This is a genomic window from Acetomicrobium sp., from assembly GCF_059026225.1.
This window is the reverse complement of record NZ_JBWQOQ010000001.1, coordinates 114,972-171,731: the sequence shown is the minus strand read 5'-3', so window position 1 is coordinate 171,731 and position 56,760 is coordinate 114,972. Positions and strand designations below refer to the sequence as shown.

62 protein-coding genes, 1 tRNA gene, 1 other RNA gene and 1 pseudogene (1 of these 65 cut by a window edge) are annotated in these 56,760 nt (G+C 43.7%); 54 read left to right on the top strand and 11 right to left on the bottom strand.

Features of this window, described 5'->3' with window-relative positions; all coding sequences use genetic code 11:
• The 6 genes from lysS to fusA all read left to right on the top strand — a co-directional run.
• The coding region (lysS, locus tag AC5SXE_RS00930; protein WP_493916308.1) for a lysine--tRNA ligase at positions 1–1,217 on the top strand (1,217 nt) is incomplete at its 5' end.
• Positions 1,218–1,223: 6 nt separating this feature from the next.
• Positions 1,224–3,242 carry an NAD-dependent DNA ligase LigA gene (gene ligA, locus AC5SXE_RS00925; protein ID WP_493916307.1) on the top strand — a complete coding sequence of 673 codons (2,019 nt, stop codon included), beginning with the start codon at positions 1,224–1,226 and terminating at the stop codon, positions 3,240–3,242.
• Positions 3,243–3,277: 35 nt separating this feature from the next.
• Positions 3,278–3,595, top strand: coding sequence for an Asp-tRNA(Asn)/Glu-tRNA(Gln) amidotransferase subunit GatC (gatC, locus tag AC5SXE_RS00920; RefSeq protein WP_303883172.1), 318 nt, complete (start codon positions 3,278–3,280; stop codon positions 3,593–3,595).
• Entirely contained in the window at positions 3,585–5,066 is a 1,482-nt protein-coding gene (gatA, locus tag AC5SXE_RS00915) for an Asp-tRNA(Asn)/Glu-tRNA(Gln) amidotransferase subunit GatA (RefSeq protein ID WP_493916306.1), read from the top strand. The genes gatC and gatA overlap by 11 nt, the downstream gene beginning before the upstream one ends.
• Complete coding sequence (gatB, locus tag AC5SXE_RS00910; protein ID WP_303883170.1) at positions 5,063–6,523, top strand: Asp-tRNA(Asn)/Glu-tRNA(Gln) amidotransferase subunit GatB; 1,461 nt, start codon at positions 5,063–5,065, stop codon at positions 6,521–6,523. The genes gatA and gatB overlap by 4 nt, the downstream gene beginning before the upstream one ends.
• A 17-nt stretch (positions 6,524–6,540) precedes the next feature.
• Positions 6,541–8,640, top strand: a complete 2,100-nt coding sequence (gene fusA, locus AC5SXE_RS00905; protein ID WP_303883169.1) for an elongation factor G — start codon at positions 6,541–6,543, stop codon at positions 8,638–8,640.
• Positions 8,641–8,763: 123 nt separating this feature from the next.
• Here the strand turns inward: fusA and AC5SXE_RS00900 are convergent, their stop codons facing one another.
• From AC5SXE_RS00900 to nuoE, 3 genes are all read right to left on the bottom strand, one after another.
• The gene (locus AC5SXE_RS00900; protein ID WP_493916305.1) at positions 8,764–10,872 is read right to left on the bottom strand and encodes a 4Fe-4S dicluster domain-containing protein; all 2,109 of its coding nucleotides are present in this window, start codon (positions 10,870–10,872) and stop codon (positions 8,764–8,766) included.
• Positions 10,873–10,888: 16 nt separating this feature from the next.
• Positions 10,889–11,992 carry an FAD-dependent oxidoreductase gene (locus AC5SXE_RS00895; RefSeq protein ID WP_493916304.1) on the bottom strand — a complete coding sequence of 368 codons (1,104 nt, stop codon included), beginning with the start codon at positions 11,990–11,992 and terminating at the stop codon, positions 10,889–10,891.
• A 176-nt stretch (positions 11,993–12,168) separates the two neighbouring features.
• Positions 12,169–12,651, bottom strand: a complete 483-nt coding sequence (nuoE, locus tag AC5SXE_RS00890; RefSeq protein ID WP_433913106.1) for an NADH-quinone oxidoreductase subunit NuoE — start codon at positions 12,649–12,651, stop codon at positions 12,169–12,171.
• 357 nt (positions 12,652–13,008) lie between these two features.
• Here nuoE and AC5SXE_RS00885 point away from each other — a divergent pair, with 357 nt between their 5' ends.
• From AC5SXE_RS00885 to AC5SXE_RS00860, 6 genes are all read left to right on the top strand, one after another.
• Positions 13,009–14,067 (top strand): NAD(P)-dependent alcohol dehydrogenase, encoded by a 1,059-nt coding sequence (locus AC5SXE_RS00885; protein WP_310846898.1) that lies wholly within the window; start codon positions 13,009–13,011, stop codon positions 14,065–14,067.
• A gap of 124 nt (positions 14,068–14,191) precedes the next feature.
• The gene (locus AC5SXE_RS00880; RefSeq protein ID WP_303882618.1) at positions 14,192–14,437 is read left to right on the top strand and encodes a glutaredoxin family protein; all 246 of its coding nucleotides are present in this window, start codon (positions 14,192–14,194) and stop codon (positions 14,435–14,437) included.
• Between the two features lie 27 nt (positions 14,438–14,464).
• Positions 14,465–15,841: a phosphoglucose isomerase-related protein gene (locus AC5SXE_RS00875; RefSeq protein ID WP_493916303.1), complete on the top strand. Its 1,377-nt coding sequence runs from the start codon at positions 14,465–14,467 to the stop codon at positions 15,839–15,841.
• 91 nt (positions 15,842–15,932) lie between these two features.
• Positions 15,933–16,685, top strand: coding sequence for an ABC transporter ATP-binding protein (locus AC5SXE_RS00870; protein WP_303882893.1), 753 nt, complete (start codon positions 15,933–15,935; stop codon positions 16,683–16,685).
• Positions 16,672–17,607 carry a SufB/SufD family protein gene (locus tag AC5SXE_RS00865; RefSeq protein WP_303882894.1) on the top strand — a complete coding sequence of 312 codons (936 nt, stop codon included), beginning with the start codon at positions 16,672–16,674 and terminating at the stop codon, positions 17,605–17,607. Before AC5SXE_RS00870 ends, AC5SXE_RS00865 begins: the two co-directional genes overlap by 14 nt.
• 22 nt (positions 17,608–17,629) lie before the next feature.
• On the top strand, positions 17,630–18,031 hold the full coding sequence (locus AC5SXE_RS00860) for a cytidine deaminase (protein WP_433913109.1): 402 nt from the start codon (positions 17,630–17,632) through the stop codon (positions 18,029–18,031).
• Here the strand turns inward: AC5SXE_RS00860 and AC5SXE_RS00855 are convergent.
• Positions 18,006–18,716 carry a tRNA 2-thiocytidine biosynthesis TtcA family protein gene (locus tag AC5SXE_RS00855; RefSeq protein WP_493916314.1) on the bottom strand — a complete coding sequence of 237 codons (711 nt, stop codon included), beginning with the start codon at positions 18,714–18,716 and terminating at the stop codon, positions 18,006–18,008. The two genes, AC5SXE_RS00860 and AC5SXE_RS00855, sit on opposite strands and share 26 nt — an antisense overlap.
• A gap of 149 nt (positions 18,717–18,865) precedes the next feature.
• Between AC5SXE_RS00855 and AC5SXE_RS00850 the strand changes: the two genes are divergently transcribed.
• From AC5SXE_RS00850 to AC5SXE_RS00840, 3 genes are all read left to right on the top strand, one after another.
• On the top strand, positions 18,866–19,183 hold the full coding sequence (locus tag AC5SXE_RS00850) for a LysO family transporter (RefSeq protein ID WP_493916302.1): 318 nt from the start codon (positions 18,866–18,868) through the stop codon (positions 19,181–19,183).
• Between the two features lie 2 nt (positions 19,184–19,185).
• A complete protein-coding gene (locus tag AC5SXE_RS00845; protein WP_303882900.1) occupies positions 19,186–19,773 on the top strand; it encodes a LysO family transporter in 588 nt (195 codons plus the stop codon).
• A gap of 123 nt (positions 19,774–19,896) precedes the next feature.
• On the top strand, positions 19,897–21,261 hold the full coding sequence (locus AC5SXE_RS00840) for a sodium:solute symporter family protein (RefSeq protein ID WP_493916301.1): 1,365 nt from the start codon (positions 19,897–19,899) through the stop codon (positions 21,259–21,261).
• 50 nt (positions 21,262–21,311) lie between these two features.
• Here AC5SXE_RS00840 and fliD read toward each other — a convergent pair whose 3' ends face one another.
• Positions 21,312–22,760 carry a flagellar filament capping protein FliD gene (gene fliD / locus AC5SXE_RS00835; RefSeq protein WP_310846881.1) on the bottom strand — a complete coding sequence of 483 codons (1,449 nt, stop codon included), beginning with the start codon at positions 22,758–22,760 and terminating at the stop codon, positions 21,312–21,314.
• Positions 22,761–22,992: 232 nt separating this feature from the next.
• Here fliD and AC5SXE_RS00830 point away from each other — a divergent pair, with 232 nt between their 5' ends.
• From AC5SXE_RS00830 to AC5SXE_RS00790, 9 genes are read left to right on the top strand one after another with little or no spacing between them, the layout of a single operon-like run.
• A complete protein-coding gene (locus AC5SXE_RS00830; protein WP_493916300.1) occupies positions 22,993–23,985 on the top strand; it encodes a glycosyltransferase family 9 protein in 993 nt (330 codons plus the stop codon).
• Positions 23,986–24,002: 17 nt separating this feature from the next.
• A complete protein-coding gene (gmhA, locus tag AC5SXE_RS00825) occupies positions 24,003–24,581 on the top strand; it encodes a D-sedoheptulose 7-phosphate isomerase (RefSeq protein WP_303884528.1) in 579 nt (192 codons plus the stop codon).
• Positions 24,571–25,299, top strand: coding sequence for a nucleotidyltransferase family protein (locus AC5SXE_RS00820; RefSeq protein ID WP_493916299.1), 729 nt, complete (start codon positions 24,571–24,573; stop codon positions 25,297–25,299). The genes gmhA and AC5SXE_RS00820 overlap by 11 nt, the downstream gene beginning before the upstream one ends.
• 12 nt (positions 25,300–25,311) lie before the next feature.
• Entirely contained in the window at positions 25,312–26,292 is a 981-nt protein-coding gene (locus tag AC5SXE_RS00815; RefSeq protein ID WP_303884524.1) for a GDP-mannose 4,6-dehydratase, read from the top strand.
• Positions 26,283–26,711: a DUF8042 domain-containing protein gene (locus tag AC5SXE_RS00810; protein ID WP_303884522.1), complete on the top strand. Its 429-nt coding sequence runs from the start codon at positions 26,283–26,285 to the stop codon at positions 26,709–26,711. Before AC5SXE_RS00815 ends, AC5SXE_RS00810 begins: the two co-directional genes overlap by 10 nt.
• A 4-nt stretch (positions 26,712–26,715) precedes the next feature.
• On the top strand, positions 26,716–27,291 hold the full coding sequence (locus AC5SXE_RS00805) for a D-glycero-alpha-D-manno-heptose-1,7-bisphosphate 7-phosphatase (RefSeq protein WP_493916298.1): 576 nt from the start codon (positions 26,716–26,718) through the stop codon (positions 27,289–27,291).
• A gap of 60 nt (positions 27,292–27,351) precedes the next feature.
• A complete protein-coding gene (locus AC5SXE_RS00800) occupies positions 27,352–28,383 on the top strand; it encodes a lysylphosphatidylglycerol synthase transmembrane domain-containing protein (RefSeq protein ID WP_493916297.1) in 1,032 nt (343 codons plus the stop codon).
• Complete coding sequence (locus AC5SXE_RS00795) at positions 28,380–28,946, top strand: methyltransferase family protein (protein WP_310846864.1); 567 nt, start codon at positions 28,380–28,382, stop codon at positions 28,944–28,946. The genes AC5SXE_RS00800 and AC5SXE_RS00795 overlap by 4 nt, the downstream gene beginning before the upstream one ends.
• A gap of 6 nt (positions 28,947–28,952) precedes the next feature.
• On the top strand, positions 28,953–29,459 hold the full coding sequence (locus tag AC5SXE_RS00790; RefSeq protein WP_310846861.1) for a methylated-DNA--[protein]-cysteine S-methyltransferase: 507 nt from the start codon (positions 28,953–28,955) through the stop codon (positions 29,457–29,459).
• Here the strand turns inward: AC5SXE_RS00790 and AC5SXE_RS00785 are convergent.
• The 3 genes from AC5SXE_RS00785 to AC5SXE_RS00775 are packed head-to-tail and all read right to left on the bottom strand — an operon-like array spanning position 29,436 to position 31,828.
• A complete protein-coding gene (locus AC5SXE_RS00785) occupies positions 29,436–30,680 on the bottom strand; it encodes an NAD(P)-dependent malic enzyme (protein ID WP_310846858.1) in 1,245 nt (414 codons plus the stop codon). The genes AC5SXE_RS00790 and AC5SXE_RS00785 overlap by 24 nt on opposite strands.
• Before the next feature lie 14 nt (positions 30,681–30,694).
• Complete coding sequence (locus AC5SXE_RS00780; protein ID WP_303884510.1) at positions 30,695–31,504, bottom strand: MBL fold metallo-hydrolase; 810 nt, start codon at positions 31,502–31,504, stop codon at positions 30,695–30,697.
• A 6-nt stretch (positions 31,505–31,510) separates the two neighbouring features.
• A complete protein-coding gene (locus AC5SXE_RS00775; RefSeq protein WP_493916296.1) occupies positions 31,511–31,828 on the bottom strand; it encodes an isochorismatase family protein in 318 nt (105 codons plus the stop codon).
• A gap of 379 nt (positions 31,829–32,207) precedes the next feature.
• Between AC5SXE_RS00775 and AC5SXE_RS00770 the strand changes: the two genes are divergently transcribed.
• On the top strand, positions 32,208–32,843 hold the full coding sequence (locus AC5SXE_RS00770; RefSeq protein WP_303884506.1) for a hypothetical protein: 636 nt from the start codon (positions 32,208–32,210) through the stop codon (positions 32,841–32,843).
• 91 nt (positions 32,844–32,934) lie between these two features.
• Here the strand turns inward: AC5SXE_RS00770 and thiS are convergent, their stop codons facing one another.
• Genes thiS through AC5SXE_RS00755 form a run of 3 tightly spaced genes read right to left on the bottom strand, consistent with a single transcriptional unit; the run spans position 32,935 to position 35,716 of the window.
• Entirely contained in the window at positions 32,935–33,132 is a 198-nt protein-coding gene (thiS, locus tag AC5SXE_RS00765; RefSeq protein WP_303884503.1) for a sulfur carrier protein ThiS, read from the bottom strand.
• Positions 33,133–33,136: 4 nt separating this feature from the next.
• Positions 33,137–35,305, bottom strand: a complete 2,169-nt coding sequence (locus AC5SXE_RS00760; RefSeq protein WP_303884502.1) for an aldehyde ferredoxin oxidoreductase family protein — start codon at positions 35,303–35,305, stop codon at positions 33,137–33,139.
• Positions 35,306–35,332: 27 nt separating this feature from the next.
• Positions 35,333–35,716 carry a 4Fe-4S binding protein gene (locus tag AC5SXE_RS00755; protein WP_493916295.1) on the bottom strand — a complete coding sequence of 128 codons (384 nt, stop codon included), beginning with the start codon at positions 35,714–35,716 and terminating at the stop codon, positions 35,333–35,335.
• A 204-nt stretch (positions 35,717–35,920) separates the two neighbouring features.
• Between AC5SXE_RS00755 and AC5SXE_RS00750 the strand changes: the two genes are divergently transcribed.
• The 29 genes and pseudogenes from AC5SXE_RS00750 to AC5SXE_RS00610 all read left to right on the top strand — a co-directional run.
• Positions 35,921–37,246, top strand: coding sequence for a pyrimidine-nucleoside phosphorylase (locus tag AC5SXE_RS00750; RefSeq protein WP_310846847.1), 1,326 nt, complete (start codon positions 35,921–35,923; stop codon positions 37,244–37,246).
• Positions 37,247–37,391: 145 nt separating this feature from the next.
• Positions 37,392–37,469 (top strand) — tRNA-Pro (locus AC5SXE_RS00745).
• 62 nt (positions 37,470–37,531) lie between these two features.
• Positions 37,532–37,990: an SsrA-binding protein SmpB gene (smpB, locus tag AC5SXE_RS00740; protein WP_303884497.1), complete on the top strand. Its 459-nt coding sequence runs from the start codon at positions 37,532–37,534 to the stop codon at positions 37,988–37,990.
• Positions 37,991–38,344: a transfer-messenger RNA gene (gene ssrA / locus AC5SXE_RS00735) on the top strand.
• Between the two features lie 110 nt (positions 38,345–38,454).
• Complete coding sequence (locus AC5SXE_RS00730) at positions 38,455–38,835, top strand: DUF6538 domain-containing protein (protein WP_310846842.1); 381 nt, start codon at positions 38,455–38,457, stop codon at positions 38,833–38,835.
• A 685-nt stretch (positions 38,836–39,520) separates the two neighbouring features.
• A complete protein-coding gene (locus tag AC5SXE_RS00725) occupies positions 39,521–40,192 on the top strand; it encodes a hypothetical protein (RefSeq protein WP_310846841.1) in 672 nt (223 codons plus the stop codon).
• A 267-nt stretch (positions 40,193–40,459) separates the two neighbouring features.
• Positions 40,460–40,768: a transposase gene (locus AC5SXE_RS00720; protein ID WP_493916313.1), complete on the top strand. Its 309-nt coding sequence runs from the start codon at positions 40,460–40,462 to the stop codon at positions 40,766–40,768.
• Positions 40,769–41,042: 274 nt separating this feature from the next.
• Positions 41,043–41,189 (top strand): annotated as a pseudogene (locus AC5SXE_RS00715) (transposase); the annotation flags it as partial.
• 528 nt (positions 41,190–41,717) lie between these two features.
• Positions 41,718–42,395: a GntR family transcriptional regulator gene (locus AC5SXE_RS00710; RefSeq protein ID WP_310846832.1), complete on the top strand. Its 678-nt coding sequence runs from the start codon at positions 41,718–41,720 to the stop codon at positions 42,393–42,395.
• 129 nt (positions 42,396–42,524) lie between these two features.
• Positions 42,525–43,520 (top strand): DctP family TRAP transporter solute-binding subunit, encoded by a 996-nt coding sequence (locus tag AC5SXE_RS00705; protein ID WP_310846829.1) that lies wholly within the window; start codon positions 42,525–42,527, stop codon positions 43,518–43,520.
• Positions 43,521–43,915: 395 nt separating this feature from the next.
• Positions 43,916–44,359: a TRAP transporter small permease subunit gene (locus tag AC5SXE_RS00700; RefSeq protein WP_493916312.1), complete on the top strand. Its 444-nt coding sequence runs from the start codon at positions 43,916–43,918 to the stop codon at positions 44,357–44,359.
• On the top strand, positions 44,353–45,633 hold the full coding sequence (locus AC5SXE_RS00695) for a TRAP transporter large permease (RefSeq protein WP_310846823.1): 1,281 nt from the start codon (positions 44,353–44,355) through the stop codon (positions 45,631–45,633). Before AC5SXE_RS00700 ends, AC5SXE_RS00695 begins: the two co-directional genes overlap by 7 nt.
• A 172-nt stretch (positions 45,634–45,805) precedes the next feature.
• A complete protein-coding gene (locus AC5SXE_RS00690; RefSeq protein WP_493916294.1) occupies positions 45,806–46,468 on the top strand; it encodes an isocitrate lyase/PEP mutase family protein in 663 nt (220 codons plus the stop codon).
• Positions 46,469–46,482: 14 nt separating this feature from the next.
• Positions 46,483–46,725: a hypothetical protein gene (locus AC5SXE_RS00685; RefSeq protein WP_493916293.1), complete on the top strand. Its 243-nt coding sequence runs from the start codon at positions 46,483–46,485 to the stop codon at positions 46,723–46,725.
• A gap of 394 nt (positions 46,726–47,119) precedes the next feature.
• Positions 47,120–48,358: a COG1470 family protein gene (locus tag AC5SXE_RS00680; RefSeq protein WP_310846818.1), complete on the top strand. Its 1,239-nt coding sequence runs from the start codon at positions 47,120–47,122 to the stop codon at positions 48,356–48,358.
• 2 nt (positions 48,359–48,360) lie between these two features.
• Positions 48,361–49,293 (top strand): ABC transporter ATP-binding protein, encoded by a 933-nt coding sequence (locus AC5SXE_RS00675; RefSeq protein ID WP_303884493.1) that lies wholly within the window; start codon positions 48,361–48,363, stop codon positions 49,291–49,293.
• 6 nt (positions 49,294–49,299) lie between these two features.
• Entirely contained in the window at positions 49,300–50,238 is a 939-nt protein-coding gene (locus AC5SXE_RS00670) for an ABC transporter permease (protein WP_310846815.1), read from the top strand.
• A gap of 95 nt (positions 50,239–50,333) precedes the next feature.
• A complete protein-coding gene (locus AC5SXE_RS00665; protein ID WP_303884489.1) occupies positions 50,334–50,822 on the top strand; it encodes a Na+/H+ antiporter subunit E in 489 nt (162 codons plus the stop codon).
• A complete protein-coding gene (locus AC5SXE_RS00660) occupies positions 50,819–51,073 on the top strand; it encodes a monovalent cation/H+ antiporter complex subunit F (RefSeq protein WP_310846811.1) in 255 nt (84 codons plus the stop codon). The genes AC5SXE_RS00665 and AC5SXE_RS00660 overlap by 4 nt, the downstream gene beginning before the upstream one ends.
• Before the next feature lies 1 nt (position 51,074).
• Positions 51,075–51,446 carry a monovalent cation/H(+) antiporter subunit G gene (gene mnhG / locus AC5SXE_RS00655; protein ID WP_310846808.1) on the top strand — a complete coding sequence of 124 codons (372 nt, stop codon included), beginning with the start codon at positions 51,075–51,077 and terminating at the stop codon, positions 51,444–51,446.
• Between the two features lie 2 nt (positions 51,447–51,448).
• Positions 51,449–51,724 (top strand): Na(+)/H(+) antiporter subunit B, encoded by a 276-nt coding sequence (locus tag AC5SXE_RS00650; protein WP_303884259.1) that lies wholly within the window; start codon positions 51,449–51,451, stop codon positions 51,722–51,724.
• Complete coding sequence (gene mbhE / locus AC5SXE_RS00645) at positions 51,711–51,980, top strand: hydrogen gas-evolving membrane-bound hydrogenase subunit E (protein ID WP_303884258.1); 270 nt, start codon at positions 51,711–51,713, stop codon at positions 51,978–51,980. The genes AC5SXE_RS00650 and mbhE overlap by 14 nt, the downstream gene beginning before the upstream one ends.
• Before the next feature lie 5 nt (positions 51,981–51,985).
• Positions 51,986–52,480: an MnhB domain-containing protein gene (locus AC5SXE_RS00640; RefSeq protein WP_493916292.1), complete on the top strand. Its 495-nt coding sequence runs from the start codon at positions 51,986–51,988 to the stop codon at positions 52,478–52,480.
• On the top strand, positions 52,470–52,817 hold the full coding sequence (locus AC5SXE_RS00635) for a sodium:proton antiporter (protein WP_303884256.1): 348 nt from the start codon (positions 52,470–52,472) through the stop codon (positions 52,815–52,817). Before AC5SXE_RS00640 ends, AC5SXE_RS00635 begins: the two co-directional genes overlap by 11 nt.
• Positions 52,814–54,373, top strand: coding sequence for a proton-conducting transporter transmembrane domain-containing protein (locus AC5SXE_RS00630; RefSeq protein WP_303884254.1), 1,560 nt, complete (start codon positions 52,814–52,816; stop codon positions 54,371–54,373). Before AC5SXE_RS00635 ends, AC5SXE_RS00630 begins: the two co-directional genes overlap by 4 nt.
• Complete coding sequence (mbhI, locus tag AC5SXE_RS00625; protein WP_303884252.1) at positions 54,373–54,714, top strand: membrane-bound hydrogenase complex subunit MbhI; 342 nt, start codon at positions 54,373–54,375, stop codon at positions 54,712–54,714. The genes AC5SXE_RS00630 and mbhI overlap by 1 nt, the downstream gene beginning before the upstream one ends.
• Before the next feature lie 12 nt (positions 54,715–54,726).
• The gene (locus AC5SXE_RS00620; RefSeq protein WP_433913118.1) at positions 54,727–55,203 is read left to right on the top strand and encodes an NADH-quinone oxidoreductase subunit B family protein; all 477 of its coding nucleotides are present in this window, start codon (positions 54,727–54,729) and stop codon (positions 55,201–55,203) included.
• Positions 55,196–55,741 (top strand): NADH-quinone oxidoreductase subunit C, encoded by a 546-nt coding sequence (locus tag AC5SXE_RS00615; RefSeq protein WP_303884250.1) that lies wholly within the window; start codon positions 55,196–55,198, stop codon positions 55,739–55,741. Before AC5SXE_RS00620 ends, AC5SXE_RS00615 begins: the two co-directional genes overlap by 8 nt.
• Before the next feature lie 14 nt (positions 55,742–55,755).
• Positions 55,756–56,760: the 5' portion of a hydrogenase large subunit gene (locus AC5SXE_RS00610; RefSeq protein ID WP_493916291.1), read on the top strand. It continues 228 nt past the right edge of the window; 1,005 of the gene's 1,233 nt are visible here — the first part of the coding sequence; the start codon lies at positions 55,756–55,758; its stop codon lies beyond the right edge, outside the window.

Genomic DNA, 56,760 nt, shown 5'->3' with positions numbered 1-56,760 from the left:
ACTTTCAGTTAAATTCTTTAGGGGAAGAAGAATACGAATGGTTCAAAAGATGGGTAGACACGGGAGATTTTCTAGGAATTGTAGGGCATCCTTTTAGAACCAAAAGGGGTGAGTTGTCCCTTCTGGTAACAGACTTTAAACTTTTGAGCAAAGCCTTAAGGCCTTTGCCTGAAAAATGGCACGGCCTAAAGGATACGGAAGTGCGCTACAGACAGCGCTATTTAGACCTTATAGCTAATCCCGAGGTCAGAGAGGCTTTTAGAAAAAGAGCCAAGATAATAAAGACCTTTCGAGAGGTCTTGGAGTCTCATGGAACACTTGAGGTTGAAACTCCGATGTTATCTCCGATTGCAGGAGGAGCTATTGCCAGGCCCTTTATCACGTATCATAATGCTTTAGGGATAAATTTGTATCTCAGGATAGCGACTGAGCTTTACTTAAAACGACTGGTAGTTGGGATGTATGAACGCGTTTATGAGATAGGCAAGAACTTCAGAAATGAAGGCATCGATTCCATGCATAACCCGGAGTTCACCGCCATGGAGGTTTACTGGGCTTACGCTAACTACGAGGATATGATGAATTTAACGGAAGAGATAATCGTAGCTTGTGCTGATGCAATGGGAAGCAGGCAGTTACCCTATGGCGATTACATGATAAACTACGAGCCTCCCTTCAGGCGTGCAGCGATGGTGGATTTGGTGAAGGAGCATTGTGGCATTGATTTTTTAACCGTTACTGATGAAGAAGCAAGGAAGCTTGCGAAAGAAGGGGGACTTGAGGTGAAAGGAGACGAAAGCCGACTTTTAATCATGACCGAATTCTTTGACAACTTCGTGGAGGATAAATTGATACAACCCACATTTGTCTTGGGTTATCCGGTGGAGGTTTCTCCTCTTGCTAAAAGAGACCCTGATAATCCCGATTTCACCCGCAGATTTGAGCTCTTTATATGTGGAGCAGAAGTAGCAAACGCTTTTAGCGAGCTCAATGATCCCTTAGACCAAAAAGAGCGTTTTCTGGATCAATTAAGAAAAAAAGAAGCCGGTGACGAAGAGGCGCATGCCTTCGATGAGGATTACATAGTTGCCCTTGAACATGGCCTTCCCCCGACTGGCGGTTTGGGTATTGGCATCGACAGGCTTACCATGTTTTTAACGAACTCAAGCTCGATCCGTGACGTGATCCTCTTTCCCACCATGCGCCCAAAGGAGTGAAGCCTCTTGGATTTAGGCGAGGCCAGGAAAAGGGCTGAAGAGCTTAGGCAAGAAATAGAAAAACACAATTACTATTACTATGTCTTGGACTCACCTTTGATAACTGACGAAGAATACGACGCCTTGTACCGAGAGTTAGTGGAGATCGAAAGGCGCTTTCCTCAGATAGTAACCCCTGATTCGCCGACGCAGCGCGTTGGAGGCCGGCCGAGAGAAGAATTTCGGACAGTGGTTCACGAAGTTCCAATGCTTTCTATGGACAATGTTTTTACCCAAGAAGAGTTGTTAAACTTCATCTCTCGGGTGCATAGGATACTTGAAAGAAAAGTAGATTTTACGGCCGAACTAAAAATAGATGGCGTTGCCGTCTCGCTCATATATGAAGAGGGCAGGTTCACCTTGGGTGCGACGAGGGGCGATGGAAAAGTAGGCGAGGATGTAACGGATAATTTACGTACCATTAAAAGCCTACCCTTGAGATTACTCGAATATGTGCCGGGCAGGCTCGAGGTCAGAGGCGAAGTCTACATGACGAAAGAAGATTTTGCTTTGCTTAATCAAGCTCGAGAAGAAGAGGGAGAGCAGCCTTTCGCTAATCCTAGGAATGCGGCTGCGGGAAGTTTGAGGCAACTTGATCCTAGTGTGACGGCCAAGCGCCGGCTTCGTTTATTTGTATATCATGTAGTTAATCCGGAAAAGCACGGTCTTTCATCGCAATATCAAGCCCTTTCTTGGCTTCGAGAAAGAGGATTTCCAACTCAGGGGAACGAAAGACTTTGCAAGAGTTTTGACGAATTATGGGATTATATTGAGGAATGGCGAGAAAAGAGGCACTCACTTTCCCATGTTACTGATGGTGTGGTAATAAAAGTTGATGATTTGAGTACATATGAGCTTCTTGGTACGACAGCAAAATCCCCGAGGTGGCAAGTTGCCTTTAAGTATCCCGCCGAAGAACAGAGGACCCGTTTACTAAGGATAGAGATTTCAGTTGGAAGAACGGGCGTACTCACACCTGTTGCTATTTTAGAGCCGGTAAGGCTTTCAGGTACTGTTGTGCAACGCGCCAGCTTGCACAACGATGATGAGATAAAACGCCTTGATGTACGTGAGGGGGACTTCGTATATGTCCGTAAGGCGGGTGAGATAATACCAGAAGTGGTTCGTGTTGACTACAGTGCCAGAACGGGCCAGGAAAAGCCCTTTGTTATGCCAAAAAACTGTCCCGTTTGCAGGGCAGAGGTAATTAGGTTGGTAGGCGAGGTGGCTCACCGTTGCCCAAATCGGTCTTGCCCTGCTCAGTTGAAGGAAAGTATTCGGCATTTTGCTTCTCGTGACGCCATGGATATAAAGGGTTTGGGTGAAAAGATTATAGAGCAATTAGTAGACAGGAAATTAGTCAGTGACTTTTCTGACTTATACAAGTTGACGAAGGAAGATTTGATGTCCTTGGATAGAATGGGGCCAAAGTCCTCTGAAAATTTGATCGCTGCAATAAATAATTCTAAGAATAGGCCACTTTCCAGGCTCATTTATGCCCTCGGCATCAGATACGTTGGCTTGAGGACTGCTGAGATTTTAGCTGAGAGGTTTAAAAGCATTGACGAATTGGCCAAGGCAACTACTGCCGAATTATCCAGCATTCCTGGGATAGGTCCCCAGATAGCCTCGTCAATTGTTGCATTTTTTAAGGACGAAAAGAACCTTGCCACTCTGAGAGAACTGGCTAAATGTGGCGTTAAAATGTCTGAGGAGGAAATAAAACGTGAGGTTGGTCCATGGGAGGGGTGGCGGATTGTTTTTACCGGAGAGCTTGAGAGGGCTTCAAGAAGCGAGGTTGAGGCGATAATAAAAAGTTTGGGAGCCATTCCTGCCAGCTCGGTTAGCAAAAATGTGACCATGGTAGTGGTAGGCAGTAATCCCGGGAGCAAACTGGCCGCAGCTCAAAGGCTAGGTGTTAAAATTGTTGATGAGCAAGCTTTCTGGAATTTGGTCGATGAAGCTAGGTCAAAAAAAGGGAAATAGGAAGTAAAAAATAGTCAGATTAGGAGGTTGAGTCTATGGACATTACGCCAGAAGAACTAGTTGAAGAAGTAAGGCGCATGGCACGATTAGCTATGATCGAATTAAATAAAGAAGAGACGAAACAAATAGCAGAACAATTCAAAAGTATATTAGACCAACTTCAAACTTTACGGGAACTGGATACAAGTGATATAAACCCCTTTCCATTGGAGGACAGAGATCCAACACCATGGCGTAGTGATGAAGTAGTATTATGGAATCGCTATAACGAGGTTCTTTCGCAAGCTCCCGCGTCTGAAGATGGTTACTTTAAAGTGCCACAAATAGTGAGGGACGATCGAAATGAAGAATAGCAAGTTTTTGAAATTCTCAGCCTTTGATTTGATGTCAGGATACAGCAAAGGGGAGTTTATCGTTTCCGATGTGATAGAGACGGTGTTGGAATACATAGAGATAAACGAAAGAAATTTAAATGCATTGATAACCCCAATGTACGAAGAAGCCCGCTCGAGGGCATGGATGCTTGACGCTGCTTTGGCAAGGGGCGAAGATCTGGGACCGTTGTTCGGAGTTCCTGTAGTGATAAAGGATAATATTACGACTGATGGAGTACGAACGACTTGTGGCAGCAGAATGCTCGAGAATTGGATTCCCCCCTTCAGTGCCCATGTTGTAAGATGCTTAGAACGAGCTGGAGCCGTGGTGATCGGCAAGGCCAACATGGATGAGTTTGCCATGGGAAGTTCTACCGAGTATTCCGCCTTTGGACCAACACTTAATCCTTGGGATTTATCAAAGGTTCCGGGAGGAAGCTCTGGTGGAAGCGCGGCATCGGTTGCCGCAGGTTATGCTCCCATAGCTTTGGGAAGCGATACAGGGGGATCTATAAGACAACCTGCTGCCTTTTGTGGAGTATATGGATTAAAACCTACCTATGGTTTGGTCAGCAGATACGGCTTGGTGGCCTTCGCCTCTTCCTTGGACCAAATTGGTCCCTTTGCGCGAGACCTGAAGGATTTAGCCTTAGTTCTACAAATAATTTCGGAGCCGGATGATTGCGATGCGACCTGCGTCAGAAAAGAAAGACCAAACTATTTGGAATTTTTGAATGAAAGCTCCCTTGAAGGGTTCAAAGTTGGTTATTTGTCTGACTACAAATCACTGGAAATAGATGAGGAAGTTAAAAAGGCTGTTACTGAGGCCTTGAAAATATGCCAGGATGCAGGGGCAGAAATAATCGAGGTTGAACTACCAATCTCAGCGCGATATGGACTTCCTTGCTATTACACTATAGCGCCAGCTGAGGCGAGCTCGAGTTTAGCCCGTTTTGACGGGGTTCGATACGGTTTTTCCGTAGAAGCCGAGGATTTACAAGAGCTCTACCAAAAAAGTCGCGGGGGCGGGTTTGGCCCTGAGGTAAAACGAAGGATACTCATAGGCACTTTTGTCTTAAGTTCAAGCGGTTATGAAACTTATTATTTACAAGCCCAAAAAGCGAGACAGCTTGTCGTTAAGGAGTTTGATGAAGTTTTCCTCAAGGCTGACGTCCTGTTACTTCCTGCCACACCGACGTTGCCCTTTAAGCGCGGAGAAAAGATACTGGACCCGGTAAAGGTTTATATGGCTGACCTTTTTACCATTCCGGTAAACCTTGCCGGTTTGCCAGGTTTGTCCATGAAGGTGTCTTCCAGCTCTTCAGGCTTACCAGTAGGGATTCAGCTTGTGAGCAAGAAATTTTGCGAAGGCGATATACTAAAAACGGCCTCTATTATAGAACGAGCTGTGGGCCCGGCTACAACTATCATGGGAGGCGATCGAAAATGAACGAATTTATTCCCGTCATAGGACTTGAAATACACGTACAATTGGCCACGAAATCTAAGATGTTTTGTTCATGTTCGACAGACTATATAGGGGTTAAGCCTAACAGCCATGTATGTCCTATTTGCTTGGGCTTGCCTGGTTCACTTCCCATGATCAACGAGAAAGCCATCATGTACGCCATTCGGACCGCCTTGGCAATGCGATGCAAGGTTAATACTCGTACGATTTTTCATCGAAAGCATTACTTTTACCCGGACCTTCCAAAGGCTTATCAAATTAGTCAATACGATTTACCACTTGCTGTTGACGGTTACCTGGAAGTAAGCGACGATGATGGCAAAACGCAAAGGATCAGAATACAAAGGCTACATCTGGAGGAGGATGCGGGAAAATTAGTGCACTCTACCGCAAGCGGGAGGTTAATGGGTGCAGAATACTCCTTAGTTGACTGTAACAGGGCAGGCGTTCCTTTGATGGAAATAGTTACACATCCCGACATAGCTTCCGCGAAACAGGCAAGGGAATTTGTATCTAGATTACGCCAATTAGTTAGATACCTAGGTGTTTCAGATGGGGATATGGAGGCGGGCTCCTTGAGGGTTGACGCTAACATTTCTATCATGGAGCCTGGATGCGAATACGGCGAAAAAGTTGAAGTCAAAAACATGAACTCATTACGAGCCCTGGAGCGCGCACTTGAGTACGAATATGAAAGGCAAAAAGAGGCTAAAAAGGAAGGTAAAGCCATAGTTAGCGAGACCAGGCATTGGGACGATGGCTCAAATATCACCATATCAAGCAGAAGCAAAGAAGAGGCCGAGGATTATCGCTACTTCCCTGATCCAGATCTTCCGCCGCTAGTAGTGGACGAGCGTGTCATTGTTCAATTGTGTAAGGGGCTGCCCGAATTACCGTGGGAGGTGCTGGGCAGATTCATGAGTGATTACGGTTTGTCCTCAGACGAAGCAGAGGTTCTTACCGAGCGAAGGGATGTGGCCCTTTTAATGGATGAGCTCGTTAAAGAAGGGGCATCAATCAAAGTGGCATCTAATTGGATAAGGACGGAGATTTTGAGGGTGTTGAACGAAAGAGGCATTTCCGCTGAAGATCTCCCAGTGCAGACCAGCGAAATTGCAGGACTTCTTTTGCTGGTTGATAGGGGCGACCTTTCAACGACGGCTGCAAAAGAAGTTTTTAACTTAATGTTGGAAAAGTCGATAAATGTCGAAGAAGCCGTCAAGATCCTGGGACTTAGCACTGGCAAGCTGACCGGTCCTGAATTGGAAGCCGTGATTGACAAAGTCTTATCGGAGAATTCTGACGTCGTCGAGGAAATCAGGGCAGGTAAGGACAAAAAAGGGAAAAAGATAAAATTCTTGCAAGGCATCGTAATGCGAGAGACTAAAGGTCAGGCAGATCCAAAAGAGGTACAATCGTTTATCATGAGCAAGATTTAAATTAAGGGGGTAGGACGATGGGAGCGCGTAAGCCTGAAGACACAAGAACAATTGCTATAGCCGCTCACGGAGGTGCAGGAAAAACATCTTTGGTCGAGGCCATGCTTTATGACGTGAATGTAATTAGTCGCATGGGAAGGATCGAAGAGGGCAATACGGTAAGTGATTTTGATCCGGAAGAACAAAAAAGACAAATCTCGATTAATACGTCTATTGTAACATTCGACTATAAGGATAAAACTTTTTTTATTCTTGATACCCCTGGTTATGCGGATTTCGTTGGAGATTTGCGCTCCGGGATGAGGGTAGCTGATTCGGCGGTTATCCTTATAAGTGGCGTTGATGGCGTAGAAGTGCAGACAGAAAAGGCCTTCGATTTTGCTGATGACTTTTCCATTCCCGTCGTTTTTTTCGTTAACAAGCTGGACAGGGACAACTCAGATTACAACGCAATATTAAAGGAAATACGGCAAGTTCTAACCGATAGGGCCATTTCTTTGTATTTACCAATTGGCAAAGAAAGTAATTTTAAAGGCGTGGTCAACGTCTTGACCGGGAAGGCATATCTCTACAAAGGGGACGGAAGCAAGGATTACGAGGAAACATCTTTTCCTGCCGAGTTAGAGGAGGAGCTGGCATTAGAAAGAGAGGCGTTGATAGAAAGAATTGTCGAAGTTGACGACGATTTAATGATGCGTTATCTGGAAGGAGAAGAGCTAAAAGAGGAAGAGCTTATTGTCGCCCTAAAAAAAGCGATACTTGATAGAATCGTGATGCCTGTATTGCCTGGCTCGGCTATTGCAAACGTTGGAATTTTTCAGCTTTTGGATGTTATGAGCGATGTTTTGCCATCTCCGCTGGATATGTTTCCAAGAAAGGCGATAGATGCAGAAGGAGAAGAGGTCGAGGTAAAGCCGGATCCTGACGGAAAATTTAGTTCTCTTTGCTTCAAGGTCATGGTTGATCCTTACGTTGGCAAACTTTCTTTTGTACGAGTGTTTTCGGGGACATTAACTTTGGATCAATCCGTGTATGTTGTCAATAAGAAGACTGAAGAACGGATAGGCTCTTTGAGGTTTATGAGAGGCAAGGATGGAAAGGACGTAAAGGAAATCACCGTTGGCGACATCGTGGCGATACCGAAACTTCAGACCGCCACGGTTGGGGATACCATAGCAGTTAAAGGCGTGGATTTCGTGTTTCCCCCAATTCAATTCCCCGATCCCGTATATAGCTTAGCCATTGTCCCTAAAAGCAGGGCTGACGAAGACAAGCTGTCTAATGCAATCCACAGGATACTTGAGGAAGATCCGACGTTGCGCTACGAGAAAAACGCGGAGACAGGCGATCACCTTTTGTCCGGGATGGGAGACCTGCATTTAGATATAGTGTTATCACGCATTAAAGAGCGATATGGCGTTGAACTTGAAACCCGTTTACCTAAGGTTCCCTATAGGGAGACCATTAGAAAACCCGCCAAGGCTCAAGGTAGGTATAAAAAGCAGACAGGAGGCAGGGGGCAGTACGGTGATGTATGGCTTGAATTGCAACCGCTGGAGCGAGGAGCGGGAGTGGAATTCGAGGATCGAATCGTTGGTGGAGTTGTGCCTAAGCAATATGTCCCTGCCGTCGAAAAGGGCTTAAGAGAGGCAGCTCAAAAGGGAGTGCTTGCAGGTTATCCAGCCATAGATTTTAAGGCAATACTTTACGATGGGTCCTATCATGAAGTGGATTCCTCCGAAATGGCCTTCAAGATAGCTGCTTCCATGGGCTTTAAGAAATGTTTTGTGGAAGCATCTCCTGTATTACTAGAACCTATAATGAACGTGGAGGTTGTGGTGCCAGAGGAATATCTGGGAGATGTAATGGGCGACTTGAATTCTAGACGAGGAAGGATCATGGGAATAGAAGGCAGAGGGAGGTTCCAAGTCGTTAAGGCTCAGGTTCCCCTGGCCGAGATGTTCAGGTATGCCATCGTGCTGCGTTCCATGACTTCAGGCCGCGGCAATTTTTCCATGGAGTTTTCCCATTATGAAGAGGTTCCTCAGGATCTGGCTAAAAAGATCATCGCTCAAGTGCAAGCTGAAGGAGAAGGAGAAGCAGCCTCTGGCAAATAGCATCCATATTGGTTGTCACTGAATCGTCGAACAAACAAAAGTAATAATAAGCGGGAGAGTAACTAACTCCCGCTTATTATTACTGCAGGGCCAGAAGAAACTTTTTTGTTTTTTCTCTGCTCCTTAAAGCTCCCCTAGTATCTTTAACAAACCTGATAATGTGTTAAGCTCTTTAGGAGGAAGCACGGTCTTGTTTTGTTCTAATATGCTGCCTGATAGGTTTGTCACGTGGCCATATCGTTCGTGCCACCCAGTTATGGGCACGACAATGTCAGTATTTATATCACCGTGAGCTTTTGAGGTTAAAAGTGCGCATTTTATAACCCCATTAACTGATCTAATTAACTCTATTGTCGATTGATCGGGTTCTATGGCGAGGAGTTGGGTTGTCTTACCTTCCTTTATCGTGCTCATGTTGTCAATTGCAGGAGTTAAGAGATCGCCTAATATACGCAGGGCACCTTCAGTGTTGGCTCCGCGGTAAAGTGGCAAATAAAGACACTCGTCAAGCTTGATGCATAGATTAATCAGCGCCAGGGATGAGGTTGTGCTGGAAGCTACTTTGGGTCCCACGAGCGTGATTGGACGTTTAGCCGCAGCAAGGGTATTTTTGGCCAAAACAATATTTTCTTCATTAATTCCGGTGAACTTGGAAGCGCTTTGAATCAAGCCGGTCCCCGAGAGAGAATCAAATAACGGCGCAAGTTCCACAGCATTGGTCTTTAATAATATTGTAGAGCCCTTATCGAGCAACCCCGGGGTACTGCCCGAATATATGACCTTTAGATCACCTTCCCTGACCATTTTGCGCAACATGGAAGAGATGAGGGGAAGGTCTTCATCTAGATTGTCATCAATCACAAAGGCTACATCAGCCTCATAAAGTTGCCCAAGGGTGCCTCTGTTTAAGCTCTTGTCGTTGGCTTGTGCTAAGAAAGTCCTAAAATCGTCAACTTCTTTTACTGATACTAGGGCGTTAGGCGTAATTAGATCCAACGTGTCTTTTATTGCTTCGTATTCTTCGTTGCTCAAACTATTGCCTACAAATATTGACGTTCTTTCCTTGGAGCGCAAGAACCCGGATAGTTTTTTCAAGCGATCCATCGAGTCGTTTGCTATCTCCAATCTATTGATGTTTAAATGAAAGGTTCGTCCTTTGAAACAACATAGCCCATGAGTTGGAGAAGTGGGTGATCCCGAATCGGTAGTGACTCGTACGACATTATAGCGGGTTTTATCTGAATTTACATAGATTTCACACCCAAGTGAGCATTCACCACACGTCGTCTGAGTTTTAATTGGCACTTCGCTGTGTGGCCATCGCTCTTTGCGTTTTTCCGTTAGAGCTCCAACAGGACACAGATCTACGCAAACTCCGCATCCTGTGCATTCCGATTCATCCAAGGGTTTTAGGTATGCACCGTGAATAGTGGTGAAATAACCTCTGTTTACATAGTCGATGGCGTGTAATCCAACAATTTCGTCACATGTCCTAACGCATCTTCCACAGAGTATGCATTTATTCATATCTCTGTCGTAATATTTTAACTTTTCTTCGAAACGCTCTAGCTTCTCTCCGCTAAACTTATTAGGAGATGCCTCGTGCTGGACGGAGTAAGCGCGCAGTTTACATTCAAAAATGTCGGGACATCCACATTCCATGCAGCGTTTGCTGTCTTTTTTGACTTGTTCCTCGGTTAAGCCCTTGTTGAATTCCTTGAAGGGAGAAGCTAGCCTTTCACTCGCAGGAAGTACATAAGGGACTTCTCTTGATTGTCTTTCCTCGTCTTCAAAATCCTCTGGGCCCAAGTCATCTCTTACTACATCGCACTCATAGGGGCGTTTGGGATATCCTTGGGTTATGTAGTGATGTATGGATTCGGCAGCGAAATGACCTTCTCCGATTGCCGCTATTGCTATATCCGGCCCGGTTCTTAAATCTCCGCATGCAAAGACTTTTTCAAGGGGAGTGGCATAATTTTCATCTGTCAAAATCCAACGCCCATTGTGTATTGTTGATGGGAGCATATGAAGCACGGGAGATTGTCCTATAGCGGCAATTACAGTGTCGGCTTCTATAGTGAAGGTTTCCCCCGTTGGGATGGGTCTTCTTCGTCCTGAAGCATCAGGCTCACCTAGAACCATCTTTTCGCAAACTAACTGCTGAACTCGCTCATGCCCCTTTATTTCCTTAGGCGCAGCAAGATAGATGAAGTTTATCCCTTCTTCCATGGCCTCTTCGATCTCTTCATCCTACGGCGGGCATTTCCTGTCTTGTGCGTCTGTACACCACTGTAACAGTTTCTGCTCCAAGCCTTTTAGCGCATCGACAAGCGTCCATCGCTGTGTTCCCGCCGCCTATTACGATCACTTTCTTCCCGATTTCAACCGGGAGGTGATTATTTACGTCGTATAGGAATTCTATCCCCGCTAGAACCCCATTTAAATTTTCTCCAGGCACTCCTAAGGGAGTGCTTTGCCAACAACCAAAGGTAAGCAAAAGGGCATCATGTTTTATGCGAAGTTGCTCCAAGGTTATATCCTTTCCAAGGGCCGTATTTGTTTTAGTTTTTATGCCCCATGATAGCAGCCATTCTATTTCTTTTTTTAGGATATGACGAGGCAGCCTGTATTCCGGGATGCCAAAACGCATCATACCGCCTAATTCAGATTCTTTCTCGAATATGGTGACTTCATAACCTTTCTTTCTCAGAAAAAATGCGGCCGAGAGCCCTGCTGGCCCTCCTCCAACGATGGCAACGCTGTGACCGTTTTCCTGAATTTCATCGACGTGGCCAACCATATCCTTTTCTAAGCCCCAGTCGCTTATAAAGCGCTTTATTTCCCTTATGGAAACCGGCTCCTCATCGACGAAATTTCGCCTGCACTCTTCTTGACATGGGGCGGGACAAATCCTTCCAATGGAGGCAGGCAAAGTGATGTTTTCGTGCAAAAGGTCTAAGGCCTCTTTATATAAACCAACAGCAGCCAAATTTACGTAGCCCTGAACATCTCCCCTTGCGGGACAAGCTAACGTACAAGGCGGCCTGCAATCTCCCACATGATTAGATAACAACAACTCGAGAGTGGCCTTTCTGGCATCCTTTACCCTTTCCGAGTCAGTATATATCTCCATGCCATGGAAAATCTTGTTGGAACAAGCTCGAAGCAGAGTTTTGGCACCTTTAACCTCAACCATGCAAAGCGAACATCCACCATGAATTGACAGGCGTGGGTCATAGCAAAGATGTGGAATTTCTGCGCCACACTCGGTACACAAATCTAAAATTGTTTGTCCCGAAAAGCCATATACCTCTCGACCATCTAGCAATACTCTAATATTTCGTTCCAAACTTCAAGACCTCCTCAATTAATTATTGCAACAAAACAGAACTATTCTGGCACGTCTTGTGTAAATAAGATATTTTTCGGTTCTTATCCCCAATAAACTAGAGATGGACAAGACATCGTTGATGCGTTCCAATATCTCTAGCATCCTTAACGAGAGATTAGTGGCAGGGACTAACTTTAGTCTTTTCGGTAATTTTCCAGCACTTGTATAGCTTTATCCGGAGTTAGCCGACCGTAAACTTTGTCTTCAACCATCATCACTGGTGCCAAACCACAACACCCGAGGCATGCAACAGGTTGTAGCGTAAAAAGGCCGTCATCCGTTGTATCGCCTTCTGAAATGCCCAAATGTCTAACTACCTCTTGAGCGATGAGAAGAGATCCTTGAACGTGGCATGCCGTACCCCTGCAAAGCTTGATGGTGTATTTTCCGGGAGGGTTAAACCGAAACATAGCGTAGAAGGTGGCCACTCCATAGAGACTTGCCTCTGAAATATCAAGTTCTCTGGCTACTTTGCTCATAGCTTCCTGAGGCAAGTAACCAAAGGTATCTTGAATTTTGGATAAAAGCGATATAGTGATGCCTTTTTTTCCTCTGAAGCTTTCAATGATGTTTTGCAGCACTTGTTCGTTGCCTTGTTCTACAGTAAGCACGGGCATTCCTCCTGTTTAAAATATTGGTCTCGGAAAAGATAGATTCTGGGATAGTATAATACTACCGAATTTTATTTAAAAGACGTGGACTCTTTTTGGTAGAAAGTTTCTACGTCTTCTCTGGCCTTAGATTATAGTTTTTCTGCTTGCATTTGGCATTACTAATTTGATATTTCCGATCTTGCTTTACTGGGGTTCGAGCAAATGTTTATTTTCTCATAGTAACATTTCCCTATCCGTTTATGTGGTGATAATATTTCAGCCTCATGTCAAATATTTTGGCGCTTTCGTTGACAAGCAAAAGATTATCAAATTATAATTATAAACTATTGTTAAGAATCAGGCGCTGATGGAGGTGCTATTATGAAAGGATTTGCAATGCTTGGGATTGGAAAAGTTGGTTGGATTGAGAAGGACAAACCTCAGGTTGGTCCTTACGATGCTCTGGTTAGGCCGTTAGCAGTTGCGCCATGCACGTCGGACATTCACACTGTATTCGAGGGCGCGCTCGGTGAGCGTCAAAATATGATCCTGGGTCACGAAGCAGTGGGGGAAATTGCGGAAGTTGGAAGCGAAGTGAAGGATTTTGCACCAGGCGATAAGGTAGTAGTTCCAGCAATAACTCCCGATTGGCGAAGCATCGAAGTTCAAAGAGGTTTTCCTCAGCATTCGGGCGGTCCTTTGGCTGGCTGGAAATACTCAAACATTAAAGATGGTGTTTTTGGAGAGTTATTCCACGTCAACGATGCCGATATGAATCTGGCGATTTTGCCAGAAGACATACCTCTGGAATCGGCCGTAATGATAACCGATATGATGACTACCGGGATACACGGGGCCGAACTTGCAGACATCGGCATAGGTGATACTGTGATTGTATTTGGCGTAGGACCGGTAGGACTTATGGCAGTTGCGGGAGCCAGGTTGCGCGGGGCATCTCGTATCTTGGTTACCGGTACTCGCCCAAAATGCGTAGAAGCTGCCAAACTCTACGGCGCGACACACGTGATCAATTACAAAATAGCTCCCGTGGATGAACAGGTTCTCGAAATAACAAACGGGGCAGGAGTAGACGTGGCTATTATTGCTGGTGGAAATCCTGATACTTTGGCGACCGCAGTAAAAATAACAAAACCAGGGGGAAACATTTCAAACGTCAATTATTTTGGAGAAGGAGATATACTTCCCATCCCACGCCTTGAATGGGGTTGTGGCATGGCGCATAAAACTATTCGAGGAGGGCTTTGCCCAGGCGGACGGCTAAGGATGGAAAAACTGATTGAACTTGTACGGTATGGTCGCGTAGACCCGGGAAAACTTGTGACGCATGTTTTCAAGGGTTTCGATCGTATCGAAGAGGCCCTCATGTTGATGAAGGATAAACCAAGGGACCTCATTAAACCGGTAGTGCTTATCCAATAACCTTACAAATATTTTTCGTGGACCTGGCATAGCAGAGTCGTTGCGCTTTTTTTCGTATTATGGTATAGTTTTTTCGCTTATGTTTGGTATGCCTAATTTAATATTTTCGAGGAAGGTGTAAACTATGAAAGTCAAGGTTTATAGCACGCCTGCGTGTCCCTGGTGCACAAGGGTCAAAGAATATTTACAGGAACTGGGAGTAGACTATGAGGAGATAGATGTCAGCAAAGATAGGGCAGCCGCTATGGAAATGGTAAGACAGACTGGTCAAATGGGGGTACCCGTTACCTTTGTTGGCGATAAATTCATTGTAGGTTATGATCCTGAGGCCATCAGTGAGCTTTTGAAAGAAAATGACTTGTTAGATTAGCACGAAGCTCGAAGGGGGGAGTGCGCGTTGGATGAGCTTTTAAGCGTGAGCGTGGGTGGAGCCTTTACGAGCGGAAATCATCCGGTCAAAGTTGAAGACATTGACAGCTTGTCTCAAAAGATCGAAGAGACAGATGTTTTTTTGCGTAAAAAAGGCAGAGATGATGCAGAAGGATTTGGGTGGATCAACTTGCCCTATCAGAACCTGACGGAGATAATCGAAACAGGTCGTTGGCTCTCCAAGTTTGATACAATCGTTCAAATTGGCATAGGAGGCTCTGCTTTAGGCAACAGGATGCTCGTAAACGCGCTTCTTCCCCCTTTTTATAATGAACTTGAAACGCCTTTAAGGAAAGGACCAAGATTTTATTTATTGGAAAATTCGGACCCCGTAACCGCGACCGCGATGTTGGACAGGCTTGATTTGTCAAAGACCGTATTTGTTGTGGTCAGCAAATCTGGCAGCACTACAGAAACCATCGCACACTTCCTTTGGACGTGGCAAAGAGCGAAAGAAAATCTTGGCACCAAAGCTCCTGAACACTTTTTGGTAATAACCGATTCTAGAAGAGGTAGTTTGCGGAAATTCGTTAGGGCGCGCGGGTGCAGGAGTTTGGAGATCCCCGAAAGCGTGGGAGGGAGATATTCTGTATTATCTTCAGTAGGCCTTGCGACCGCTGCGGCACTAGGCATTGACATAGAAAGATTGCTTCATGGTGCAAGAGAGATTGATCAAAGGCTCGTAATGCGAAACTACTTGTGGGAAAATCCTGCGTGGGTATTGGCCGGACTAAACGTACTTCACGCAAGAGCTGGGCGGAACATGTCTGTAATGATGCCTTATGGAGACTGCCTTTCTGCTTTTGCGGAGTGGTTTGCTCAGCTTTGGGGGGAAAGTTTAGGAAAAAATGGGTTGGGCACCACGCCCGTTCGAGCCTTGGGCGCTATTGACCAACATTCTCAACTTCAGCTTTATATGGAAGGTCCCGACGATAAGCTCATCACTATCATTGATGTTAAAAATAGGCCTTATTTCAAGCTGCCTGACGATATCGATGATGATGCATTAAAGGACTTCGAGTTTCTATTTGGCAAAACCATGGGGAAGCTTTTGAGCGTAGAAGCTCGATCAACAACATCTGCTTTGATCAAGGCAGGAAAGCCTGTCGTGTATTTGAGCATACCGGAGGTCTCCGAAAGATATATCGGCGCTCTGGTATTTTTCTATGAATATTTAACGGCTCTTGTGGGACTTTTAATGGATGTAAATCCCTTTGATCAACCCGGCGTCGAACAAGGAAAGCGTTACATTTATTCCCTTATGGGACGTCAAGGGTTCGAGGAGTACATTGGTGAGGTGGAACAATATTTCGGTAAGTGTCGAAATATCGAGATCATTTTATAAGCTTCCCAAGGGAAAATGATCGGTATTTAGGCCTTTTTTTGGCGATCAGGGTCTAGCTAAAAAATAGAAGGTTCTATGGAGGAATCAATAGATGACGGAAGCAGCTTTGCTTCATGTAGATAACATTACAGTTACAAGAGAAAATGGCAAGAAATTGCTCGATCAGGTTACCATAAAGGTCGGACATGGAGAAGTGGCAGGAGTGTTGGGTAGAAATGGTGCAGGCAAGACCAGTTTGGCATATAGCATAATGGGGCTTCCCTCTTATAAACCAGATTTAGGAAGGATATTTTTTGAGGGAAGCGATATAACTGACCTTTCCATAACCGAGAGAGCGAGGCTGGGAATAACTTTGGCATGGCAATATCCTGCAAGGTATGAGGGCATAACTGTAGCAGAATATTTGAGGCTATCGCGAAAAGATGCGACGAGGCGAGAATTGGAGGAAGCGCTGGATTTCATTCAAATGGAGCCCTTTTATCTTGATAGATTTGTTGATAAATCTTTATCAGGAGGAGAGCGAAAGAGACTGGAACTTGCCTCCGTTTATTTGATGAAGCCTAAACTTGCCATACTTGACGAGCCAGATTCAGGTGTGGACCTGTTGGCCTTGGGAGATGTAGTAAAACTTTTTAAAAAACTTGTCGATTTTGGAAGTAGCGTTTTGGTCATAACTCATAGGGATGACATTGCCTCCTCATGCGACAGGGCCTATTTACTCTGTAACGGGAGGGTGATGTTGGAAGGTCAACCCAAGGCCGTAAAGCGATACTATATGTCTTTATGCGAGCCCTGTGCTGACCCGGTTGCTACTAGCGAGGTGGCTTACTATGAATCTAAGTGAAGAGTATTCAGCCTTGATTGAAATTACCCAAAAAACGGGGGAGCCAATTAAAACTGACGAGGCGCACGTCATAGTTCACGCAAATAACATTCTGGCCTCTCAAGATACTCCTGGACTCGCTATCGATGCCAAAGAGACCGAGTACGGTGTGAGGGCAACTTTTACCGTGAAGGCGGGAACTGTGCTTGAAAAACCCGTACACCTATGTTTTGGTCACCTCGGCAAGGAAGGTAAGCAGATCATAGAAAGTAAAATCATTCTGGAAGAAGGCGCCAAAGCGAAGTTTTATGCCCACTGTATATTTCCAAACGCTATAGAATTTCTTCATGCCATGGAAGGCGAAATAAATGTTGGCAAGGGCGCTAATATGACCTATGAGGAAGTACACGTCCATGGACCAGAGGGCAAGATAGAAGTTCGACCCGTTACTCGTGTGATTGTGGAGGAGAAGGGAAAATTTGTAAGTAATTTCACGTTAGTTGAGGGAAGAGTGGGGAATTTGTCCCTTGATATAGAGGTAGATGTCATAGGCCGTCTGGGAAGCGCTGAGGTGACCTCAAAAGTTTACGGCAAATATGATGATCAATGCAGCGTGAGAGATGTAGTGCGGCTATGCGGCGAGAACTCAAGTGGATTGGTGAAGGCAAGAGTCGTGCTAAAAGATAACAGCTTCGGTAAGTTTTTTGGTGAGATTGAGGGTGCAGCAGAAGGAGCTAAAGGACATGTCGATTGCACCGAGGTGGTTCAGGGTCATGGCTGCGCGGAAGCGGTTCCCGTTGTATCCGTTACACATCCAGGGGCCGAGATTACCCATGAGGCTGCCATAGGCAGGATAGCCAGCGAAAAGCTATGGGGACTCATGGCAAAGGGACTAACCGAAAACGAAGCTGTGGACGTCGTGGTTTCCGGTTTATTAAGATGACTATTTTGGGGACGCGGTAGACGTGGATATTACAGAACTTTATGCCCTTGCAAAAAAAGTTCGGGAAAATGCTTACGCCCCTTATTCCGGTTTTAAAGTTGGGGCTGCGTTGTTTTCAGAGTCCGGCAAAATTTATGTAGGGTGTAACGTAGAAAACGCATCTTACGGTTTAACCATTTGTGCTGAAAGAGCTGCTATTTATAACGCTATATCAAAGGGAGAGCGCGCTTTTAAGGCAATCGTCATATGTGCCGATGAAACGAACCCAGTGCCTCCTTGTGGTGCATGCCTTCAGGTAATGGCAGAATTTGGAGATTTTGATGTTTTTTCCTTTAACCTGGAAGGTAAATTTCTTCAAATGCGCCTTTCAGATCTTTTGCCTTATACTTTTCGTCTTTTTAATCGGCCCAAAAGGCCTTCTTGAGGGCGCTTAAGGCGCTATATTCTGCTTGGGGAGATTCTTTTTTGATGCTTTCTAGTAGTTTTTCCATTGCGGTTCTTTTGCTGTTTTTACCATAAGGACACTCCAGGTCCTTCAGGGGCAGCTTCATGCTGGATGCTGCGGAAGCTATCGTTTCCTCCGGAAGATATATTAAAGGTCTTATCACCCACGTTTGGGTTCGACTCTGCCACGTTTTTGGGCGAAAGGTATGAAACCTGCCGGAAAAGAATATGTTAAGCAATAAAGTTACAACGGTATCCGTAAGATGGTGTCCCAAGGCAACTTTTGCAAATCCCCTATCTTTGGCTATTCCGCTCAAAATTCCTCTTCTCATGTTGGCGCAAAAACTACATGGCGAGCCTTCGTTACGAATTTTCATGATTTCAAATATAGGATAGGGATAATAAATATGTGAAACATCAAGGCTTTCACAAAAATTCTTTAAGCCCGATGAGCTAAACTTGCCACCTGTGGGATCTATCGTTAGTGCGGCAATGTTGAACTTTATGGGACTTACCCTTTGCAGGTGTTTTAAGGCCACAAGGAGAATCAAGCTATCCTTCCCGCCTGATAGCCCAACCAACACGTTATCTCCCTTTTCGATCATTGAATATGCGCAGACCGCATCACCGACAGCGCGCTTAATTCGTTCAGGCAAAAAAATCATATCTATCACCCAGAAGAGAATATCACCGGTTGTTACCGAAGTTCAACTAAAAGGAATCATTTGTTATAATACAACAATATCCATAATATCCATGGTGGCCAAATCTTATCAAATATGCCTGTGGTCACCCTTGTATACAGGAGGCTCATGTGAATATCCTTAAATTTATTAGTCACAATAGTATGTATTTTTACATAGTATTTATGCTTTTTGGCGCCCTTGTGGGTTATTACGAGAAGGTGCCGATGTCGATTATAAGACATAACGCAAAGTTGCAGACGTTGTGTCTTGTAGTGTTAATTCTTACTATCGGCTTTGAAATAGGAAGTAACGACGAAGTGCTTCTGGCATTGAGAGCTATTGGACTTAAGGCAGCTGTAATATCTTTACTGTCCGTGTTGGGTACGGTGCTTTGCATAAATATTACAATCGGGGTTTTTTCGAAGAAAGGGATGAAAAATTCTTGACAATGGTTATCATTTCCTGCCTTTTGATTGGCATATTTTCGGGGTACTTTTTAGGCATGCCTTTAAATGGCTTAACTGACTATGTGATCACTTTTTGTTTATTAATACTACTTTTTTCAGTAGGCATAGATCTTGGCAGTAACAAAGAGTCATTCAGGGACATAAAAAATAATGGCTTAAAGCTTTTTATTGTTCCTATAGGCACGATATTGGGTACTGCGATTGGTTGCATCGGGACATCTCTAATATTGAAGATGCCATTGAAAGAATCTTTAGCCGTCGGGGCGGGTTTTGGTTGGTACTCACTTTCTGGGGTCCTTATTGCGCAAATGTATAGCGTTGAACTTGGAATGGTAGCCTTTCTTTCCAATGTGATAAGAGAGATTATTGCCTTAATATCCATACCATTTATTAGCAAGCGCGTAGGCGCCTTAGAAGCAATAGGGATTGCGGGAGCTACCGCAATGGATACTTTGTTGCCCGTAATTGTGAAGAGTAACACTCCAGACGTAGTAATATATTCATTTGTGTCTGGAGTTTTTCTTACCTTGCTTGTGCCTATCTTAGTGCCTGTTATATTAAGTTTATAAAATATGTGAAGTGCCGAGCAACATAATCGTTGGTAATTTGAGATTTAATTCATCTGACATGTAACAGGGCGAATGCTATGTGCTTATTATGCTAAACAATGTCGACTGGAGGATGAAGTATCTATGTTTTTTCTGTCTGTGGCGGCTACGATGATTTTTGTTATTTCTGTAGGTGTTATGGCTTCCGGGAAGAAAATAGACGAAGAAGAATATTCCTTAGCTGGCAGGAAGGCCAATCCCTTTGCAGTTTCCGGAATATTGCTTGGCGCACTGATAGGAGGAGCCTCCACCGTTGGAACGGCCGAGATGGCTTACGTTTATGGTTTATCTGCCTGGTGGTTTACGTTGGGCGGAGGAATTGGCTCACTACTTTTAGCCCTTTTTATTGCTGAGCCTTTAAGAAAATCAGGGGTGACTACGTTGGCTCAATTTTTATCCAGGCATTACGGTTTGCAGATGAGCCGATTAGCGGCAGTAGGTTCCATCATCGGGACTCTTATAGCAGTTGTGGCGCAATTTCTTGCCTCTTGCGCTTTGTTATCCGCTATTGTGCCCTTACCCTATTGGGCGTTAAATTTACTCGTCGCCTTTCTCATTTTGGCCTTCATTTATTCGGGAGGAACTAAAAGTTATAGCGCCATAGGACAGGTAAAGCTCGTCTTGCTTTACTTTACCCTTATTGCCTGCGCCGTGTTTGCCTATAAATTAGGGCATACTCCACGTGCTCTTGTTAAAGACTTGCCAAGGTTTCCATTTTTTTCGCTCTTTGCCAGAGGAGTCTTTAAGGAATTAAACGCCTGTTTGTCCTTGATACTTGGCACGTTAGGCACGCAAATTTATGCCCAAGCTGTTTTGTCGGCCTCAAGTGAAAAAACGGCCAAACGGGGCGCTTTGTTATCGGCAATTCTGATGCCTCCGATCGGGCTTCTTGGAATTTGGATCGGACTTGCGCTACGTAGAGAGGGCGTGGTCATAGAGCCCTCCCAGGCCCTTCCGTATTTTTTATATACATACTTTCCGAAGGCTTTAAGCGGTGTGGCTTGGGCGACACTTTTTATCACATCCTTGGGCACGGCGGCCGGGCTGTCTTTAGGCGTGGCGACTACAATATCTTATGATTTGTACGTATCCTTCAAGAAGCTCTCATCGAGTAGGACGATTCTTGTGATAAATAGGTTAAGCTTGCTTTGCGTGATTGTTGTAGCTTTTATAACAAGTCTGAGGGCTGCCGATTCGCTTATTCTGCAATGGAGTTATTTGAGCATGGGACTTAGAGGTGCAGGTGTTTTTGTACCCCTAGTTGCGGCTGTTTTTTCTTTCTCGCTTTCTCCCGGGATGGCTTTTATGTCAGGTGTTGCAGGCATAACTATAGCCTGTCTGTGGCCTATGTTAAAACTTCCCGGAGAAGGGATCTTAATTGGCGTGTGCGTTTCTGCCATGATCGCACTTTTCGGCATTTATAACAGCAAAAAAGCCCGCATCAAATAACACAAAGCGGGCTTTTAGCTTAAATTCAAAGGCCGGGCCAAGGTTTAAGGCTATCCGCTCACTGCTGAAAGTTGAGTAACGATTCCAGCTAGCCAGTTCGCCTGTTGCGTCAGTTGAGCTAGAACGGTCTCCATCTGCGTGTATTGTTCTATCAACCCCTTTTCTTTGATGGCTAAGCGTTGTTCGAAATCTGCGATGCGTTTATCTATAGTAGTGATCCTATTGTTTAAATGATTTATCTCGCTTGCGACTCGTCCTTTGGTCGCTGTCGTAGAGCCTACGACAATGGGAACATTGTCAACGATGTTTCCGATAAAGTTATCAAATTTTGCCGTTACAGTCGTCATAAGCGAAGCTACGTCCTCTGAATTTGCTATCATGGCATCCATGAATTTATCGGCATCAAATACGAGCTTGCCGCTTTTCCCATAATCGGCCGCTTCGGTGGTTATTCCGATCTGAGACAGCATTTTAAAGGCACCTTCCGTTGCTATGGGATCGGAGATAAGAGCGCGCATTCTGGATTTTGTTTGCCAAAGCAGGGGATCTCCTCGGAGCATTCCTATTCTCTTTTGGTAATCTTCCGTTGGGTCTTCTATAGGTTTTTCCGATACCCTGATATTGATCCAATCTATGGCAGCATTATAGGCTTCCACGAAATCGTTTATTGCATTTACGGCCTTTTCGGCATCGAGCACTATATCAGTTACCACATGCCCAACTCCATTTAACTTAAAGGTAAGGCCTTCAACCAAGTCGCTGATTTCATTGCTCGATCTTTGGACTTCCAGTCCGTCTATTTTTAATAATGCGTCTTGTGCCGCTTTAATTTCGTGAGTAAAATTTCCTTCGCTCCAAATTTCAAGGGCACTTAAAATGTCGTCATCGTCATTAACGACTGTGATGGCATTGCTTTCTCCAGTATCGTTGCTCGTAAGTATCAACTTGTTGTCCAAGATCCTTGCAGTAATGCCTAAAGGTAATTCTTCCTCAGTGGTAGCGGAGTTAATTTTCTCCGCTAATGACGATAAAGTATCGCTTTCGATTACTTCGATCTCAGCCTCATTTGCTCCCACTTTAATTGTGAAATTTCCCTCCAAACCAAGGGCAGCTGAAGGGTCGTCTACTTTTTTGCTTGCCACGCTGTGTGCTTGCGCAAGCTGCTCGACTTCAATATCGTATCTTGCAATTTCAGCGTCGGCCGTTGCCGTTATGCTCAGGACGGATGAAGGATCTAAAGAGCTGCCAATGTTAGCAATCTCTGCAGTTTTTGCCAGATAAGTGGAAGACAGCTTAAGTGGCGTTAAAGTTGAGCGCAGTGTTTTGAAATTTGCGCTAAATTCATTGTAAAGGTCTATCCTAAATTCAAGTTTTTCTTTTTCTGAAGTCCAAACGTCAGCGATTTTACGCTCTCGTTCCATGATCTTGTCTATCATAGTTCCCCAGTCTATGCCCGAAACAAGTCCAGTAACCTGAAAAAGGGGATTACTCATAGTCATAGAAGTATTCCTCCCTTACTTGTAGCCTCTGTACTATACTATATAAAACTATACTATATAAACAATCGGCATTTCTTGCTTTATTCTTGAATGAAAGTAAGAAGTTTTTAGGGACTTTTTAAAATTTGCTTCCCTTAGTAGTGCGGGCAATTTGTTTACTTGCTCCAGATGATAAAATATTTTAGGCATGATAGGATTAGATTATCTTAATTTTTAATACGGGGGAAACTTTGTGAAAATAGATCCACAGAAAATTAAAAAGGTGCTCGTAATAGGGCTTTCTTGCCTTGGCGATATGGTGATGGCATCGGCTGCTCTGTGGAATTTAAAGCTCTTTCTGCCGAACGCCAAATTTACGGTATGGGTTGGTCCCAGGGCCTTGGGAGCTGTTTCAGGAGATCCCATGTGGGATGAAGTTATGATTTACGACAGAGGGGGAGAGTTTGCCGGATTTAAAGGCAGGATAAAAGCTTTAAAGCTTATGAGATCTGGCAAATACGACTTAATCATAGATTTAAGATCTACGATTATGCCGCCCTTTTCTGGGGCACGCTATTCCCCCCTGTGGGGTTTAAGGGAGGTCTTTCTGCCCAAGACCTTACATGAAGCAGAAAGGACATTACAAGCCATGACCTCCCTCGGGGTGCCGATAAAAATTAGACAGTTAAGATTCTACATTCCCCAAGAGCTAAGAAAACTCGTCAAGGCAAAGCGCTCTGATAAAGTGCGCGGAAGGAAACTCGTAATATTTAATCCCGGCGCGAATTGGCCTCCAAAGAGATGGCCGATACGCAATTTCATTGAACTGGCCAATCTGCTAATTTTGGAACATGGTGTTGTAATAGGCGTGATAGGGTACTCAGAGGAAGAACAAAACTTAGGCAGGCAAGTTTTAGACAATCTCCCTTATGACGATACTCTTGATCTTACGGGAAAAGTGCCTTTAAGAGAGTTAGGTGCTTTGCTTGAAACGTCCTCCTTATTTGTCACAAATGACACCGGTACGTTGCACATAGGCAGCGCTGTTGGTGTTCCTATGGTCGGGCTCTACGGTCCTTCTAGTCCTGAGAGGTATGGTCCTTGGGGAACGAAGCATCGAGTGGTCGCCCCTCCCATGTCATGCGCTCCTTGCGTCGGTAAATCCTGCTTATATGATGATTTTGCCTGCATATCCAAAATAAGGGTAGATGACGTATTCGAGGCATGCGAAGAACTTTTAAATTAGGAGGAGGGATATCGCGATTGATAAAGTTGATAGAAGAACAAATCAATGCTTCCGTTGAGCTAAATAAACTACTTTTAAAAGACGATTTGCTTGAAGCTGTGAAGAAAGCTGCCGATCTGGTTATAGGAGCTTACAAAGAGGGAGGCAAGGTATTGTTTTGCGGTAATGGGGGCTCCGCTGCGGATGCTCAGCATTTGGCAGCCGAATTAGTGGGAAGGTTTAAAAAAGAAAGAAGGGCACTTCCGGCCATGGCCTTGCATGTCAACACGAGTGCTTTGACCGCTATAGCAAACGACTATAGTTACAATGACGTCTTTGTCAGGCAAGTTGAGGCCTTCGGAAGGCCCAAGGACGTATTGATTGGAATTTCTACGAGCGGCAAGAGCGAAAACATCCTGAGAGCCCTCGCTTTGGCCAAAGAAAAGAGTTTAAAGACGATCGGCTTTACCGGAATGAACGTGGCTAACATGAGACCTTTGTGTGATGTGCTTTTAAGTGTTCCATCTGAAGACACGCCAAGGATACAGGAAGTTCATATGTTGTGGGGGCACATAATTTGTGGCTTGACGGAGGGCGAACTTTTCGATGGCAAATAACGAAAGATTGGCCGTCATTCTTGCTGGCGGGTTGGGTACGCGCCTAAGAGGGGTTGTTTCAAACGTTCCTAAGGCATTAGCACCCGTAGCAGGAAAGCCTTTCTTAGATTGGCTCCTGACTATGCTCAGACGCAAGGGTGTTGATAGAGTATTGTTGCTTTTAGGGTATGGCGCCGAAAAGATCATGGCTTTTGTCGGAGATGGAGATAAATGGAATGTTAAGGTGGCCTATAGCTTGGAAGAAGAACTTTTAGATAAGGCGGGAGCCTTGCGAAATGCATTGCCGCTTATAGACGAACGGAGTTTCTTTTTTTTGAACGGAGATACCTTGTTGGATTTGGATTATGACGAAATGTTAAGTTTTCACTTAAGCAAAAAGGCCAAACTTACCATAGCCGTCAGGCTGTGGAAGGACCTTTCACGCGTTGATCCGGTCAAAGTGGACAAAAATTCCAAGGTGATTTCCTTTGCAGAAAAAAATATCCCTCCCGAAAGCGATGGCTTCTGGTTAATTAATGGCGGCGTCTACATCGTTGAAAGAGAGATAGTGGAAGAACTTCCCTTGAAGCGTTTATCATGGGAGGCAGCGGTGATCCCTAAATTGGTAGAAAATGGGGTCGTTTACGCCTACAAATCAAATGGTTACTTCATAGACATAGGCGTTCCTGAAGATTATTTTAGGGCACAAAAGGAAATCCCCGAAATTCTACGTTTTTAGGAGGTTATTTTGTTGAAAAAAGCTTTTATAACGGGAATCGGTGGATTTATAGGATCACATCTCGCTAAACATATGGCCAAGGCGGGCTATGAGGTTTATGGTTCATATTTTCGCCCAACTTCTGACATGAAAAATGTGCTCCCCTTTGCCGCAAAGGTCTATAACGTAGACGTAAGGTATAAGCCTCATTTAAAGGAAGCCTTGGCCGAAGTTAGACCCGATGTTATATATCATTTGGCCGCTCAAAGCTATCCGATGGAATCCTTCAGAGAACCATCCTATACGATGGAGACCAATGTCATGGGGACACTTAATTTGTTTGAGTCTATCATAGAGTTAGAGTTAAAGTCTTCAAGGATAATGCTGGCTTCCTCTACAGCTGCTTATGGCTTCATCGATCCCTCGGAAACTCCCGTTACCGAGGAGCAACCCTTTAGGCCGGCTCATGTATACGGTGTTTCAAAAGCCGCCCAAGATTTGCTCGGGTTTACTTATTTTAGCACTTATGGTCTTGATATAATAAGGCTTCGCATTGGTAATTGCGTAGGCCCTGGCAGGAAAGGCGAAGTCGTATCGGATTTTACTTACAGGAGGGCTAAAATTGAGCTAGGCATTACGGAACCAATCTTTCGCGTCGGAAACCTTCATACAAAAAGGGCGTTTCTTGACGTGAGGGATGCCGTTGAATCTTTCTCGTTACTAGAGGAAAAGGGCAAAAGTGGCGAGGCATACAACGTATCTGGAGAAAATCCTTGCTCCATAGAGGAATTGCTAAGTATGGTATTAAAAACTTGCCCGGTAGAGGTGGATGTAGTCGTTGATCAAAGCCTGGTTAGAGAAAAAGATGAACCTATTTACTGGAACGATTTAAGCAAGCTTAAAAGAGAAACAGGTTTCGTTCAAAAAATTCCTTTAGAAAAAACCGTTGAAGACATGATTAAGTGGTGGGTAGATAACTTAAAAGAAAGCAGAGGGTTAGGACAATGTTTGTAGATATTGATGGTGAAAGGCGTGATGTGAAAGAGCTCGTCATAGAAGCTTTGGAAGAGACTAAAAAATATATTCCCGTTGTCGTGCAAGGAGTGGATTTGGTCGCGGAAAAGCTGGAAAATGAAGAGACGCAAGAGGCGTTAATGCTCATGTCTAAACTGATGGAAGGCATTAGCTGGGTTATGAGAGTCATTCAAAATAGCATATTGTTACTAGGGCTCAAAGGTGAAAATTTTGCCGATGGCAACTTGCTGGAGGTTAGCCAAGCGTTGACCCATTCTCTTGAGGACGCAATGCCTTGTTTGCAGGAAGGCAAGTTTTTTGAGTTGGCATTTCGTCTGAGAGAAGAAATCTTGCCTAGATTCAGAGATATAAAACCTTACGTGGATGAATTACACGATATAGCCATCAAGGGGGAGTAAATCCTTGAATGCTGCCGTTTTTTTGGATCGAGATGGCACTTTGATTAAGGAAGTGGGATATCTTTCTTCCCTGTCGCAAATCGAGATATTGCCGAATGTTCCCGAGGGGTTAAAGCTGCTAAAGTCACTGGGATATTTTTTGATCGTGGTCACGAATCAAAGCGGGGTAGCACGAGGGTTTTTTAGTGAATCCTTCGTATTGCAGGTTCACTCTGTCCTTCGGGAAATGCTGGCCCAAAAGTGCGTTCAAATAGACGCTTTTTATTATTGTCCGCATCATCCCACGGAAGGCTTTCCGCCTTACGATATTGACTGTGAATGCAGGAAGCCAAAAACTGGAATGCTGAAGGAAGCCGCGAGAGCGTGTAACATAGATATTTCGAGATCATGGGTGATTGGAGATTCTTTGGTAGATATGCAGCTTGCGCGAAATGCAGGCTGTAGAGGTGTGTTTCTTGGAACCGGTCATGGGCGTATGATTGAACAAAATATCGTCCATGAACCGCCGTTTTTTTACGCTGTAAAAGACGATCTTTTGGAAGCAGCTAACTATATAGCCTCAAATAACGCCAGGGCCTAAGATATATTTGAGACAAAATCAAAAGAAAAGTTTTTCTAAATAGTGGGGAGGCCGCGTCTTTTGTCATTGAGAAGGGGCTTAATGTGGTTTGTAGGGTTGACGATATTCGTAGGTATTTTGGTCATACATTACACGAGTGATAGCGAGACTTGGCGCTTATTGATGCAAGCAAGATATTTAGGAGTTGCCATGGCCTTGATTTTAGCGGCTCTGGGCTGGGTATTTGACGCACTCCGCATACAGGTCATAGCTGAGATAATGGAAGAACGCGTACCCTTTAAAACCGCCCTTTCATTGGTTTTTTTGAATGCCTTTGGTTCTGCTATTACACCCTTTCAAAGTGGGGGAGGCCCGATCTTAATATATGTTCTTCGCAATAACGGCGTTCCCATTGGCAAGGGACTGGCCCTGGCTTTAACTAGGACGGTTGTGACTGTCGTCGTGTTGGGAGTTTTCGTTCCCTTGTCATTGCTTTTTGTTCCAGATGTATTCAAAGAAAGTGTTGCCATGATGGGTGTATTTTTATATGCAACAATTTTTGCCCTTTTATTTGGCATTTTGGTCATTGTGAGCATTGTAAAATCTGATCTTATTAAACATTTAGTAAAAGTGGTGACGTTACGGATGGACCGACTTGACGTCTTTAACTTGCGCGTATTTTCAATAGTGCGTTTCTTTAATAAACAAATAGATCTCTACGCACAGAATATGAAATTGCTCTTTACTGGTGGAATTTTCAGGTTTGCCTTGTTAGTATTTTTAACACTTGCCTATCTTTTTTCTGCCATTTTTGTTTTACCCGTTCTTGCTTGGGCTCTTGGGATAGGCATATCCATTAAAAAAGCTATTTTGATCCAAGGTCTTTTCTTTTTTGTTTTGTATTTTGTTCCTACTCCTGGCGCTAGCGGTATAGCAGAAGGTGGAGGCGCGGCCATTTATAGAGTCTTAGTCCCCCTTAATATTGCAGGCGTTTTGTCAATAGGATGGCGATTCTTTACTCACTATTTATCTATTTTCATAGGAACCATTGTGGCATTCGAGACGATAGGGATGGAAATCATATCTGCAATTCTAGAAAGGAAAAAGCAATGAACCTAATTGAGGTTAGAAAGGCTGCCTTTAAATGGAGAGGTGGCATATGGACGGCATTTTACTTAGTAATATTCTTTCTTGCCAAACCTATATACGAGGGTGTTTTACTGGGACTTATGTTTGTGATTGCAGGTCAAGCGATCAGGTTTTGGGCAGCCGGTTCAATCGGACTGTATAGAGGGGTAGAGGTCAAGGCATCTTGTTTGGTAACTTGGGGGCCTTACGCCTTCGTCAGAAATCCCTTGTATCTTGGCAATGGCATCATTGGGCTGGGATGGGCAATGATGGCCGGAGGGTGGAGCATCCCGGTATTTATTGTCGCTTTTGTGCTTGTTTATTGTTTTCTTATAATACCCTACGAAGAAAACTTTCTTGAAGAAAAATTTGGCGATGAATACCTTAAATACAAAGCTAAAACTGGATCTTTGGTGCCAAGGAGGTTGCCCTCAAAGGAAGAGGTTAAAGGTCCTTTTTCCTTTGAAGTGTTGTTGAAAAGTGAAAGGCATTCCTTGCATGTGACCGTAGCTGGAACTGTCTTGCTCGTGACTAGGCTGTGGTGGTGATGGATTATGGAAATAGTTATCATGAATTATAGAGATGTAGAAGCGGTAAGTTCATGTGTATTATCAAGCCCCCTTTGTGCTTTTGAAATAAAATTTTATGGCAACATAATCATACGAGTAAAGCCCACGAATTTGCTGCCCCCTGGCGATCCGCCTCTTTGGTTGCGGGAGGTTTGGAAAGGGCTTTGGAATGGCGAAAGGCTTGAAGTTACGTTGGGTTCTTTTAAAAAACCCTCAGTTCTTGCTGAGAAGGTTTACGGCGTTGTAAAAGACATACCCTTTGGAAAAACCAAATCTTACAGCGAGGTCGCCTCTTTGGCTGGAAAGCCGAGGGCGTCGAGAGCTGTGGGAACGATCTTGCGGAATAATCCGTGGCCCCTTTTTGTGCCTTGCCATAGGGTTATAGGCAAAAACGGCAAGTTGTTAGGTTATGGCGGCCCTCAGGGAGTAGAGTTGAAGAGGCGTCTCTTGATCTACGAAGCGAAGGTTTTAAACAATTCTTCCGCCAAATAACCTCTCCCATGTCTTGGCGTATACCTTGTTTTTTGGTAATGGATTTAAGGCTATTCCTTCCTCAATGGCTGTTTGAGCAACGGCTTCTGCTATCCGTGGAGTAGTTTCGTCGCTGAATATGGGCGGTACTATGTTGTCAGGCGACAGACGTTTTTGGTCTATGGAACTTGCAAAACCATCGGCTGCCTCCAAAAGCATGGCAGTAGTTATGTTCCTAGCACGAACATCGAGCGCTCCTCGCATGATGCCTGGATACACTTGAAAGCTCGCAATTGGGTTAATCGTGGTGGTCCAAAATTGGCTGCTGGCAACTACAGCGGCTCCTTTTTCCCTAGCCAAGACCGGGCTTATTTCCGGCTCGGGTAAAGCCAAGGAAAAGACAATAGGATTTTTATTCATTAACTTTATGTAATCGGGATCAAAGGCGTTTTTTGTAGATAATCCAATAAAGACATCTGCTCCGGACATTGCCCCTTTTATGTTTTGGTAATCCATACTTACGTCGAGGCTTTCTGCCAGTTTGGCCTGCTCGCGATTCATGAAAGGATTAGAAGCTGTAAGGATTCCATGGCTATTTACTACAATGACCTGCCCCGCTCCGGCGCTAAGCAGTAGTCTTGCCGTTGAAATGCCGGCTTTGCCGGCTCCCCATATGATTATTTTTATGTCAGACAGGTTTTTCCCCACCACGATTAAAGCGTTTTTAAGAGCACCAAAGAGCGCTACAGCTATCCCGTAGTGATCATCCGAAAATACAGGTATATCCAGGGAATCTTTTAATTTATCTAAAATATCAAAAGAAGTTAATGGTGATATGTTGGATATGTTCAAACCCCCGACGGTGGGGGCAACTAATTTGCATACTTCTATAATCTCTTGGGCATTTTTAACCTCTAGACAAAGGGGAAAAGCGTCGATGTCTCCAAAAGCCTTAAAGACCAGACATTTCCCTTCAAGTATTGGTAGTATGGCATAAGGATCCTGTTTTTCAAGGCCTAAAATCGAGGATCCGTTCGAAACGACAAGAATGCTGTTACCCCTTCCTGTGTATTCAAAAGCGGCTTCTCGGTCCTCGGCAATTATGCTTGCCACAACAAGACTTCCCGGAAAGTATGCATAGGCCAAATCGTCCGTTGTGCGAAGCTTGGTTGATGGGCCCATCTTTACTTTGCCTTTAACTCGCTTATGTAGCTCAATTGCATGATGCCGCTCTATTAACATGATATATCCTCCTATCAAATAGGTTTAAAAGTCTCTATTTCGAACTCCTGTCCATCGAAAGGTGCCACTACCTTGCAGTAATCTTTTGATAACATCGAGGCTATCCTTTCTGGTCCTTTTTCGACCACACCTCGGCCAAAATGGTTTAATATAATCATTTTGGGGTTCACATAATCTCTTATAAGTGCTACGTGGTCTGCGCCTAAGTGATCTATGCCATCTCTAACACGATGAAAGGTCATATTGATTATTAAAATTTCACATCCTCCATACCTTTTTATGATATCTTCGTCATAACGCGTGTCACTGATGAGCCCTAAAGGTGCTATTTTTGGATGTTTTAATATGAAACCGTAACATTCCACGCCATGGTGAATTAGCTTGACCGCCTCGATACTCCCATCGTGTAGTTCGGTTTCTTTTTTATCTTGCCAATAATAAACGTTTCCTATTTTTGTTTGAAAGTGGGAAAGCAGGATGCGACCTTCCCCGAAAGCGGCGTCCTCAGGGAGAATGAGGGTGCCACGTCTTTTAAAACCGCCGTGGGTTACAGCTTCTACCATTACGTTTATATCATTGCTATGATCCAAGTGCTTATGGGTGAGAATGATAGTTTCGAGGATCTCTGGAGCAAATGGTTTCCCGGCCTCGCAGATCTTCACAAGTGATCCAGGTCCGGGATCGATTAGGACGTGGTGCCCGTAAAGACCCAACCATATACCCGCTGTGGAACGAGTCTGGTTTATCATGACAAACCTCGCTCCGCCCGTTCCAAAAAACTTTAGGAAAGCTCCGTTGTAAAAAAGGTCGAAATCATCCTGCATTACTCGTCATTGCTCCTTGAAGTAGGGCAACATCTCCTTAAATTCAGGAGTCCCGGACACATTTAGCCATTGATATACTATGCTTTCAGTGGGTAGCACAAGGGCTCCGCATTGTGAAGCGGCTTTAAGCGCCGCGAGATTATGTTCTTCTTGCCTGCTTCCCACCGCTTCCAGTGCAACAACTACCTGGTATCCTTCCTTGAGCAAATCTAAGGTTGTGGCTAAAATGCATATGTGTGTTTCAATTCCCGCCAGTACGATTTGTCTTCGTTCGTTTCCAAGAAAATCAATGAAGCCAGGTTCATCGTAGCAGGAAAAGTGCACCTTCTCAAATCGGGGGGTTTCGGGGGGAGAAGGTCTGATATATCTGAAACTGTTGGCCCAAGTCCTTTCGGATATTGTTCAGTGTATTTTACGGGGATAGAAAGTACTTGTGCGCACCTTAGCAAAAGCTTAGAATGTTTTACGATTGATTTGTTATTTGCTATGACAGGCAACAGTCGCTCTTGAACGTCTATTATTACCAGCTGAGATTGATTTTTTTTAAGCTTATAGGATATCATGGGATACAGTCCCCTTTCTATGGGTTATTTTATATTTATTTTGCTTCAAAAGCATTAAATTTTCCACTAGAATTTTTATTACCATTGTGTTATTCTCGTTCGGCCATCAACTGTACAGGATGGCGGGAGGTGTAGGAGTCATGACGAATAAGAAGGATAGACATGATGCTGACGACAGCGAACAACTTTATGTGGAGGATTTGTTGAAGATGATGTCCATGCAAGAGTACCCACCGTTTATAGAGAGGTTGCTCTCTCAGATGCAAGGGTTCATGTGGGGCTTCGTGTCAGATGGCGATGAGGTCAAGCGTATAGAGGATCTCGCATCCGAAGGGTATGATCTCGATGACCCCCAGTATATGCTTGAACAGCTGGCGTGGGTCAAGGAATACGCTGACTTAGTAGCTCCTGAGATTGAGGAATGTAACCATGAAGAGGCAGTAATTCTTTCTTTTACTCCAGTGGATAACGAGGAAGCGATAAGATGGGCCATAGATCACGCAGCGCTATTTGCTCGTGATATCTGCCGCAGAATATGGATCATAGGAGAAAATTGGGATTTAAGCGAGGTGCTTCAGTATTCAAAGCATATGAAGGCCCTAGCAGAAATCGGTGTTTCACTTCGCTTCCTTCTTCTAACACCTTGGGGTTGGGCTGAAGTCCCGCTTTTTAAGGAAGTAAGCAGTGACGAAAAACGTGGCTTACTCTGGAAAGGAAAGCTTCGGAGAAGAAACAATAACCTGCCCAAGAGTAACGATGATAGCAAGACACCTTAACTGAAGAAAACCAAAGGGGCGAACACGCCCCTTTGGTTTTTGATGTTAAGATGGATTAACTTAACGAAGTTAAGGGATAAATTTAATTAAATCATCCACCACATATCATGTGAATGACCTTAACATCGTCTCCATCGTTAACAATAGTTGTTTCAAATTTATCGCGAGGAATGGGCTTGTCGTTTATCCAAACTCCGATCATAGGAAATATGTATCTTTTTGCTTCGAGGATGTCTTTAACCGTTAACCCTGGACGCCACTGCATTTCCTCGCCATTTACCTTGATCACGTATTTATTCCTCCCACTCATCCTCGGGTTTTAAGTGTTTTTTCACCACTTCGACGACTTCCGGATAGTCTATTCCTAAACGCTCTAAGGTCTCTATGGTTGGAATACCATTTTTGTTCCAGCCCCGGCGCTTGTAAACAGCGTCAACCAGTTGCTCCCATTGAGGTAAGCGATATTCTTGGAGTTTCTTGATTTTTTCCTCGGTCGTCAGTCCTTCAGGATCAATGCCAGTAGCTTTTAATTCGTTATCGTAATACTCAGCTCTTGCTTCCCACTCATCCGGGAATACTGGACCTATCGCCCTTAAGGGGATATAGTGGTCTTTGCGAGTTCCTTTGCCGAGTCTCAATTGGAAAACGCGCTGGAAGTTATAAACTTGCTCGGATTGTATTATGAGCTCCTCTTTTGTGATATTTTTTCCCGTAACGGCATTAAAGAGATCCACGTAATTTTGAACGTGTTCCGGAACTTTGGCGGCCTCTATGCCTTTGTATTTGATCACGTTGTCTGCAGGTTCAATGTCGTTCCACGGCAATTTGCACACACCCACCAATGAAAACCATAGCCTGAAGTTTGGAAAGTAGTGGAGTGCTTCGGCTTTATCCTCAAAGGTGGGCAGTTGCTTGTTAATCCTGTCCATGAATATCAACCAGGCCTCATCGTGCTGAGGGCCTTTAAGGGTGAGGAAATAACCGCCCCATTGAGCTACTGATTCCTTCGGGACGTATTCCGAAACCTCTATGCCTTGGCCTTCCATCCCTATCTTTTCCATCACTTCGAAGGGAGCTCCATATTTTTCAGCAAATATCTTTTTCATTCTATGTACGCCAAGCCCTACAATACGTGCGAATTCATCGTCTCCACGACCTATTCTGTGTATCAATTCCATTAGATCGTCTTTCGAGCCGAACTTCAGCTCAAGTCCGTTGGTGATGTCTTTATTCAGAAAACCCAATTCGTAGCATTCGCACACAAAGGCAAACCCTGTTCCCGAAGATATGGTATCGATGCCGTAGTGGTCAGCATAAAAGTTTGCCTCGATGATCCATTCCGGATCGAATATGCCGATGTTTGATCCTAATCCTGCACATGTCTCGTATTCAGGACCATCAACGGTGACTTTTTTCCCCTTTAGAGGACCTGTCTTAAGTTCAAAACCATCAACGGCTTTGGCGCAAGCCATAGAACATCCATGCCAGCATCCGTCGGGGATTCCTTGTGTAAAGAGCTTTCCAAATACCTCAGAATGGATTTTATCAGCCTCCGGGTGTTGACCAAACTTGTAATTGTGAACGGGAAGTAGGTGGTACTCATTCATTATTTCGTTTAAATGAGGCGTTCCTACCTTGCGCATTTTGTTTTGCTGGTCGTCTAAGTCTCGAATTTCTTTATGGAGTTTAAGCCCGACCTTTTGTAAAGTGGATAAATCAGCCGGGTTGTTGCTCGTTGGACCGATTCCTCTTTTTCTTACAACGATTGCAGCCAGTTTCTTATTTCTAAAGACCGTGCCGCCTCCGCCCCTTCCTGCTTGCTTTAAGCGCGGAGCTTTACGACGCAAGTCATAAAAGCTCATGTTTAGACATCCCCAATAGGAGTTTTCCGCGCCCTTGCCCGTTGATACCACTGAAATATTACGCTTGTCTTCTTCGTTTTCTGCAAAGTATTCGTGTAAGGCTTCAGTCACGGTAAATGCGTTTACATCTTCAAAAGGTGATTCGTAAATTTCCACTTTATTGTTGTCTCCATCGATGAAAACGATGACGTCGCGGTCAGCTTTGCCCTGAATTTCTAAGGCGTCCCAGCCAGAAAACTTTAGAAGGGGACCAAAATGACCACCCGCATTGCTGTCGTAAGTTTGTTCAGTAAGCGGTGAGATGAAAACTGTGTAGCATTTCCCGGAACCAGGATATTGCGTGATGCCACACAAAGGACCGCCTGAAATCACCAGCTCGTTTTCAGGATCGTTCCACTTTGTCGTATCCTTTACAGCATCCCACAGCAGTTTAAGGCCAAACCCCCTTCCTCCGATGAATTTTTCTTTCATATCTTCGGATACAGGTTTTTCTTTAAAGCTAAAACCCCCAACATTGACGTAAAGAGTCCTTCCTGCGTAACCCCTTTGTATCTTCACCGGTTCGTATTCCCATTCCGCAAGAAGTTTCATTTTATTCATAAATATCTCCCCCTTTATCCCCCTCAGTTAATCTTGCATTAGTTCGAGTGCTTGCGAAGGGCACTCCTTGCTGCAGATGCCGCAGGCTATGCACTTGAACGGCTTGTCTTTTTGATCAGCTATGAACATGCTTTCTGTCGGACAAAACCCTGCGCACATTAGACATCCTACGCACTTGCTTTCATCACATCGAACAACCCCGCTAGCGTCTCGATTGAGAGCCAAGGTAGGACAAATATCGATGCATATGCCACACTGATTACATACGTTAATTTCATAGCCCGAGTCCTTTTGCAATACTTTGATCCTTGACAGCTCCTTGTTCTCCTCTTTGAACCAAGTCTTCGAACAAGTTAACATACAGCTTTCACATCCTACGCATCGCTCCGGATAAGTTGCAAGCCACTTCACGTCTCTCCCCCCTTAGTGTCTTGATTTTTTTCTCCTTCCCCCCAAAATGACTTTAAGCGAATAGGTGCTTTAAAAATTATATCATAATTATAATTATGATATAATTCAGAGTTTAATCATAGGTACTAGTGGAATTTGCAGGAAACTCGGATTATTTATCGATTACAATGGATATATTAAAGGGGGAGGCAGTGCCAGCAAGACATGAGAGTAGTTGATATCATAAAAAAGAAAAGAGATGGTATCGCTTTAACGGACGATGAAATAAACTTTTTCATGAAGGGTTGTTCATCCGAAGATATTCCTGATTATCAAATAGCAGCCCTTTTAATGGCTATATATTTCAGGGGCATGAATGACAGGGAAGTTGCTTCCTTTACAGCTTCCATGGTGCATTCCGGCAAGGTTGTGGACCTTTCGGGCATTAAAGGTGTTAAGGTTGACAAGCACAGCACAGGCGGAGTAGCCGATACGACAACTTTAATTGTTTGTCCCTTAGTTGCCTCTTGCGGCGTTCGCGTGGCCAAGATGTCGGGCAGGGGACTTGGACATACCGGAGGAACGCTGGATAAATTAGAAGCGATTCCCGGCATGAGGGTCTATTTGTCCCTTGAGGAGTTTGTTGGCATCGTAAATGCGATTGGCATCTCTATAGTAGGCCAAACGGAAGATCTCGTTCCGGCGGACAAGAAGCTTTATGCCCTTCGAGATGTAACCGCTACGGTTGACTCTATTCCGCTCATAGCCAGTTCCGTCATGAGCAAAAAGATAGCCGGTGGTTCCGATGCCATAGTCTTAGACGTAAAAGTTGGAGAAGGTGCCTTTATAAAAGATCTTAATGATGCTCTGGCCTTGGCAAAGGTAATGGTAGGAATAGGCGAAAGCTTCGGCAAAAGGACAATAGCAGTCATAACAGATATGAACCAACCCCTGGGACGAGCCATAGGCAACTCCCTTGAGGTGATAGAGGCATGTGAGGCATTAAAAGGGCATGGTTCGAAGGAGTTAATGGAGGTGTGTTTGACGCTTGGAAGTTATATGTTGATCTTATCCGGCATTGCGCGAAGCAGCGGCGAAGCCCGGGAGATGCTTCAGGATGCGCTTGTCACCGGTAAGGGAATGGAAAAACTTAAAGAGATGGTCAAGGCACAAGGTGGAAATGCCAATGCCTTAGAAGATTACTCTCTTTTGCCACGTGCCAGAATTAAATATGAACTCAAAGCGCAGGAAGATTGTTACGTTTCGAAACTGGAGGCAGAAAAAATTGGAATGTGCGCCATGATGCTCGGAGCGGGTCGATCGAAGAAAGATGATAAAATTGATCATTCTGTTGGCATAGTATTATATAAAAAAGTAGGAGATCATGTATGTGAAGGGGAAATAATCGCCACGATCCACGGAAACGACGAGGGGCTTCTTGAAGATGTATTGCCGGAGGTTAAGGGTGCTATTAAAACGTCTAAGCAAAAGGTGCCATCGAGTAAATTGATATATGCCGTGGTGAAAGATGAAGGTGTGGAATTGTTATGACTCGACATATTTCATGCTTAAAGTGAGCGAAAAATGCTATACGTAATTCAGGCAAACTCATTGAGGGTTTGTGCAAAAGTTTGCTAGTGAATTTTTAAAAATCTGGTTGAAAATAACGCTCCTTTGATGATAATATGATCACGCTCGGGGCGTAGCGCAGTTTGGTCAGCGCGCCTGGTTCGGGACCAGGAGGTCGGAGGTTCAAATCCTCTCGCCCCGACCATTTTTTGATCAATATTGACTATTTCGGTACATTTCGGTATACTTTGACTTGGAGGAGGGATTATGGGCAGAAAGATAATCGCTCAAAACAGAAGAGCGCGACATGATTACTTTATATTAGAAACCTATGAAGCTGGACTCGTCCTTACAGGCACCGAGATAAAGTCGGTTCGGGAGGGGCGGGTTAATTTAAAGGATGGATACGCCAAAATAGAAAATGGCGAATGTTGGTTGTATAACGTCCATATATCGCCGTACGAAAAAACTGCTTATTATAATCACGATCCTTTGAGACCAAGAAAGTTGTTGCTTCGAAAGGACGAGATTCGTAGGCTAATTGGCAAAACTCAGCAAAAGGGCTTAACGCTTATACCGCTTTCTATATACCTGAAAGACGGTAAATGGGCTAAAGTTGAGTTGGCGTTAGCGCAAGGCAAAAAAGTCTACGATAAACGTCGTGCGATTGCCGAAAGGGATGCACGACTTGAGATGGAAAGAGCACGAAAGGTAACTAAGCGTTAAGGGGGCGAAAGGTTTCGACGGCATGTGGAGGGTCGTGAGGAGCGGGTCGAGGTCTCCGCAAGCCTCGTTAAACAGGCGGAAAAAACAATAAGTGCCAAAGAAAACTACGCACTGGCTGCTTAAGTAGCGGTCACGCTTGCGATATCGTTGCCACTGCGATATCGACAGGCGTCACAATAGGTGGCAAGCCCTCAGACAGCTCCTCCCTGTCTGAGGGGACATTCTGGGAGGATAGGCAAGCGAGATCCTGTCCCTGGGAGAGCGCTTAGCCGAAAATTAAAACAGGGACTACGCCCGTAGAACTTCACGGCTGGCCCTTGTCGGACGGGGGTTCGATTCCCCCCGCCTCCACCAGAAAATATTAAGCAGTCCTTGCAAACAGAGGCAGGGACTGCTTTTATTATCCCTTCAGTTTACTAAACTTTCCTTGGATTTGCAGCTTGGTACAAAAAGGTGGTGCAAAAATGCCTAAAAGTCCAGGGAAGTCAGCAAGTCATCTAATATTACGTGGTACAAAATTTTATTACAGGAGGGTATTACCAGGAGATGTAAGTGGTAAAATAGGAATAAAAGAAACTAAAATCAGTTTAGGCACATCAAATGTTAGAGAGGCTCGTTCTCTAGCAGTTTTTTGGGATGTTATGGTTAACCAAATTTTGCTGTATTGGAGGAGAATTGAATTTATGCAAGAGGACCAATTGGATCAAATACGACAGATTGTTGTTCGCTGGATTCAGGACAAGAAAGATGAGCTTGAAGACCTACGTGCCATGGGCATTAGCGATTATGTAATTAAAATTGATGGAGAAACTGGAGAAAGGATCCAGGATCCAGACAAGCTCTGAAGATAAAATTAAGGTTCTTCAAAAATTGATGCAGTTTGAGCAGGGAAAACTTATTAGGGGAGATGTTCCATCTGAAACATGGATTGAGGTGTTGGCCTCTAAATTGGTCATGGAAAATGGGATGCCCCAGTAGTTCGAGCGTCGAATAAACAACTATCCCAGCACCTATATTTCTTTGAAACAGCCTTCGCTCTATTTTTTACTGAAGAAATTTACAGCAAGGAGTGGATTGAGTCACAGTTTCGAGAAGTTAAAATTAAAGAAATCTAATTATAGTTGCCTATCTTGATCGAAATGGCCCGCTGGCCTTTAGATAGTTTAGGAAACCAACAAAAAGATGTGGATGATGTTCAACAAAAAAAGTTTGGATATGTAAGTTTAAAGGAATTAGAAAACCTTAGAGTGCCATTAGGTGAGATACCACCTTTACTCTTATGCCAATTAGCAATGTCCTAAAGGGTGTAGTATAGTTAGTCAATTAATAGGTAGTTATGACGACGTGATATAAGATTAGATAATTTGTATATCTTCATTAATTATTTATTTGTTTAGATATTCTAGTAATAGATATTATTGCATTATTATATGAATAAATGATAAGATGAGTTAGTAATTCAATCGACATTGACATCATTTAGATAGAACAGTATAATAAAACGCAAAATAAAAATAAGGGGGCAATGTTATGAAAAGTTTAATTGTAAAGCTTATGATCTTGGCAGTCATAGTTTTTTCTTTGACATGTCCTAGCTATGCATTTTTTTTGACCCGTTTACCAGGTGGTAATTCAGTAACAATTGGCAATGAGGAAATATGGATTGATGAGAAAGGAAATCCTATTGGTGTATTAAGGAATATATCAGTTGGTATGTTTTTGCCTAATATTCTTTTCGATTCAACAACCCCTTATGGTGAACAAGGTGTATTGATATATTCATATGGTCTTTATGATTATGCTGATGCTATTATTTATACAGATTTGCATAAATCATGGTGGGCTTTTTGGTTAACAAGAGATGAACTTAATCAGTTGGTACCAATGCTGCAAAAGGCTAATGACTTGTCTGAAAAACTTCATAAAACAAATGTATCACTTCCAGAGAAAGGTAAAAATATTGGAAAAGTTAATGGAAAATGGAACTATATTACCGTTGATTTAGAAAACACTGGCGTAGGTATTGCTACTTTTATCACGTTTCAAAACAAAGAAACTGGGGAGAAGGCTACGATAGTTGATTATCCTCAGAAATTAATTAATATTCCACAAATAATTAGCTCAGTTGAAGAAGCACTACCGTCTATCATGACATTACTTGATGAAAGGAAATCTTTGATGAACGAGCTAGAAACAGAATAAGACTTAGATTGAATAAACTGTATAGTTATTTGGCAAATAGACAAAAATTCGAGTCACGTATGATATTATCTGTAAAATTTAGGATGACACCTTTCTAAAGTAATTTGAAAGGGTCATCGCCCTCTGATAAAACAAAGTTATCACATACCCAAACTATCGAAAGGGTCAGCGATGACCCAATATTATGTTACCTTGAATGAGGAGGATTGACGTCTCTATTTTCTTGCAACGACGAATGCTTGAAGAAAGTCGTAGAAAAATTTACAAATCAACTTCTGGAGCAACAGCGAACTAAAACAGATCAATGCGAAAGCCTTACGAACGCACGGAAGAAAGGGAATGCGAAACGGATATAAGGAAAGGCATCTAACCACCGAAGTTAAGACCTTGACATTAAGAGTACCTCAGATAAGGGACGGCATTGTCATCAAGACAAAAGAAGGTGAGCAGGTAAGGCCCTTTAGCGCGCCTTTAGCTACAGGAATTAACCAGGAAGGATATAGGGAGATCTTGGAGATGGAGTTAGAAAATAGCGAGACTGAGGAAAGTTGGTCTGACTTTTTCAAGGACTTATAGGCAAGAGGGCTTAAAGGGGTAGATGTAGTGGTATCGGATAACTTGTAAGGTTGGTCAACGTCGTAGAGAGGCATTTTCAAGGATCGACTTGGCAGAGGTGTCAGACTCACTTCACCAGGTTGTTTAACTCATATCCCAAGAACATGCAGAAAGACCTAAAGTCATACCTTGAGGGCGATCTTTGAAGCACCTGACATATCTACAGCACGACATATTCTGAATTTGACGCTTGAAGTGTTTTCAACGAAAGCCCCTAGGGCTATGGACATCCTGCAGGAAGAGGCTTCGGACCACAAACGGACAAGAAAGGCTGAATCAGGAGATAAGGCGGAGAGAACGCGTGATCCGGATATTTCCTAACTGCGAATCGGCGTTGAGGCGGGTAAGAGCGTTGTTGATGGAACAGGACGAGACATGGTAAATGAGGCAAGAAATACTTCGAAATGGAGGGTAATTTTTACAGAAAATTAAGGGCTTGATCCCAGAAAAACTTGGGCAGTCAATGGGACAACTTCCAAGGACTGTCTTTTTTGTATCCTTTTAGACTGCAATTATTTAACTTCTCTTCAAGCATTCTGCTGCAGTCTTATCTAGGAGATGAGTTAAGGGCTAGCCCCTTGGGTAAGCCATCCGTTTCTTTTACTAGGAGTATCCGATTTTGTATTTTTTACGAATTCATCCTGTCAAGAATTATGCTCTTCATCACTTTAAGACAGTTCGCAAATTGTTGTAAACCTGGTCTTGGTTGATTTTAACCCCTCCACGAAAGCTCCAGTAAAATTTATGACATTGAGGAGGATCATTCCTGATAATTATCTGAAATGCCATTTACAATTTTTTGTTGTTATTGAAGTTGCAAATAATTCTTAAGTTCTGTATATTATAGTATGATATAAATGTCGATTGTCGACCAATTATAAATTGTTTGAATACGTAAGGAGTGTAAAGTATGACTTCTAGGGGATTGTGTTTTGATGAGACTATTACCTCCAAAGTAGTGGACTACTTAAAATACCAAATTCTTGTCTCTAAAAGCTATAAAAAAGGAGATAAGATTATTGAATCCCAAATAGCGAAAAAACTTAACGTTAGCCGGTCTCCTGTAAGGGAGGCTATTCATCGTCTTGAAAGCCAAGGTTTGGTAACAACCATTCCTCATAAAGGTGCATTCGTCAGTGCTTTTTCAATGAAGGAAATGGAAGAGATTTACGAGTTACGTTATCTTTTAGAAGGAAATATTTATGAGATCCTTATTAAAAATAAACTTTTGAAGGAAGCTGATTTTAAATACCTCGTATCTCTTGTAGATCAGATGGTTGAAGTTGCAAGATCTGAAGTGTCTACAGATGAAAAGATTCCCACTTTCCTAAAAAAGGATATCAAGTTTCACCGTTATACGTGGTTAAAAGCAGAGCGCCCACGGACATTGCGTATCCTTTCTGATTTGTATCATCAGTTGGAGTTAGGGATGCTCGATGATTTGGCCCATGAAAAAAATTTAGAGGCAGCAGCTTCAAGTCATTACAAAATTTTGGAATGTTTGAAGAGTGGAGACTTAGAAAAACTAAGACAAATTAGGTCATGGAGTCTTTTTGCAAGAAGGCTAGAAAATATAAAAGAAGTCTAATCTTTTAAGTTTATGAAATGTCGATCTGTCGACGAATTGGAATATTAATTATGAACATATATGGGCACAATTTGTGATAACGAAAGTAAGCAGTAATTAGAAAAATAAAAATTGTGGAGGTGTAAGATAGTGAAACTAGGAAGGTTTACTCTAATGGTAACAGCGGCTGTATTTATTTTAACCCTTGGCGCTTTACCCGCGATGGCGGCATCGATGTGGAGGCTTTCGAACCAATTCCCACCATCCCATTTTATTTCTAAAGGTATGGATTTTTTTGCTGAGAGAGTAGCCGAATACTCTGGTGGAGAAATGAAAGTCGAGGCATTTCACTCTGCACAGCTTTTCAAAGATACTGAAATAGTTGAAGCTGTACAGGAAGGCTTAGTAGAGCTTGCGCTAGTACCGGTAAATAAATGGTCGGGAATGGTTCCAGTGGCAGATATTTTTGAGCTACCCTTCGCTTTTAAAGATCTTAGTTCCCCTAAAAAGTTTATAGAAAGTGGCGCGGGAAAAATCCTAGATAAGGAATTTCAGGACAAAGGTGCAAAAATTGTTTTCTGGGTTGATTATGGTCTCGTTCAGTTGTTTAACAGCAAACGCCCACTTGCAAAACCCGATGATTTTAAAGGGCTCAAGATAAGAGCCTTTAGCAAGGGTTCTGCGGATACTATTAAGGCACTTGGTGGTGTTCCTGTGGTAATGAGTTCCTCTGAAATGTACATGGCCCTTCAAAGAGGTACCGTTGATGGTGCTACTACCGGTATGCCTGCGGCTGTTTCCAGAAAGATCTACGAGGTACAGAAATATATGACTCTTGCTAACTATACAACTGCTCAATTCTTTGTGCAGGGTAATCTTGACTGGTGGAATTCTCTTAAAGACAACGAAAAAGAAGTTCTCCTTAAAGCTGGAGAGGAAGCAGCTGAATTTATACGTGGTTCTATAGCAGAAGCAGAAGAACAGGCCTATAACGTTATTAAAGACGGCGGAGTTGAGGTTTACGAGCTTAATGACAAAGAAAGAGACGCTTTTAAAAGGGCAACTGAATCAGTAAGGGCTGAATTTGTTGAGCAGACTGGCGAGATTGGCGAAACGCTCATGGAAATTTTAGAATCGATTGATTAGATGTAACTAAAGTAAAATTTTAGAACAAATAGTATAGCATACAGCAAGATAGGAAGCTATAGGGGGAGAAAACTTAAACTCTCCTCCTATAGAAATAAAAAATGAAGCAGCGATTAGCGCAAATTATTCGTCTGTATCTAGCCAACTAATTGTCTTGGGTAAAAGTTTGCCTGGTCATGGAGAGATGTTTTGTGAAAAAGCATTGGATGATATAGACTCACGATTTTAAGCACTTGGTTCGCTCTTATTTCTTATACAACATTTTTAATAGCGAACAACAGTATCAACCAATTTAGGATAAGATTGGGGGAATTGGTGTGTTCTCATCCTTAAACAAGCATGCGGAAAGGCTGAATCTTCTAATTGGATATTGTGGTGGCATTAGCATCTTGGCCATGGGGATTATCCTCTTTTATGAAGTTGTAGCAAGGTATGTATTCAACTCGCCAACCATTTGGGCTCAAGAGGTATCAATTATAATTTTTATGTGGGCTATGCTTGCAGGTGCAGCTTATACTTTGCAGGTGGGAAAACATGTCAAAATAGACCTTTTAACTGTCCACCTTTCGGAAAAAACACAAAGTGTGCTTGAAACTATTACTAGTATTATCGGAATGCTTTTTTCAGCATACGTAACGTTCCAGGGCATAGAGATGCTAAAGGGCACACTGAAATATAACAAACTGTCTGCGACTCCATTAAGAGTGCCATTATGGATTCCTCAACTTGCCCTTCCTGTGGGGTTCGGCCTTCTAACACTGCAGTTCATTATAATTATAGGCATGAAAATGTTTTCGCTTAACGGCTGGACAGGGAGGGATGGTGATCAACCATGTTAGGCTTTTTTGTGGTTATAGGTCTTCTTTTAGTCGTTCTTTTCACTGGGCTTCCTGTGGCTTTTTCTCTTGGTTCTACCTCTGTCTTACTGATATTTTTAAATAATCTCCCCGTAAAAATAGTTGGTTCAACTATGCTTTCAGGATTGGAAAGCTTTACCCTTCTGGCCGTACCCTTATTTATTCTCATGAGTCAGATTCTCTTAGATGGGCGAGTAGGAGACGATCTTTTTGAAGTAATGAACGCCTGGGTAAGACACCTCCCAGGAGGCCTTGCTATTGCAACAATTCTTGCCTGTGCCTTCTTTTCGGCTATAACAGGGTCTGGAGCTGCGACTGCCGCAACCATTGGAATGGTGGCCTATCCTGCTATGATTGAGAGAGGGTATGATAAAAAATTTACTTTGGGGCTATTGGCTGCTGGCGGCACCTTGGGTATCTTGATTCCGCCAAGTATTCCCATGATTCTATATGGTGCAATCACAGAGGAGTCAGTGGGAAAGCTGTTTATTGCAGGTATAGTGCCAGGCTTCTTGCTAACAGTCATATTTGTTATTTACGCGATTATAAAGAGCAAGAGGGGCGGATTTACCCCAATGGAGAAAACAGGTTGGTCGGAAAGGTTAAGGATAACCCGAAGGAATATTTGGGGAATACTTCTTCCGCTATTGATAATAGGTGGTATCTACAGCGGAATTTTTACCCCCACTGAAGCTGCTGCAGTGGGCTTAGTATACAGTTTATTTATTACTATTGTAGTTTATAAGACGATAAAATTGAAGGAATTACCTAAAATTTGCCTGAAATCAGTAGGTACTTCCTGTATGATAGCAATCATAATTGCGGCAGCGGTCCTCTTTGGTAGGGTTATGACTATGCTTATGATACCCCAGAAGCTGACACAATTGGTTATCGAGAACAACCTGTCGCCTTTGATGTTTATCATTGCTATGAACTTGCTCATGTTAATACTAGGGACAATTCTTGAGACTGTATCGATAATTCTACTTACTATGCCTCTGGTTACACCTATCCTTCATGCATTGCATATTGATCCCATCTGGTATGCTGTCATTCTTGTTGTAAATATGACCATGGCCTTGATAACGCCCCCTGTGGGGATGAATCTCTACGTTATTAACGGACTGCGTGATGATATTAGCATGTCCGATGTTATCCAGGGAGTTTGGCCTTTTATCATACTCATGGGGTTCATGTTGGTGTTATCTATAGTATTTCCACAGATAAGTCTCTGGCTCCCATCGATAATGCATTAAGGCAAAAAACAGAATGCATATTTTTTGAAGAAAGGGGCAATATAGTCAAAATAAAACAACCAGTTCTTTTATAAGTAATAAGAAATTGTTAGTTAATCTTGAATATGTTCGGTAATTTTCAAGGAAGTGTCCGCAAAGCTTTACTATAACTACTATATTTGGAGGGGTAGCTGTGAAAAGATCTACAGTGTTAAAAAACAGGCTTAAGGAGCCTAAGGCTGTTATAGCGCCTGGAGTTTACGATTCTCTAAGTGCCAGAATTTGTGAAATGATTGGATTTGAAGCCTTACAACACTCAGGATACGGCACTGCTGCTGCTATATTAGGACAGCCTGATGTGGGACTTCTTACTCTCTCTGAGATGGCTTCTCAGGTAAAATCAATAGCAATGGCTGTAAGCATTCCTGTGGTTGGTGATGCTGATAATGGTTTTGGCAACGCTATCAATGTGTATAGAACAGTACAAGAGTATATAAATGCAGGTGCTGCGGGGCTCTTTATGGAGGATCAAGTTGCTCCCAAAAGGTGTGGGCATATGGAAGGCAAGCAGGTGATACCATATGAAGAAATGGAAGGAAAGCTTCGTGCTGCAATGGATGCCAGGAAAGACTTTGATCCAGATTTTATTATTATCTATCGAACAGACGCCATAGCAGTTAACGGATATGAAGATGCTCTTAATCGGGCTAAAAGGGCTGTTGACCTTGGAGTGGACATGATATTCATGGAAGCTATGGAAACAAGGGAACAGATTGAAAAAACTTCCTCGGAGCTAAAGGATGTTACTCTCATGCTTAATCTTATTGAGGGGGAAAAACACCCTTTATTCCGATAAAGGAAGCAGAAGAGATGGGTTATAAATGGATAGTTCCTGCTCTTTCTTCTCTTTTTGCTGCTGCTAAAGGTATGTTTGATGTTATGAGCGAGATTAAGGAAAAAGGAGTCTCAGCTAATTATCTCGATAAACTTATTTCATTTAAAGAATTTGCAGAGGTAGTTAACCTCGAAAACATTAGAAAACTGGAGGAAAAATATCTTCCCAAGAATCTCATCGATGAAAAATATAAAGGGAAAGATAAGATTGTAGTTTAATTGCGCTGCATTAGCGTTGTTAGAATTGACTAATAGGTCAATGCTTTACTATCTCAAGGAGCATTAGCGAGGTAAGTTTTATTTAAGGCCGAGGTTTAACAGGGGTTTACGGAAACTTCGGCCTTATTCGCGTAGTAAAGGTCCATACGTTGCTTTTATGATCAGGATTATTTATAGCAAACTGTCACGGGTATATGCGACTGAATAAACATCGCCAATGGTAATCATTTTAAGGATTATATTAATAACAAGGCGTTACCAAGAACTATATTTTTCAGATTTGTGAAGAAGTTAGCATGTATGGAGTGTTAAAACCTCCTTGAACTTTCTAGAATAGTAGGGTATTCTTTCTTTTGACATAAAACAAAAATTAGCTGGGAGGGTGAGGGGCTCAATGCACACAACAATGAATGTGCACAAAAAATACTTTATATTAATTCTAATAATTGGAGTATTGTTTACTTTCTTGGCCAGTGAGGCAACTGCGCAGCAAAGAAATTTTGCAGTTCATATCCCCTTTACCGGGATTGAAATGGGCACGGAAGACGAAGTTCACGTAGACGTTAATTTGAGAAACATGACAAATGACGATGTTGATGTCAAACTTGAAGTAGAACGCGATCCCAAAGCTGACAATTGGGATGTAAGGTTTGTGAGCTCCCAATGGGGCGGCTTTGGAGTCAGCAGGGTACGATTGGGGACGGGAGATGAAAATAAAGAAGTCAATATAAAGTTACGTATTAAACCGGGTGAGAACGCAGAGCCTGGAAACTACAAGTTCATCGTGAAGGCATCCGCAAATGGGGTAGCACGTGAGTATCCGGTTTTTGTGCATCTTAAAGGCGGCAAAGTGGCCGTTGATGCTGGTGCTGGCAGGATTGAGCTCGAAACGAAATATCCTGTATTAGAAGGAGCGGCTGGCAAATCATTGAGCTTTGAAATTAAGGCGAAAAACAATTCCGATAAAGAAGTAGTCGTTGATTTTGTCACTGTTACGCCATCTGGTTGGAATGCTTATGTCACCCCCAGATGGGAAACGGATAAACGAATTAATTCGATAAAAATTACTGCAAACTCGAGCGAGACCTTGAATTTTACCGTTGTTCCTCCCATTGAGACGGAGAAAGGCGAATATCCTTTGGAGTTTCATACTAAGGCCGGGGATAGCGACGTGAAGCTGGATCTCAAAGTAGTGGTGGAAGGTACATATAAATTGCAGATTGTTCCTGAGACCAGAAGGCTTAACTTCGATATAGTGGCCGGCAAGGAAAGCCAGCAGATATTCTACGTATGGAACGAAGGTTCTGCACCCATAGAAAATATATCCTTCTTAGTCGCTAGCAAGCCTGAAGACTGGGAGATCACGTTTAAGCCCGATAAGATAGGCGTTCTTGAGCCATTAGCTAAGACGGAGAAACCGGAGATAGTAGAGGTTATTTTTAAAGCTCCCGAAAGGACGATCCCGGGAGATTATCAAGTGGTGCTTACGGCAGCAGGCGACCAGGACAAACGATCCATCGAGCTCAGGGCCACCGTCAAGGTTCCCACCACTTGGGGATGGATAGGCGTTGGCATTATTATAGTAGTTATTGCGCTACTTTTTGGGATTTTTGCAAAGCTTAAGAGGCGATAAAGATGGCCTTGGTGGTTGAGGTTCAGGATCTCGTAAAAGACTATAACGGCTTTAAAGCAGTAGATGGCGTAACCTTCCACGTGGCCCAAGGCGAGATCTTCGGGCTCCTTGGGCCTAACGGGGCAGGAAAAACGACGACTATACTGATGCTACTGGGAATGACCGAGCCGACTGCCGGGGTTGTGCGCGTTTGTGGGTATGACCCGAATAAAGAACCTCTCGAGGTTAAAAGGATTACTGGTTATTTGCCTGAAAACGTGGGTTTCTACGAGGACTTAACGGCGAAGGAAAATTTGCTTTACCTTACGAAGCTTAATGGAATACCGGAAGATGTGGCTATTAAAAAGATAGATAAAGTTTTGACCACTGTCGGGCTTTTAGAGGTTAAGGATAAGCTAGTGGGTACTTATTCTAAAGGAATGAGGCAGCGTCTTGGATTGGCCTCTGTTCTTATAAAAGAACCGAAGCTTGTTATCTTGGACGAGCCAACTACGGGCATTGATCCAGAGGGCACCGAACAAGTATTGGATCTGATACGTAAAATGAGCAGGGAGATGGGGGTAAGTATTTTGCTGAGCTCTCATCTCCTATATCAAGTGCAGCAAGTTTGCGATAGGGTTGGGATAATGTTTAGGGGCAAAATGGTTGCCCAAGGAAGCATAGAAGAAATTGGCAGGCAAGTTTTAGGCGAACGAGAGGGTATCATGAAATTGACTTACGACTACATTAGCGATGAAGCATTAAGCAAGCTCGACGGGATAGATGGAGTACTCGAAAAAAAGATTGCGAACAATTCCATTATCTTAAAGTTTAATGAAGAAAGAAAGCTCGACATAGTGCGTGAGGTCGTTATGAGGGGGTTCCTTCCCATCGAGGTTAAAGGGAGGGAATATAGCTTGGAAGAGATTTATATTCGGTACTTCCGAGAGGAGTGATATTATATGAGCGGCTTACTTTCCGTGTTCCTCAAGGAATTAACCGATCAATTCGGAAGCAGGCGATTCATGCTGATAGCTTTGATCGTAGTTATAACGGGGCTATTTTCTTCATACACAGCTTCGGAAGCATTAAGAGAACAACAGTTTCTGAACGAGGAATATTTGTTTTTAAGTTTATTTTCCTTGTCAGGTGGGGGGCTTCCCTCGTTCCTATTTTTCATAAGCTTTTTCGGTCCTCTGCTTGGAATTATCCTTGGGTTTGATGCCATTAATGGAGAGCGTACGAGGGGAACGCTGAGTTTAATACTTTCTCAGCCCGTTTATCGCGATGTCATAATAAACGGGAAGTTTCTCGCCTCCATTGCTACTGTAGCTATAATGATTGCAAGCATCATGGTGATGATTGCTGGTATCTCCATTGCAAAGTTGGGGGTCGTTCCAAATGGGCAAGAGGTAGCCAGGGCCTTTTTATTCTTCATTGCGTGTATTTTGTATATAGCTTTTTGGACCAGCCTTGCGATTCTTTTTTCCATAGTTTTTGAAAAAAGCTCTACCTCTGCGCTAACGTCTATTGCGATTTGGATTTTTCTAGCATTTTTCGTTTATATGATAGCTGGTGTCATAGCTGATGAAGTTTATCCTATAACCAGGCAATCCACGCCGGAGCTGCTCGCAAAGCATGAAAGTTTGAGGACAATGTTACTGCGGTTTTCGCCGGCTGTGCTGTTGGAAGAGATTTCTGCTGCTATCTTAAATCCGACTGTGAGAGTGTTCGGGCCCATGTTTGAAACTCAATTGCAGGGCCTCATTTTAACGCCGCTCTCGCTCGGTCAAAGTATGCTTGTGGTATGGCCACAATTTGTGGCGTTGGTTGCAGCTTCCATTATTTGCTTTGCCGTATCGTATTTGGCGTTTATGAGAAAGGAAATCAGGTCAACTTAAAACCATATTTTCCGGGCTTGTTCCAAATGAGTTTTAAGCAGTTTCATGCACTAGTTTGTTTTTTAACGTAGTCCCGAAAGGGGGGTGTCCGTTTAATGGTTATTTTTATAGCATCGGTCGTCATGTACTTGCTCTTTGTATGGTCCGGAGGGATGATTCCGCTAAGCGAAGTGGTGATAGCGATCATTTTGGGCGCAATAATTACCTATGCGTGTCGCTCATGGAGTCCTGGATTATATAGGATGACTGCCCTGCGACCGGACAGGTGGATAAAGCTGATTGCTTTTATTTTTGGCCCCTTTCTATGGGGAATGACTAAAGCAAACCTTGATGTTGCCTATAGGGTCATAACGGGGAAAATTAATCCCGGCATCGTGCGTGTGGAAACTTCCTTGAGAAATGCCTACGCAATTACTATGTTGGCTAACTCCATTACGCTGACCCCGGGTACCTTGACTGTTGATGTCGATGAAGATAATGGCACTTACTACATTCATTGGATCAACATAACAAATATCGAGCCAAGTGGTAGAGATGTTTACGGTCCCTTTGAGGATTGGGCTAAGAAGGTGGTGGAGCTATGAGTGCATTTGCACTTGTATTTTTAATACTTGGCATGGCAATTCTCGCCGTGACCGGGCGCTTGATAATGGGACCTACCATTCCGGATAGAGTCGTGGCTTTGGATACGATTAACACCTTGGTGGTCGCGGCAATGATAATCCTCGGCGCTATATTTGACTCCATCGTCATGGTGGATATAGCGATCGTGTATGCTGCATTGTCTTTCGTTGGCACCTTGTTCATCGCACGTCACGTCGAGGGAGGTTTTTAAGTTGAACGGATTAACGGTAGCGATTTTGATAAAGCTGTTTTTAGGAATAGGATTAACCTTTAATGTGCTAGGAACTATAGCCTTGTACAGGTTCCCAGATGTATATACCCGTCTTCACGGAACGACAAAATGTACCACATTTGGTTCCATCTTTACTTCGGCATCAGTAGTGGTTTACGCAATATCCAAATACGTAACAACAGGTGAGCCGAGGTTTATAACCTTTACCATTCATGTCGTAATCGCAATATTTGCGCTCCTGATTACAAATCCTACAGGCGCACATGCTATAGCGCGTGCCGCACATAGAAGTGGCGTTAAACCTTTGGGGATAGTCGACAAGTTGGCGGAAAAAGAGGCGGGTGAGAATTGATCATGATGGACATAGCTCATATTGCTATACTGTTGGCGATTATGATATCCGCTTTTTTTGCAATTTGGTTCGATAATTTGCTGAATTCCGTGATCTCTTTGTGCGCAATGAGCCTGCTCATTTCGTTGGAGTTTTATATCTTGCAAGCGCCTGATGTAGCCATTGCGGAAGCTGCCATCGGAGCTGGGTTGACCACGGCCATCTATATAATGGCCCTTAGAGCTTGCCAGTCATCCGGCTGGCGCAGGAAGGGGAACGATAAAGATGAAAGGTCCTAGGATAATTTATTTAATCTTTTTCGTGGTCTTCGTGGGAATTTTGTGTCAAGGGTTATATGATATTCATCCCTTTGGCGAACCAAGAGAACCTGCCATGGATGATTACTTTATAGCCAACGCGCAAAGCGAGCGTGCGGCCAATAACGTGGTAACATCGATAGTCTTTGATTACCGTGGTTTTGACACCTTGGGAGAGGCTGCAGTGCTTTTTACTGCTGTAATGTCCGTCGCTGCGCTCTTCCGAAAGGAGGAGTAGACACTATGAAACCTTTATCGATAGTCGTCAGAACTATATGCAATATTTTTGCTTGGTTTGTGGCAATCTTTGGAGCTTATGTGATCATTCATGGAGATTTATCTCCAGGTGGAGGATTTCAGGGCGGTGCCATAGTTGCTACCTTTATTGCTCTTCTGTTAGTTGCCCATGGCGGAAAGCGCTTTTTTGAATGGGTAAAAATGGATATCTTCACTGCCTTCGAAGGCCTTGGGCTAATTACTTTTGTAGGTATTGGATTTTTAGGCCTATCCACAACTTTTTTGTACAATTTTTTGGCGTTAAAAGGCGGACTATTCGGCTCTCCTGTTACCATAGGTCCTAACGCAGGTATTTTGAACAGCTCAGGAACGATTGCTTTGGCAAATATGGCTGTGGGTCTTGAGGTCGTTGGCGGTTTGTCAACGATAATCATATTCATGTTCTTAGGCATGCGTTATGTGATGGAAGGTGGCAAGGAGGGAAGCGAAGATGATAAATAATATGCCCATGATTGCAGTCGGCGCATTGTTCGTCATAGGGTTATATGGAGTGTTATTTAAGCGCAATATCATAAAAATAGCGATTGCTGTGAGCGTAGTAGAATCCTCTACAAACCTTTTTCTTATAGTTTTAGGCTATAGGACTGGAGGCTCCATTCCTGTTTACACCTTGGCCGGTGATTTTAAGAAAATGGTTTTACCTACTCCACAGGCATTAACGCTTACCGCGATCGTAATTGGTTTAGCTACTACGGCGCTTTTGTTGACCTTGATCATGCTTTTATACAAGCATTACGAAACTTTAGATGTCTATGAGATAAGGAGGCTAAGGGGATGAGCTGGCAGGTACATCTTCCCGCCTTGGTCCTTTCCGTGCCATTGTTAGGAGCTTTTGTGGCGTTGCTAATGGTGAAGCCGATACTGCGCAATTTGTGGTTTACCTTTATTTTGGTGGCAACTACCGTGTTAGCCTTCCTTTTGTGGAGACGAGTCGGGATATCTGGAACTATGGTATATGTTATGGGTGGGGAAAAATGGAATTTGACCTTACCTTCGGGTATGGCATTGCCCATACGCATTATCATGGAGGTTGACGCCTTTGGGGCTTTTATGATTTTAACAGGTTCTTTGGCTACCTTGGCGAGTGGTTTATTTTCAATAAGATTTTTAGATCGCGTACACGATGGCAATAAGTTTGTAGCCCTATTCTTCCTCCTTTTTACTGGAATGCTTGGCCTTGAGGCGACTGGAGACCTCTTTAACTTTTTTGTCTTTCTGGAAATAGCTTCAGTGGCGTCATTTGGGCTGATCGCCTTTTGGAGAGATTCACCTGAGGCGGTAGAGGCTAGTTTTAAATATGCTGTCTTATCAATTTTTGTCGCACTTTTGTTCTTGATTGGGGTGGGCATCCTTTACGGCATCTACGGAACGCTTAACATGGCTGCTGTTGCCAAAAACATGCAAGTTGGTTTTCTTGAAAAAGTAGCGCTAGTACTTTTCATAACTTCTATGGCAATGAAATGCGGGGCTGTTCCATTGCATATGTGGGAGCCAGATGCGTACGGTCAGGCGCCTGCTGGAGTTTCTTGCTTTCTTGTTGTTGTGGGACAAGCTTCGCTTTATGGCATGTTTAGAATTGCTTTTTCCGTGTATGGACAGGCGTTTCAAGGGTCTGTTCTTGCGTGGATTATCATAGTTTTTGGCTTACTTTCCATGTTCATAGGCGTAATTATGGCCGTGATTCAAAAGGAAGCCAAGCGATTGATGGCTTACCATTGCATTTCTCAGACGGGTTACATGCTTATGGGGATCGGCTTAGGTTTGCTAGCGCTATCAAGTCCGCAAGCGATGAGTGAATATGGCTTTACAGCGATGAAGGGTGGCATTTTTCATATTATAAACAATGCCATGTACAAGGGCTTGTTATTTTTGACGGCGGGATCGCTTTTTTACGCTACGGGTACGACAGAGCTCGATAAGCTGGGCGGTATATCCAGAAATATGCCCTATACGACGATGATGTTTGCCGTGGCAGCCGCAGCAATTGCAGGTTTGCCTCCGTTCAACGGGTTTGTGTCGAAGCTTTTGATATACGAATCGTCCTTTGTCGTTCATCCCTTTTTAGCCGTAGTGGCGATGGTTACATCCATACTCACGCTTGCTTCATTCGTGAAGGTTTTTCAATCGGGGTTTTTGGGTCCATCAAGGGAGGAACTGGCTTCTACTAGGGAAGTTCCTCTAACCATGATCGTAGGCATGTCCGTTTTGTGTTTGATGATCTTGGGGTTGAGCTTGATGCCAAATTGGGCGTTATCTAATTTGATCGAACCAGCTGCTCGTGATTTGGTCAATCAGGCCAGCTACATTCAGGCGGTAATGGGGAGTGGATTGTGATGACGATTGGGACCCTATACACAGGTTTTGGTTATTGGAACGTCTATGCCTGGATAATGTTTTTTGCCATTGGGGCGTTGGTAGTTTTATTCATTCGCTTTACGGGCAGGAGCGATTACGAAAAGGGTACATATCAAGACGAAGTGTTTTACGGTGGTAATCCAGTTCCGCAAGATGGAGAGGATCTGGCTGTCCCAGCCAGTTCGTCTTACTGGGGATTTACAAAAGCCCTTGCCAGTTTTTATGAAGTACTGGTAAATCTTCATACGGGCATCCTTTCCGACTATATGGGCTTTCTCATCGTCACGGCTGCTATCATTTCGCTTTTGATTCTTTTGTAGGAGGATCGTGTTATGTTTAAGATGGACATAAAAAAAGAGCTTGGAATTTTACCAAAGTCAATATGGGCTTTTCACTGCAACAGTGGATCCTGTAATGGCTGTGATATTGAAATAGTGGCTCTGCTTACGCCGCGGTATGACATAGAACGCTTCGGAATGAAGTTGGTGGGATCTCCAAGGCATGCCGATGCGCTCCTTGTGACTGGTCCAGTTACGAAATATATGACTGATCGGTTGCGCCGCATTTACGCTCAAATACCTGGTCCGAAGGTCGTCGTAGTCGTAGGCAACTGCGGTGCCTCTGGTGACGTATTTTATAAATCATACAATTTGGATGGACCAGTGGATAACATACTTCCAGTAGATGTATATGTTCACGGATGCCCTCCCAGGCCCGAAGCCATCATAGATGGAGTGACCAAGGCGATCGTTAAGCTCGAGGAAAAGAGAAAAGAGCTTCTTGAGTCGGGAGGCGGTGGCAATGTATAAGGCAATGCTAAACTTTGAAGCCAGACCAGCGGAGGAGCTAAAATCCTTTTTGGAAGAAAAATTAGGAAATAAAATTAAAAATATAGAAATAAGAGCCAGAACTGCCGGCAAGGAGGAAAAAGTGGCCTTCCATGACCTTTGGATCTCTTGCAGCAAAGACGCCCTCATCGAGTTGGTCGATCTTCTTTCTGAATTTGACTTTCCCATATTTCACGTTATCTCGGGTGATGATGTAGGAGATTGCATTTTGCTAAATTATCATTTTTCTTTATTTTCAAGCGCTGGGCGCGGCAAAAGACTTGGCGTCGTCGTCTCGGTATTAGTGCCGAAAAATGAACTTTCAGTGCCTTCCCTTTACGATCGCATTCCGGGAATAGAATATAGCGAGCGAGAAATGCACGAGATGTTGGGCGTGTTTTTCGAAAGCTTACCAGATCGATCACTGGTTTTTTTGCCCGAAGATTGGGATGAGAAAGTTCACCCATGGCGACGCGATGAGTCGGGGCTTTCTTCGAGACACATAAGGGAACTTTCTTAGAAGGGTGATGAACAATGGCTGAGGAAAATAAGACTTATACCATTCCTATTGGCCCTGTACACGTCGGCTTGAAGGAGCCCATCACCGCGTGGTTGCAGGTGGACGGTGAAAGGATAGTCGACGTACGCATAAGACCTGGCGCCATACACAGGGGAATAGAATACATGGCAAGAGAAAGAAATCCCATTCAGGTGATCTACTTAGCTGAAAGGATTTGCGGGATTTGTTCTTTTGCCCATATAGTCTCCTTCGTGCGCGTAGTGGAAGATGCTACGGGTATCCCCGTGCCGCCCAGAGCAAAATATATACGGACAATCCTGCTCGAGCTTGAGCGTATTCATTCCCACATCCTGTGGGCGGGTGTGGCCTGTTACACCCTCGGGTATGACTCGGCCTTTAATCTGGGCATGTTGCTTCGAGAAAAGGTTATGGACGTATTGGAGGCCATGACGGGAAACAGAGTGAATTACGGGGTAGGAACTATAGGAGGTGTACGCTGGGATATCACTCCTAAGGTTGCAAAAGCTATAAATGAGATGCTCGATTATTATAACCGTGAGTTTTCGTACTTTTATAATGTAGTCACCGAAGATCCGATCGTGAAAGCAAGAATGAGAAATGTAGGCGTGCTTTCAAAAGAAAACGCCATAAGATATTGCGCAGTAGGCCCGACTGCAAGGGCTAGCGGATTGCGCATGGACTTGAGATGGTCATCTCCCTATGAGGCGTACGAAGACCTGGAAGTGGAGCCTGTCGTTCCTCAGGATTACTTAGGAAAAGTTCATGGAGATGTCTTTGACAGGTTTTTTGTTAGGGTTATGGAAGTCTATCAGTCCTTAGATATAGTAAAAAAGTGTATGGACGGATTGCCTGATGGACCTATCATGCACGAGTCAAAGCCTGCAAAATTGCTTAGCCTTTTAAAGGAAGCTGAGGGCGTGGGGCAATCTTCTATAGAGGCTCCCAGGGGCGATGATACTCATGCCATCAAATTAACCAAGGGAGAAGAGAACATTACA

Coding starts and splice junctions, on each gene's coding strand:
- gatC (WP_303883172.1), top strand. CDS start 3,278: ATGGACATTACGCCAGAAGAACTAGTTGAAGAAGTAAGGCGCATGGCA.
- gatA (WP_493916306.1), top strand. CDS start 3,585: ATGAAGAATAGCAAGTTTTTGAAATTCTCAGCCTTTGATTTGATGTCA.
- gatB (WP_303883170.1), top strand. CDS start 5,063: ATGAACGAATTTATTCCCGTCATAGGACTTGAAATACACGTACAATTG.
- fusA (WP_303883169.1), top strand. CDS start 6,541: ATGGGAGCGCGTAAGCCTGAAGACACAAGAACAATTGCTATAGCCGCT.
- AC5SXE_RS00900 (WP_493916305.1), bottom strand. CDS start 10,872: ATGGAAGAAGGGATAAACTTCATCTATCTTGCTGCGCCTAAGGAAATA.
- nuoE (WP_433913106.1), bottom strand. CDS start 12,651: ATGCCCGTGCTTACTGTAGAACAAGGCAACGAACAAGTGCTGCAAAAC.
- AC5SXE_RS00885 (WP_310846898.1), top strand. CDS start 13,009: ATGAAAGGATTTGCAATGCTTGGGATTGGAAAAGTTGGTTGGATTGAG.
- AC5SXE_RS00880 (WP_303882618.1), top strand. CDS start 14,192: ATGAAAGTCAAGGTTTATAGCACGCCTGCGTGTCCCTGGTGCACAAGG.
- AC5SXE_RS00870 (WP_303882893.1), top strand. CDS start 15,933: ATGACGGAAGCAGCTTTGCTTCATGTAGATAACATTACAGTTACAAGA.
- AC5SXE_RS00865 (WP_303882894.1), top strand. CDS start 16,672: ATGAATCTAAGTGAAGAGTATTCAGCCTTGATTGAAATTACCCAAAAA.
- AC5SXE_RS00855 (WP_493916314.1), bottom strand. CDS start 18,716: ATGATTTTTTTGCCTGAACGAATTAAGCGCGCTGTCGGTGATGCGGTC.
- AC5SXE_RS00845 (WP_303882900.1), top strand. CDS start 19,186: ATGGTTATCATTTCCTGCCTTTTGATTGGCATATTTTCGGGGTACTTT.
- AC5SXE_RS00840 (WP_493916301.1), top strand. CDS start 19,897: ATGTTTTTTCTGTCTGTGGCGGCTACGATGATTTTTGTTATTTCTGTA.
- fliD (WP_310846881.1), bottom strand. CDS start 22,760: ATGACTATGAGTAATCCCCTTTTTCAGGTTACTGGACTTGTTTCGGGC.
- AC5SXE_RS00820 (WP_493916299.1), top strand. CDS start 24,571: ATGGCAAATAACGAAAGATTGGCCGTCATTCTTGCTGGCGGGTTGGGT.
- AC5SXE_RS00810 (WP_303884522.1), top strand. CDS start 26,283: ATGTTTGTAGATATTGATGGTGAAAGGCGTGATGTGAAAGAGCTCGTC.
- AC5SXE_RS00795 (WP_310846864.1), top strand. CDS start 28,380: ATGAACCTAATTGAGGTTAGAAAGGCTGCCTTTAAATGGAGAGGTGGC.
- AC5SXE_RS00790 (WP_310846861.1), top strand. CDS start 28,953: ATGGAAATAGTTATCATGAATTATAGAGATGTAGAAGCGGTAAGTTCA.
- AC5SXE_RS00785 (WP_310846858.1), bottom strand. CDS start 30,680: ATGTTAATAGAGCGGCATCATGCAATTGAGCTACATAAGCGAGTTAAA.
- AC5SXE_RS00780 (WP_303884510.1), bottom strand. CDS start 31,504: ATGCAGGATGATTTCGACCTTTTTTACAACGGAGCTTTCCTAAAGTTT.
- AC5SXE_RS00770 (WP_303884506.1), top strand. CDS start 32,208: ATGACGAATAAGAAGGATAGACATGATGCTGACGACAGCGAACAACTT.
- AC5SXE_RS00760 (WP_303884502.1), bottom strand. CDS start 35,305: ATGAATAAAATGAAACTTCTTGCGGAATGGGAATACGAACCGGTGAAG.
- AC5SXE_RS00750 (WP_310846847.1), top strand. CDS start 35,921: ATGAGAGTAGTTGATATCATAAAAAAGAAAAGAGATGGTATCGCTTTA.
- smpB (WP_303884497.1), top strand. CDS start 37,532: ATGGGCAGAAAGATAATCGCTCAAAACAGAAGAGCGCGACATGATTAC.
- AC5SXE_RS00730 (WP_310846842.1), top strand. CDS start 38,455: ATGCCTAAAAGTCCAGGGAAGTCAGCAAGTCATCTAATATTACGTGGT.
- AC5SXE_RS00725 (WP_310846841.1), top strand. CDS start 39,521: ATGAAAAGTTTAATTGTAAAGCTTATGATCTTGGCAGTCATAGTTTTT.
- AC5SXE_RS00710 (WP_310846832.1), top strand. CDS start 41,718: ATGACTTCTAGGGGATTGTGTTTTGATGAGACTATTACCTCCAAAGTA.
- AC5SXE_RS00700 (WP_493916312.1), top strand. CDS start 43,916: ATGGGGATTATCCTCTTTTATGAAGTTGTAGCAAGGTATGTATTCAAC.
- AC5SXE_RS00695 (WP_310846823.1), top strand. CDS start 44,353: ATGTTAGGCTTTTTTGTGGTTATAGGTCTTCTTTTAGTCGTTCTTTTC.
- AC5SXE_RS00685 (WP_493916293.1), top strand. CDS start 46,483: ATGGGTTATAAATGGATAGTTCCTGCTCTTTCTTCTCTTTTTGCTGCT.
- AC5SXE_RS00680 (WP_310846818.1), top strand. CDS start 47,120: ATGCACACAACAATGAATGTGCACAAAAAATACTTTATATTAATTCTA.
- AC5SXE_RS00675 (WP_303884493.1), top strand. CDS start 48,361: ATGGCCTTGGTGGTTGAGGTTCAGGATCTCGTAAAAGACTATAACGGC.
- AC5SXE_RS00670 (WP_310846815.1), top strand. CDS start 49,300: ATGAGCGGCTTACTTTCCGTGTTCCTCAAGGAATTAACCGATCAATTC.
- AC5SXE_RS00665 (WP_303884489.1), top strand. CDS start 50,334: ATGGTTATTTTTATAGCATCGGTCGTCATGTACTTGCTCTTTGTATGG.
- AC5SXE_RS00660 (WP_310846811.1), top strand. CDS start 50,819: ATGAGTGCATTTGCACTTGTATTTTTAATACTTGGCATGGCAATTCTC.
- AC5SXE_RS00650 (WP_303884259.1), top strand. CDS start 51,449: ATGATGGACATAGCTCATATTGCTATACTGTTGGCGATTATGATATCC.
- mbhE (WP_303884258.1), top strand. CDS start 51,711: ATGAAAGGTCCTAGGATAATTTATTTAATCTTTTTCGTGGTCTTCGTG.
- AC5SXE_RS00640 (WP_493916292.1), top strand. CDS start 51,986: ATGAAACCTTTATCGATAGTCGTCAGAACTATATGCAATATTTTTGCT.
- AC5SXE_RS00635 (WP_303884256.1), top strand. CDS start 52,470: ATGATAAATAATATGCCCATGATTGCAGTCGGCGCATTGTTCGTCATA.
- AC5SXE_RS00630 (WP_303884254.1), top strand. CDS start 52,814: ATGAGCTGGCAGGTACATCTTCCCGCCTTGGTCCTTTCCGTGCCATTG.
- mbhI (WP_303884252.1), top strand. CDS start 54,373: ATGACGATTGGGACCCTATACACAGGTTTTGGTTATTGGAACGTCTAT.
- AC5SXE_RS00620 (WP_433913118.1), top strand. CDS start 54,727: ATGTTTAAGATGGACATAAAAAAAGAGCTTGGAATTTTACCAAAGTCA.
- AC5SXE_RS00615 (WP_303884250.1), top strand. CDS start 55,196: ATGTATAAGGCAATGCTAAACTTTGAAGCCAGACCAGCGGAGGAGCTA.